The organism is Bacteroides galacturonicus (assembly GCF_003096855.1).
GTDB classification, from domain to species: Bacteria; Bacillota; Clostridia; order Lachnospirales; family Lachnospiraceae; genus Lachnospira; species Lachnospira rogosae.
In genome coordinates this window covers 1-57671 of record NZ_QEOA01000005.1, presented here as the reverse complement: position 1 = coordinate 57671, position 57671 = coordinate 1, and the positions used below count along the sequence as shown (strand labels likewise).

The 57671-nt window shown below is 35.1% G+C and carries 52 protein-coding genes, 1 rRNA gene, 1 pseudogene and 1 riboswitch (1 of these 55 running past the window's edge); of the genes and pseudogenes, 46 read left to right on the top strand and 8 right to left on the bottom strand.

Going from position 1 to position 57671, the window contains the following annotated elements; translation table 11 throughout:
- The 14 genes from xylB to C7390_RS07075 all read left to right on the top strand — a co-directional run.
- A protein-coding gene (xylB, locus tag C7390_RS07140) for a xylulokinase (protein WP_055176025.1) crosses the window boundary here: on the top strand, window positions 1–1454 show its 3' portion. The gene continues 19 nt to the left of window position 1, outside the view; only the last 1454 of its 1473 coding nucleotides appear in the window; its start codon lies off the left edge, out of view; its stop codon occupies window positions 1452–1454.
- A gap of 54 nt (window positions 1455–1508) precedes the next feature.
- The gene (fsa, locus tag C7390_RS07135) at window positions 1509–2162 is read left to right on the top strand and encodes a fructose-6-phosphate aldolase (RefSeq protein WP_022206287.1); all 654 of its coding nucleotides are present in this window, start codon (window positions 1509–1511) and stop codon (window positions 2160–2162) included.
- Entirely contained in the window at window positions 2163–3320 is a 1158-nt protein-coding gene (locus tag C7390_RS07130; protein WP_090140119.1) for an ROK family transcriptional regulator, read from the top strand.
- A 139-nt stretch (window positions 3321–3459) separates the two neighbouring features.
- The gene (locus C7390_RS07125; RefSeq protein ID WP_318295597.1) at window positions 3460–5199 is read left to right on the top strand and encodes a DUF2079 domain-containing protein; all 1740 of its coding nucleotides are present in this window, start codon (window positions 3460–3462) and stop codon (window positions 5197–5199) included.
- A 61-nt stretch (window positions 5200–5260) separates the two neighbouring features.
- Entirely contained in the window at window positions 5261–6448 is a 1188-nt protein-coding gene (locus C7390_RS07120) for a pyridoxal phosphate-dependent aminotransferase (protein WP_055306691.1), read from the top strand.
- A 41-nt stretch (window positions 6449–6489) separates the two neighbouring features.
- Window positions 6490–7545, top strand: a complete 1056-nt coding sequence (gene hisC / locus C7390_RS07115) for a histidinol-phosphate transaminase (RefSeq protein ID WP_055176016.1) — start codon at window positions 6490–6492, stop codon at window positions 7543–7545.
- Between the two features lie 10 nt (window positions 7546–7555).
- On the top strand, window positions 7556–8194 hold the full coding sequence (locus C7390_RS07110) for an epoxyqueuosine reductase QueH (RefSeq protein WP_022501144.1): 639 nt from the start codon (window positions 7556–7558) through the stop codon (window positions 8192–8194).
- A 133-nt stretch (window positions 8195–8327) separates the two neighbouring features.
- Window positions 8328–9023, top strand: a complete 696-nt coding sequence (locus tag C7390_RS07105; protein ID WP_055176015.1) for a hypothetical protein — start codon at window positions 8328–8330, stop codon at window positions 9021–9023.
- A gap of 14 nt (window positions 9024–9037) precedes the next feature.
- Window positions 9038–9718: a hypothetical protein gene (locus C7390_RS07100; RefSeq protein WP_055176011.1), complete on the top strand. Its 681-nt coding sequence runs from the start codon at window positions 9038–9040 to the stop codon at window positions 9716–9718.
- 79 nt (window positions 9719–9797) lie between these two features.
- Window positions 9798–9894: riboswitch (THF riboswitch) on the top strand.
- A 60-nt stretch (window positions 9895–9954) separates the two neighbouring features.
- Window positions 9955–10569 (top strand): folate family ECF transporter S component, encoded by a 615-nt coding sequence (locus C7390_RS07095; RefSeq protein WP_022501141.1) that lies wholly within the window; start codon window positions 9955–9957, stop codon window positions 10567–10569.
- Window positions 10570–10628: 59 nt separating this feature from the next.
- Window positions 10629–11057, top strand: coding sequence for a phosphodiesterase (gene yfcE, locus C7390_RS07090; protein ID WP_318295596.1), 429 nt, complete (start codon window positions 10629–10631; stop codon window positions 11055–11057).
- Between the two features lie 229 nt (window positions 11058–11286).
- On the top strand, window positions 11287–11691 hold the full coding sequence (locus C7390_RS07085; protein ID WP_055306687.1) for a hypothetical protein: 405 nt from the start codon (window positions 11287–11289) through the stop codon (window positions 11689–11691).
- Window positions 11692–11835: 144 nt separating this feature from the next.
- Complete coding sequence (locus tag C7390_RS07080) at window positions 11836–13566, top strand: S8 family peptidase (protein ID WP_318255817.1); 1731 nt, start codon at window positions 11836–11838, stop codon at window positions 13564–13566.
- A 109-nt stretch (window positions 13567–13675) separates the two neighbouring features.
- Window positions 13676–14107, top strand: coding sequence for an RrF2 family transcriptional regulator (locus C7390_RS07075; protein WP_022501137.1), 432 nt, complete (start codon window positions 13676–13678; stop codon window positions 14105–14107).
- Between the two features lie 118 nt (window positions 14108–14225).
- Here C7390_RS07075 and C7390_RS07070 read toward each other — a convergent pair whose 3' ends face one another.
- Entirely contained in the window at window positions 14226–14582 is a 357-nt protein-coding gene (locus C7390_RS07070) for a TIGR04086 family membrane protein (protein ID WP_022501136.1), read from the bottom strand.
- Window positions 14583–14753: 171 nt separating this feature from the next.
- On the opposite strand from C7390_RS07070, the gene C7390_RS07065 reads away from it, so the two are divergent.
- Window positions 14754–16031, top strand: coding sequence for an HlyC/CorC family transporter (locus tag C7390_RS07065; protein ID WP_055176002.1), 1278 nt, complete (start codon window positions 14754–14756; stop codon window positions 16029–16031).
- A gap of 377 nt (window positions 16032–16408) precedes the next feature.
- On the opposite strand, the gene C7390_RS07060 is transcribed toward C7390_RS07065, so the two are convergent.
- Window positions 16409–16987 carry a tyrosine-type recombinase/integrase gene (locus C7390_RS07060; RefSeq protein ID WP_055176000.1) on the bottom strand — a complete coding sequence of 193 codons (579 nt, stop codon included), beginning with the start codon at window positions 16985–16987 and terminating at the stop codon, window positions 16409–16411.
- 83 nt (window positions 16988–17070) lie between these two features.
- Here C7390_RS07060 and C7390_RS07055 point away from each other — a divergent pair, with 83 nt between their 5' ends.
- Window positions 17071–17397 (top strand): carbon storage regulator, encoded by a 327-nt coding sequence (locus tag C7390_RS07055; protein ID WP_055306685.1) that lies wholly within the window; start codon window positions 17071–17073, stop codon window positions 17395–17397.
- Window positions 17398–17528: 131 nt separating this feature from the next.
- The gene (locus C7390_RS07050) at window positions 17529–19025 is read left to right on the top strand and encodes a flagellin N-terminal helical domain-containing protein (protein ID WP_116443853.1); all 1497 of its coding nucleotides are present in this window, start codon (window positions 17529–17531) and stop codon (window positions 19023–19025) included.
- Window positions 19026–19158: 133 nt separating this feature from the next.
- On the opposite strand, the gene C7390_RS07045 is transcribed toward C7390_RS07050, so the two are convergent.
- Both C7390_RS07045 and C7390_RS07040 read right to left on the bottom strand, forming a co-directional pair.
- The gene (locus C7390_RS07045; RefSeq protein ID WP_116443852.1) at window positions 19159–20253 is read right to left on the bottom strand and encodes an RpnC/YadD family protein; all 1095 of its coding nucleotides are present in this window, start codon (window positions 20251–20253) and stop codon (window positions 19159–19161) included.
- A 344-nt stretch (window positions 20254–20597) separates the two neighbouring features.
- Complete coding sequence (locus C7390_RS07040; RefSeq protein ID WP_116443851.1) at window positions 20598–21464, bottom strand: FliH/SctL family protein; 867 nt, start codon at window positions 21462–21464, stop codon at window positions 20598–20600.
- A gap of 343 nt (window positions 21465–21807) precedes the next feature.
- On the opposite strand from C7390_RS07040, the gene C7390_RS07035 reads away from it, so the two are divergent.
- The 7 genes from C7390_RS07035 (at window position 21808) to C7390_RS07005 (ending at window position 28927) form a co-directional block, all read left to right on the top strand.
- On the top strand, window positions 21808–22815 hold the full coding sequence (locus C7390_RS07035; protein ID WP_090141416.1) for a deoxyguanosinetriphosphate triphosphohydrolase: 1008 nt from the start codon (window positions 21808–21810) through the stop codon (window positions 22813–22815).
- Window positions 22816–22830: 15 nt separating this feature from the next.
- On the top strand, window positions 22831–24585 hold the full coding sequence (gene dnaG / locus C7390_RS07030) for a DNA primase (protein WP_318255996.1): 1755 nt from the start codon (window positions 22831–22833) through the stop codon (window positions 24583–24585).
- Between the two features lie 25 nt (window positions 24586–24610).
- On the top strand, window positions 24611–25873 hold the full coding sequence (gene rpoD / locus C7390_RS07025; RefSeq protein ID WP_318295595.1) for an RNA polymerase sigma factor RpoD: 1263 nt from the start codon (window positions 24611–24613) through the stop codon (window positions 25871–25873).
- Between the two features lie 28 nt (window positions 25874–25901).
- Window positions 25902–26714, top strand: coding sequence for a tRNA (adenine(22)-N(1))-methyltransferase (locus tag C7390_RS07020; RefSeq protein ID WP_022503111.1), 813 nt, complete (start codon window positions 25902–25904; stop codon window positions 26712–26714).
- Window positions 26715–28322 carry a nucleoside kinase gene (locus C7390_RS07015; protein WP_022503110.1) on the top strand — a complete coding sequence of 536 codons (1608 nt, stop codon included), beginning with the start codon at window positions 26715–26717 and terminating at the stop codon, window positions 28320–28322.
- Window positions 28323–28406: 84 nt separating this feature from the next.
- Entirely contained in the window at window positions 28407–28667 is a 261-nt protein-coding gene (locus tag C7390_RS07010) for a type II toxin-antitoxin system RelB/DinJ family antitoxin (RefSeq protein ID WP_022503109.1), read from the top strand.
- A complete protein-coding gene (locus tag C7390_RS07005) occupies window positions 28664–28927 on the top strand; it encodes a Txe/YoeB family addiction module toxin (RefSeq protein WP_055306682.1) in 264 nt (87 codons plus the stop codon). The genes C7390_RS07010 and C7390_RS07005 overlap by 4 nt, the downstream gene beginning before the upstream one ends.
- A gap of 118 nt (window positions 28928–29045) precedes the next feature.
- On the opposite strand, the gene C7390_RS07000 is transcribed toward C7390_RS07005, so the two are convergent.
- Complete coding sequence (locus C7390_RS07000) at window positions 29046–29900, bottom strand: prephenate dehydrogenase (RefSeq protein ID WP_055306681.1); 855 nt, start codon at window positions 29898–29900, stop codon at window positions 29046–29048.
- Window positions 29901–30207: 307 nt separating this feature from the next.
- On the opposite strand from C7390_RS07000, the pseudogene C7390_RS06995 reads away from it, so the two are divergent.
- From C7390_RS06995 to C7390_RS06945, 11 genes and pseudogenes are all read left to right on the top strand, one after another.
- Window positions 30208–30765, top strand: a pseudogene (locus C7390_RS06995) (LCP family protein); the annotation flags it as partial.
- A 227-nt stretch (window positions 30766–30992) separates the two neighbouring features.
- Window positions 30993–33413 carry a leucine--tRNA ligase gene (gene leuS, locus C7390_RS06990; protein ID WP_055175979.1) on the top strand — a complete coding sequence of 807 codons (2421 nt, stop codon included), beginning with the start codon at window positions 30993–30995 and terminating at the stop codon, window positions 33411–33413.
- A gap of 264 nt (window positions 33414–33677) precedes the next feature.
- On the top strand, window positions 33678–33899 hold the full coding sequence (locus tag C7390_RS06985) for a transposase (protein WP_242858657.1): 222 nt from the start codon (window positions 33678–33680) through the stop codon (window positions 33897–33899).
- 17 nt (window positions 33900–33916) lie between these two features.
- The gene (tnpB, locus tag C7390_RS06980) at window positions 33917–35020 is read left to right on the top strand and encodes an IS200/IS605 family element RNA-guided endonuclease TnpB (protein ID WP_055307021.1); all 1104 of its coding nucleotides are present in this window, start codon (window positions 33917–33919) and stop codon (window positions 35018–35020) included.
- 312 nt (window positions 35021–35332) lie between these two features.
- Window positions 35333–36715 carry a TolB-like translocation protein gene (locus C7390_RS06975; RefSeq protein ID WP_147581260.1) on the top strand — a complete coding sequence of 461 codons (1383 nt, stop codon included), beginning with the start codon at window positions 35333–35335 and terminating at the stop codon, window positions 36713–36715.
- Between the two features lie 57 nt (window positions 36716–36772).
- Complete coding sequence (locus C7390_RS06970; protein ID WP_055307019.1) at window positions 36773–38926, top strand: hypothetical protein; 2154 nt, start codon at window positions 36773–36775, stop codon at window positions 38924–38926.
- Window positions 38907–39851 (top strand): ABC transporter ATP-binding protein, encoded by a 945-nt coding sequence (locus tag C7390_RS06965; RefSeq protein ID WP_055307018.1) that lies wholly within the window; start codon window positions 38907–38909, stop codon window positions 39849–39851. Before C7390_RS06970 ends, C7390_RS06965 begins: the two co-directional genes overlap by 20 nt.
- 10 nt (window positions 39852–39861) lie before the next feature.
- Window positions 39862–40425 (top strand): accessory gene regulator ArgB-like protein, encoded by a 564-nt coding sequence (locus tag C7390_RS06960; protein ID WP_055307017.1) that lies wholly within the window; start codon window positions 39862–39864, stop codon window positions 40423–40425.
- Between the two features lie 6 nt (window positions 40426–40431).
- The gene (locus C7390_RS06955; protein WP_055307016.1) at window positions 40432–41160 is read left to right on the top strand and encodes a LytR/AlgR family response regulator transcription factor; all 729 of its coding nucleotides are present in this window, start codon (window positions 40432–40434) and stop codon (window positions 41158–41160) included.
- On the top strand, window positions 41157–41831 hold the full coding sequence (locus C7390_RS06950; protein WP_055307015.1) for a hypothetical protein: 675 nt from the start codon (window positions 41157–41159) through the stop codon (window positions 41829–41831). Before C7390_RS06955 ends, C7390_RS06950 begins: the two co-directional genes overlap by 4 nt.
- On the top strand, window positions 41828–42325 hold the full coding sequence (locus tag C7390_RS06945) for an ATP-binding protein (protein WP_055307014.1): 498 nt from the start codon (window positions 41828–41830) through the stop codon (window positions 42323–42325). Before C7390_RS06950 ends, C7390_RS06945 begins: the two co-directional genes overlap by 4 nt.
- A gap of 212 nt (window positions 42326–42537) precedes the next feature.
- Here C7390_RS06945 and C7390_RS06940 read toward each other — a convergent pair whose 3' ends face one another.
- From C7390_RS06940 to C7390_RS06930, 3 genes are all read right to left on the bottom strand, one after another.
- A complete protein-coding gene (locus C7390_RS06940; RefSeq protein ID WP_022503102.1) occupies window positions 42538–42738 on the bottom strand; it encodes a hypothetical protein in 201 nt (66 codons plus the stop codon).
- A 72-nt stretch (window positions 42739–42810) separates the two neighbouring features.
- Window positions 42811–43185: a hypothetical protein gene (locus C7390_RS06935; RefSeq protein WP_116443850.1), complete on the bottom strand. Its 375-nt coding sequence runs from the start codon at window positions 43183–43185 to the stop codon at window positions 42811–42813.
- Window positions 43186–43701: 516 nt separating this feature from the next.
- The gene (locus C7390_RS06930; RefSeq protein WP_022503100.1) at window positions 43702–43965 is read right to left on the bottom strand and encodes a hypothetical protein; all 264 of its coding nucleotides are present in this window, start codon (window positions 43963–43965) and stop codon (window positions 43702–43704) included.
- A gap of 239 nt (window positions 43966–44204) precedes the next feature.
- On the opposite strand from C7390_RS06930, the gene C7390_RS06925 reads away from it, so the two are divergent.
- From C7390_RS06925 to C7390_RS06875, 11 genes are all read left to right on the top strand, one after another.
- On the top strand, window positions 44205–45278 hold the full coding sequence (locus C7390_RS06925) for a bifunctional glycosyltransferase family 2/GtrA family protein (RefSeq protein ID WP_082421620.1): 1074 nt from the start codon (window positions 44205–44207) through the stop codon (window positions 45276–45278).
- Between the two features lie 37 nt (window positions 45279–45315).
- Entirely contained in the window at window positions 45316–46302 is a 987-nt protein-coding gene (locus C7390_RS06920; RefSeq protein WP_055175969.1) for a phosphodiester glycosidase family protein, read from the top strand.
- A 19-nt stretch (window positions 46303–46321) separates the two neighbouring features.
- Window positions 46322–47422 carry a hypothetical protein gene (locus C7390_RS06915; protein WP_055307012.1) on the top strand — a complete coding sequence of 367 codons (1101 nt, stop codon included), beginning with the start codon at window positions 46322–46324 and terminating at the stop codon, window positions 47420–47422.
- An 81-nt stretch (window positions 47423–47503) separates the two neighbouring features.
- A complete protein-coding gene (locus C7390_RS06910) occupies window positions 47504–49081 on the top strand; it encodes a putative polysaccharide biosynthesis protein (RefSeq protein ID WP_082437165.1) in 1578 nt (525 codons plus the stop codon).
- A gap of 125 nt (window positions 49082–49206) precedes the next feature.
- Window positions 49207–51681 carry an ATP-dependent Clp protease ATP-binding subunit gene (locus C7390_RS06905; RefSeq protein ID WP_055307010.1) on the top strand — a complete coding sequence of 825 codons (2475 nt, stop codon included), beginning with the start codon at window positions 49207–49209 and terminating at the stop codon, window positions 51679–51681.
- An 85-nt stretch (window positions 51682–51766) separates the two neighbouring features.
- Complete coding sequence (locus C7390_RS06900; protein WP_022503094.1) at window positions 51767–52180, top strand: hypothetical protein; 414 nt, start codon at window positions 51767–51769, stop codon at window positions 52178–52180.
- A 138-nt stretch (window positions 52181–52318) separates the two neighbouring features.
- The gene (gene radA, locus C7390_RS06895; protein ID WP_055307009.1) at window positions 52319–53695 is read left to right on the top strand and encodes a DNA repair protein RadA; all 1377 of its coding nucleotides are present in this window, start codon (window positions 52319–52321) and stop codon (window positions 53693–53695) included.
- A 36-nt stretch (window positions 53696–53731) separates the two neighbouring features.
- Entirely contained in the window at window positions 53732–54367 is a 636-nt protein-coding gene (locus tag C7390_RS06890; protein WP_055307008.1) for a methyl-accepting chemotaxis protein, read from the top strand.
- A gap of 58 nt (window positions 54368–54425) precedes the next feature.
- Window positions 54426–56117, top strand: coding sequence for a TFIIB-type zinc ribbon-containing protein (locus tag C7390_RS06885; protein WP_055307007.1), 1692 nt, complete (start codon window positions 54426–54428; stop codon window positions 56115–56117).
- Window positions 56110–56967: a TPM domain-containing protein gene (locus tag C7390_RS06880; protein WP_055307006.1), complete on the top strand. Its 858-nt coding sequence runs from the start codon at window positions 56110–56112 to the stop codon at window positions 56965–56967. Before C7390_RS06885 ends, C7390_RS06880 begins: the two co-directional genes overlap by 8 nt.
- A 609-nt stretch (window positions 56968–57576) precedes the next feature.
- Window positions 57577–57671, top strand: a 16S ribosomal RNA gene (locus tag C7390_RS06875); the annotation flags it as partial.

The following is a 57671-nucleotide window of genomic DNA, read 5'->3' as shown; positions in this document are numbered from 1 at the left end:
ACCTTGGAACATCTTCGGTTAAGCTGATATTGATGGAACCAACAGGTGATATTGTAAATACAGTATCTAAGACTTATCCTATAAGCTTTCCAAAGCCAGGCTGGTCAGAGCAAAATCCGACAGACTGGTATGATAAGACCTGTGAGGGAATCAAAGAGCTTATAAAGGATATAGATAAGGACAAGGTTGCAGGAATAAGCTTCGGAGGTCAGATGCACGGTCTTGTTATTCTTGATGAGAATGATAATGTAATAAGACCGGCAATTCTTTGGAATGATGGAAGAACAACTAAGGAATGTGATTATCTTAATAATGAGATTGGAAAGGATAAGCTTACAGAATATACAGCGAATATAGCATTTGCTGGCTTTACGGCTCCTAAGCTTCTCTGGGTTAAGAATAATGAGCCTGACAATTTCAAAAAGATTGCTAAGATAATGCTTCCTAAAGATTATATAGCCTACAGGCTTACAGGAGTACATTGCACAGATGTATCGGATGCGTCAGGTATGCTTTTATTAGATGTTAAAAAGCGTGACTGGTCAGAAGAGATGATTAACATATGCAAAATTTCAAGAAAACAGCTTCCGGCTTTGTATGAAAGCTACGAAAAGGTTGGCTGTATTACTAAAGAAGCTGCTATGGAGCTTGGACTTCCAGACAATGTATGTGTAGCTGCTGGAGCAGGTGATAATGCTGCTGCGGCAGTAGGTACTGGAACTGTTGGGGACGGAATGTGCAATATTTCTCTTGGAACAAGCGGAACAATATTTATATCAAGCAGTAACTTTAGCGTTGATAATAATAATGCACTTCATTCCTTTGACCACGCGGACGGCTATTATCATCTTATGGGCTGTATGTTAAGTGCAGCTTCCTGCAATGGCTGGTGGATGGATAATATTTTAAAGGATACAGATTACAAAGAAGCACAGTCACATATAACTAAAGATATGCTTGGCAATAATCATGTATATTTTCTTCCATATCTTATGGGAGAGCGTTCACCACATAATGACCCGCTTGCAAGAGCAACATTTACAGGAATGACTATGGACAGCACAAGGACAGATATGACACAGGCGGTGCTTGAGGGTGTTGCATTTGCTATAAGGGACTCTTTTGAGATTGCCAGGTCGCTTGGAATTAACATCACAGAAACCAAGATGTGCGGTGGTGGTGCTAAGAGTGAGCTTTGGTGTACAATTATGGCTAATGTGCTGGGAATTAAAGTACATCTGTTAAAGTCAGAAGAGGGTCCGTCTATGGGAGCAGCTATGCTTGCTATGGTGGCGGCTGGTGAATATGAAAATGTTAAGCAGGCGGCAGACAGCATTGTTGGAATATGTAGGACAATCGAGCCGGAAAAAGACATTGCAGACAGGTATAATTCACGTTATAATACATTTAAAGACATATATCCTGCATTAAAAGGGGTATTTGAGAAAATGTAATTGATGTATCTGGCATAATAATAACAGATAGTGTATATGCAGAATGGAGGTTTTATGAAATTTTTTATTGATACGGCAAATGTTGATGATATCAGAAAAGCTAATGATATGGGTGTAATCTGCGGAGTTACAACTAATCCATCATTAATTGCCAAAGAAGGCAGAGATTTTAATGAAGTAATTAAAGAGATTACAAGTATTGTTGATGGACCTATAAGTGGTGAAGTTAAGGCAACTACAGTAGATGCGGAAGGAATGATTAAAGAGGGCCGTGAGATTGCTGCGATTCATCCTAATATGGTAGTTAAGATTCCTATGACAGTAGAAGGCCTTAAAGCAGTTAAGGTGCTTTCAGCAGAAGGAATAAAGTGTAATGTAACACTTATCTTTTCAGCTAATCAGGCACTTTTAGCAGCAAGAGCAGGTGCAGCATATGTATCCCCATTCCTTGGAAGACTTGATGATATATCACAGCCGGGTATCCAGCTTATTGAAGATATTGTTGGTATATTTTCTAATTATGATATCCAGACAGAGATTATATGTGCAAGTGTAAGAAATCCTATACATATAACAGACTGTGCACTTGCAGGAGCTGACATAGCAACTGTTCCTTATAAGGTTATTGAGCAGATGGTTCATCACCCATTAACAGATGCAGGTATTGAGAAGTTCCAGAAAGATTATAAGGCAGTATTTGGAGAATAAATGATTTCATCACAGAAAATAACAACGTCAGAGGTTAGAAAGTATAATAAGAACAGAATATTTAAGCTTATATATAACAGCAGTGCAATATCAAGGCAGGAGATTGCGGATACACTTGGATTGTCACTTCCGACAATCAACCAGAATATCAAGCTTTTAAAAGATTCAGGGCTTATAGTTATGGAGGGTAGTTTTGACTCAACAGGAGGAAGAAAAGCCCAGATGATTATGGTAAATGCTGATGCAAGATTTGCAATAAGCGTTAACGTCCGTGCTAATGAATTAAAGGTGGCACTTATAGATCTTAATGGAGAGATAAGAAGCCAGAAAAGTGTTGATATTGAATTCAGTCCGGAAAGTGATTATGGAGTTAAGGTATCAGAGCTTGTCGATGATATAATAGAGGAGAATAATATTAATACTGATAATATACTTGGCATAGGAATAACTATGCCGGGTATATTCAATAGTGATAATACAATGATAATTTCATCTCCACCACTTAACACAAGAGACTATAAGACTGATAACATTACGAGTCGTCTTAAGTATGATTATACTGTACAGAACGATGCAAGAGCCAGTGCATTTGCTGATTACTGGTATTCCCATAAGAATGAAAATGCTCACATGGACGAGTCCTATCACGACAAATTCTATCTTATGATTAATGATGGAGTTGGTGGTGCGTGTGTAAGCAATGATAAGATTGTGCAGGGAGAGCATAACAGATATGGTGAATTTGGACATATGACTTTATATCCTGATGGAAGAAAATGTATGTGCGGAAAGAAGGGCTGTGTTGAAAGTTATCTTTCAGCAAGAAATCTTTCATCAGACCTTGGCATACAGATAGATGAATTCTTTAAGAAAGCATCTGAGGGTGATGCACAATGCGTCAAAGTTCTTGATGAATATCTTGATAATCTTACAACAGGAATTAATAATCTGTATGTTATATTTGACAGGGATATAGTAATTGGTGGATTTGTTTCAAGATATCTGTTAGAATATGAAGAGAATATAAGACAAAGACTTACTGATAAATATTCTTTTGATACAGATGGAAGATATTTTTCAATTTCAAGTTGTACATCAGAGAGAACGGATACAGGAGCGGCAATAATGTTTTTGTCTGAATTCATTAATAGTATTTAACAAGAGGGACAGAGGCGAGATGGATAAGAGCAGATTGTATAGGGTCATTAACAATTTAAGAAATACAATTACATTAGAACACTGCGTCATAAGATTTATTATGGCGTGGTGTTTTGTTAGTTTAGTTGAGAGTTTTATAATGAATAGCAGAAGGTATATGATAAACAGCCTGTCATACGTTAAAAATGTTGATATGGTTTCAGTTATTATATGCTCGCTGGTATTAACAATAGTATTATATGCCATATTTGAAAAGCTTCAGGATAATAACAGGCTTAAAGCCTGTATTCTTGAGGGAACTTTATTAACAGGAGTTGTATTGGTATATGCCTGCGTGTGTGTATATGAATATAATGATGTGTATTTTGTGGCTGGAATGACACTTGTTGTACTGGCGGCAGCTGTATATTCATATAGTTATGTGCACAAGATTTACAAGGGATATATTAGTGACAGCACCACTTATAATGCGGATATAAAAGATATAAGTAAAAGAATGTATATCACAGGTGTTGCGATAGTTACAGGTGTTATGACAGCATTTATAAGTATATGTATGGTGTTCCGTTATCTGTCATTTGGCTCACCTAATTTTGATATGGGACTTTTTTCGCAGATGTTTCACTATATGAAGACGACGGGCAGAATGTTAAATACAAGTGAGAGAGATCATCTTATGTCACATATGTGTGTGCATATATCACCAATGTTTTATACGATACTGCCATTTTATATGCTTGTATCATCACCGGTGACGCTTGAGGTTATGCAGGCAGTAGTCATTGCAATAGCAGTAATTCCACTTTGCAGGCTTGCTGAGTACAAAGGAATGTCAAGACGGGCTGCGTTAATAATATGTATAATATACTTTTTTTATCCGGTTATAAGTGGCGGATGCTTTTATGATATACACGAGAATATGTTTCTTCCAGTGCTTATATTTACATTTCTGCTATATATGGAAAAAGATAATATGACAGGAATATTAATATCTGCAATACTTATATGCCTTGTAAAGGAAGATGCACCGGTATTTCTTATGTTCATTGCACTTTATATGATAATAGGAAAGAGAATGTATAAAAAAGGATTTATTATACTGATATTATCCATAGTGTATTTTGTCATTGCCTGCAAGATAATTGAGATAATAGGAACGGGCATAATCTCTGACAGATTTAATAATATGATTGCGGAAGGTAATGGTAATATAACAGGAATAATAAAGACGGTTATTAATAATCCAGCGTATATAATTACGCAGATTATGGATAAAAGTAAGATTGCTTATATATTAAAGACACTTGGTGTTCTTTTGTTCATACCATTATGTACAAGAAAGTGGAGCAGATTTATTCTCCTTGGACCTTATATAATGTTTAACCTTATGTCCGATTATGAATATTTCCATAGCATATATTTTCACTATTCATTTGGTTCAGGTGCACTTCTTATATATCTTTTAATTATTAATATATGCGATATGGATGTGAGGAAGAAAATGTTAATGCTTCGTATGACAGCTATGGCAGTTGTTATATTTTTTATGGCATTCAATGTATCAAGGCTTGATAATGCGTTTAATTATGTGGACGAGAATAATAAAAGGGTGATTGATACTATGAATGAAGGGCTTGGTACAATTCCTGACGATGCAAGTGTTACAGCGACAACATTTTTATGTGCCAGTTTATCAAAGCATAAGATATTGTATGAATTATATTATACCGACAAACAGACAGAGTATATAGCTTTGGACTTAAGATACAGCGATACTTATTACAATGTCAGCAGTTACCTGAATTCATCACAGTATGAAACTGTATATTATGCAAAAAATGTAATCGCAGTATTCAAAAATAGAGCAACAGGCAATTGATTAAATTGTCAGATTTGTTATAATACATCTATATAATTATGTGAATTGGAGGACAAGTAAGATGATAGCAGAATCAATGAAAGCACTTGTTAAAGGAAGCTCAGTTATCAGAGCGATGTTCGAGGAAGGTAACAGGCTTGCTAAGATATATGGAGCAGAAAATGTATATGACTTTTCATTAGGTAATCCTAATGTGCCGGCTCCGGATGAAGTTAATGAGGCAATCAAGAATATAGTTGATGAGGAAGAGTCAGTTGTCCTTCACGGATATATGAGCAATTCAGGCTTTGAAGATGTAAGAGAGGCGATTGCACAGTCACTTAATAAGAGATTTGATACACATTTTAATTACACTAATATTGTTATGACAGTTGGTGCGGCAGGTGGTCTTAATACAATACTTAAGACAATTATCAATCCTGGTGAAGAGGTGCTTACATTTGCACCATTCTTTGGAGAATATAGGAATTATGTAAGTAATTTTGGTGGAAAGCTTGTTGCAGTATCTCCAGATACAGCTACTTTCCAGCCAAAGTTTGATGAATTTGAGAAGCTTATTAACAAGAATACCAAGGCTGTAATTGTCAACAATCCTAACAACCCAACAGGAGTTGTGTATTCAGAAGATACAATAAAGAAGTTAGCTAAGATTATGGAAGACAAGCAGAAAGAATTAGGCATAGAGATATTCCTTATAGCTGATGAGCCATACAGAGAACTTGCTTATGATGGAGTAGAAGTTCCATATCTTACTAAATATTACAATAATACTATAGTTGGATATTCATACAGCAAGTCATTATCACTTCCAGGTGAGCGTATCGGATATCTTGTGATTCCAGATGAAGCAGCAGATTCAGATGATATGAAGTCAGCCGCTTCTGTAGCAACAAGAATATTAGGATTTGTTAATGCACCATCATTACAGCAGAAGGTCATTGCCAGATGTCTTGATGCCAAGGTTAATATCGAAGCTTATGATAAGAACAGAAAAGCACTTTACGAAGGACTTACAAAGCTTGGTTTTGAATGTATTAAGCCAGAAGGAGCGTTTTATCTCTTTGTCAAATCACCAACAGAAGATGAGAATATTTTCTGTGATACAGCTAAGAAGCACAATATACTTATTGTTCCTGGTTCATCATTTGGCTGTGCTGGTTTTGTAAGGATGGCTTACTGCGTATCATACGATACAATAATTAATTCACTCCCACATTTTGCAGAAGTTGCTAAAGAGATGGGTTTATAAAATCAATATGCGAAAAATGTACGCGGAAATGAGGATTATTAATGAAAGCTTGGGAGAGTAATATAAGAAAGGTTGAACCTTATGTTCCGGGCGAACAGCCTAAGGTTCAGGATGTTATTAAACTTAATACTAATGAGAATCCATATGGACCATCAGAAAATGTCAGAAAAGCAATGGAAGCAATAGATATAGACCGTTGCAGATTATATCCGGATCCTGATGTGACTAAGCTTGTTAAGAGCATTGCAGATTATTATGGAATGGATAATAATCAGGTATTTGTCGGTGTGGGCTCAGATGATGTGTTATCAATGTGTTTCCTTACATTTTTTAATGGAAAGAAGCCGGTATTATTCCCGGATATTACATATTCTTTTTATAGTGTATGGGCTGATCTGTACCGTATACCATATGAGAAGCAGAAGCTTGATGATAATATGAAGATTGTTCCAGAAGACTATTATAAAGAAAATGGCGGTGTAATCTTCCCTAATCCTAATGCTCCAACAGGTCTTTTAATGGATCTTGACAGTGTAAGGGATATTATTGAACATAATAAAGATGTTGTAGTTATAGTTGATGAAGCATATATTGATTTTGGAGGAGTATCAGCTAAGGATTTAGTGAATGAATATGATAATGTACTTGTTGTACAGACATTTTCTAAGTCACGTTCTATGGCGGGTATGAGAATTGGATATGCGTTTGGTTCAAAAGAACTTATAAAGGCACTTAATGATGTGAAATTCTCATTTAATTCATACACAATGAATATGACATCAATTGATATGGGTGTTGCTTCAATCAATGATAAGAAGTATTTTGAGGAATGTGTTGAAAGAATAACAGCTACAAGAGAAAGAACTAAGGAAGAACTTACAAAGCTTGGATTTACGTTCCCAGACTCTAAGGCTAACTTTATATTTGCTACACATAAGAGTGTTCCAGCTAAAGAAATATTTGAAAAGCTTAAGGATTTGAATATATTTGTAAGATATTTTGCACAGCCAGGAATTGATAATTATTTAAGAATTACAATAGGTACAGATGAGCAGATGGATAAGCTTATAAGTGCTTTATCTGAGATTGTTGGTTAGAGGAGACTTTATGGCAGTACCATTTGAGAATAGAAACTTCCATAAGGAAATGCTAAAGCTTGCAGGACAGCTTCAAAAAGAAGGAAAAGTACCAAGATTATTATTACATAGCTGTTGTGCACCTTGCAGTAGTAACTGTATTGAAGTTCTATCGAAGTATTTTATGGTTACAGTATTTTATTATAATCCGAATATATCAAGTGATGAGGAATATAAGAAAAGAGTTGCAGAGCAGATAAGATTTATAAAAGAATTTGATACCCCTAACAAAGTTGAATTCATCGAGGGTGATTACGAACCGGATGTATTCTTTAAGGAAGTTAAGGGTCTTGAGAAAGAGCCAGAAGGCGGTAAGCGTTGTTTTAAATGTTATGAATTAAGATTAAGAAAGACAGCAGAACTTGCCAAGGCAGAGGCGTATGATTATTTTACAACAACTCTTACAATCAGCCCATTAAAGAACAGTGTAAAGCTTAATGAGACAGGCTTAAAGCTTCAGGAAGAATATGGTGTTAATTACCTGCTTTCGGATTTTAAGAAGCAGGAAGGTTATAAGAGGTCTATTGAGCTGTCAAAGGAATATGGATTATACAGACAGAATTACTGCGGCTGTGTATATTCAAGACAGCAGATATTAATGAGCAAATAAATATATGCACAGTCAGGTGGTGCCACAGTGGCAACACCTATAATTAGTGACGAAGGGTTATATATTTTGACACCGGTGTCATATTATAGTATGTTATCATTAACCAGACAGAGTATAATAAGGAGGAATAATTATGGCTAAGAAGAAATCAGGCATTGTTAAGGCAGCAGTAGGTATTGGTGCGGTAGTAGTTGCTGGTAAAGTTGCATACGAGAAGTATAAGACAACTAAGAGCCGTTATACAAAGGAAGAACAGGATAGTGCAGATCTTGAGGTCCGCAAATATAATGCAATATGTGAGAAGAAGGTTGTTGAAGTAGAAGACGAGGAATTTGTTGGCTGTGAGATAAAGTCAGTAGCTTCTAATACAACTCTTGACCTTGGTCTTGCTGTATTTGAAAAAGATGTATACATTAATTTTGAAAGTGTATGCAGTAATGTCACAATCATTCTTCCAGAGGGTGTTAATGTGGCGTGTGACATAGAAAAGAGAATAGCAGGTGTTCATAATCTTGTAGAAAATGTTGATGAAGAAGGAATTCATACAGTATATGTAATTGGAAAAGCAACATTAAGCAAGGTTGATATTATTCCTGTTAATTTTTATGTGGACGACGATGATGTAGAAGATATATTAGCAGAAGATGATTTTGATGAAGAAGAAGCATTTCCAGAGTCAGGAGATGTAGACGTAAAAGTTATTAACAAGAGCGAGAAAGAGGCTGTGTCAGAAGAAACAGTTAAGTCAGAAGACGGCTTTAAGCCTGCAGATAACGCTGATACTACTGAGGACAACACAGAAACTATTAATCTTGAAGAAGTTAAGTAGTCAGGATAAAGCGTATGAAGTTCAGGGATAAAATGATTGAATATTTTGATAATATTCCAGAAGGTACGGTTGTAGTTGCTAATGCAATGTATGAACAGGGATTTACCAGGATGAGCCACGATGCTTTTTTCAGGTCTATAGAAAGACTGTGCGAGGATGGTTACATTTTAAGAGCTGGAAAAGGAATGTATATTAAGACATCTGATGGTGATAAGAACATAGAAGAATTACTGCTTAATTATTTCTTTGGAGATAATAACGACAGTGGAATGTTTATAGGCTACAGGCTGTATAACAAGTATATGATATCATCTTACAAGGGCGATAAGATAGAGCTGTATTCAACTGTGATAAGAACAAGAACCTGTGAGCTTGGCAATATAATAGTTAAAAGACCAGAGGTTGATCTGGATTTTGAGAATTCCAAAGTGCTTGAGGCTTTGGAGATTTTGCAGAATTATCATAATATCGAGAATTTAGATAAGCTGAAGTTTGCAAGGTATGCCAAGCAGTTTGCAGGCAGCTATAATGATGAGGCGGCTGTAAATGTGCTTTTACATATGAAATATAAGAAAAGCACGATAGCTTTTATGAAGAAGATACTTGATATGTATAAGACACAGAATAGTTTACAGCAGTTTTTAAGCTACGCTTCAGATTATAAAATTCCGGCTGTCCAGAGGATAGCAAGATAAATGTATGAATAAAAATACAAAAAAACGCTTTACAACAGTAAAGCGTATGTATATAATAACGCTTGAACAATAATAAAAAAGCAGAGTAGGAATATGTGCGTTAAGTGCCATTTGGACAGGGAGTTGCCATTTGGACGAAAAGTTTTCTTGCGATACATAATCCGCATCCCGCTGCTACATACTACGGCGAATAACCTCCTATGTAGAGCGAAGATTACTGCAAAGGAGGTTTTTTTATGTCAATTTTATTAAGAAATTTTGCATTTTCTGCAAAAGAATTCAAGAGCATTAAGTCAATAGTTGCCGCGGCATTATTGATAGCTCTGCACACAGTATTAGCTGTGTTTGTATCAATTCAGGTAACACCAACACTTAGAATTTCAGTATCCTTTCTTGCCAACTGTGCAATAGGATATATGTTTGGTCCAGTTATGGGCTTTGTGTGTGGTGGACTTGGAGATTTGATTCAGTTTGTTATTAAGCCTACAGGTGCATATTTTCCTGGCTGGACAATAAGTGCGGCATTAGCTGGATTTATATATGGTCTGTTCTTTTATGGCTGTAATATGAAGGTAGCTGAAAAGTATGATGAACAGGGTCAGAAGAAAGGTATATTAAGGATTATAGACTTTAAGTTCCTTTTAAGATGTGCAGCGGCACTTACAATTGATACATTACTTGTAAATGTATTACTTGGAACTTACTGGTGCAGTATAATGTATGGAAAGGGCTTCGCATTTTACTTATCAATACGTTTTGCTAAGAATATGATACAGCTTCCAATTAACATTATACTGACATATTATGTATTAGGATTTATTAAATACATTAATAATAAAATTTATGAATAAAAATATGTTGATAAAAGAATATTAATGGACAGTACATCAGCACGGAAAGGAAGAAAGTTATGTCAAAGATAATGATAGCATCAGATATTCACGGTTCTGCATATTATTGCAGATTAATGTTAGACAGATTCAAGGAGGAGAACGCAGAAAGATTAGTTCTTCTTGGAGATATACTCTATCACGGACCAAGAAATGATCTTCCTAAAGAATATGCTCCCAAAGAAGTTATCGCAATGCTTAATCCCCTGCGCAATAAGATAATATGTGTAAGAGGTAATTGTGATACAGAGGTAGATCAGATGGTGCTTGATTTTAATGTGTTATGTGAACAGGCATATGTTAATTTTAATGGCCGTTCAATAGTATTAGCACACGGACACAAGCTTGATGAAAAGAATATTCCGGCGTTAAATGATGGCGATATCCTTTTATGCGGACATACACACGTTCCAAAGTGTGAAAAGAGAGATGGATATATATATATATGAACCCAGGTTCAGTATCTATCCCTAAGGAGAACTCAGCTCACAGCTATATGATACTTGATGATAAGTTCTACTGGAAAGACCTTGATGGTAATGTATATATGGAACAGAAATATTAAACTATAACAGCCTTTTAATAATTCTTTATATATTTTTAATTGCTTTTGCAAAAGTATATGATAGAGTATTATTTGATGATAATTATTGAGAAATGTGAAAGGCTGGATTGTTTATGAATGGTTTCAAGGATAAATTTGCAAGATTTATGTATGGAAGATATGGCATGGATCAATTGTCAAGAAATTTATCTTTAATATGTCTTGTGTTACTGGTTATAACAATGTTTAGCAGAAGCAATGTATTATATGCCATAGCACTTGCAGGAATAATATATACATATTTTAGGGTATTTTCGCGTAATATATCTAAAAGAAGCGAAGAGAATGAGAAATACCTGTCTTTCCATTATAAAGTAGTGGGAAAGATTAACAGAATTAAATATATAATTAAAGACAATAAGACACATAAGATATTTAAGTGTCCAAGTTGTTCACAGAAGATAAGGGTGCCTAGAGGAAAAGGCAGGATAAGTATTAAATGTCCAAAGTGCAGAATAGAATTTATTAAGAAGACCTGATTTAAAGTGTAAAGACTTGAATCAGGTCTTTACTTATATTCTGGTGAATATAATTAATGGAATATAGTGAAAGAATTGCCAGCGGCATTATTGTAGAAGAAAAATGGCAATTATTTATCTATTGTAATGCCGGACGATTTGAATATGAACCAGAAGCTTGAAAATATATTGAATGTATCTTTAGATGCCACAGAAGACGAATTAAGAAAAGCTGACAGCCTTAGTACAGGTTATAACTGGCGTGATAATACATGGGAGATAATAGTTAAATATTCAGGAAGTCTTGAGAGTATACGAAACAGATATAACGTATATATCAAAGAGCTTCTTAATTATTATGCAATTATAGTGGCTGATAAAGCTACAATAGAACTTATATCGCAGGAAGATGTCATAGATTATGTGGAAAAGCCTAAGAGTCTTTATTATCAGATAGAACGCACTAAGACAGCCGCATGTGTAGGAAGCGTGAGGGCGGATGGGAACATTTTATCAGGAAAAGGTGTTATTGTCGGAGTGATTGATACAGGGATAGATATATTTGATAATGCTTTCAGGAATTCTGATGGGACTACAAGAATACTTAACATATATGACCAGACGACAGGTGAGAAATACGATAAACAGTCGATTGATGAGTATATAAGGCTTAATGAGGATTTATCAGGCGGTACATTTTCTTATGATAATGCTCCAGGGGTTGATAACATAATGCATGGAACGGATGTTTCGTATATAGCGGCAGGCAGTTTGGGCGTTGCTTACGAGGCTGATATTATAGCAGTTAAAATGGGATATTCTATTAATAACCAGTTTCCAAGGACAACAAGCCTTATGGATGCAATTGATTATATTATAAGAAAAGCAATTGAATACAGAAAGCCTGTGGCAGTTAATATAAGTTATGGCTGTAATTATGGTGCACATAATGGTAATACGTTATTAGAGAGCTTTATTGATGATATATCCAAAAGCTACAGGTGTGTTATATGTGTAGGGAGTGGCAATGAAGCAGATAAAGCGATACATTTTGGGGGGATTATTAATACCGGACAGGTACAGACAGCGTATCTTAGTGTTGGTGAATATCAGAGTGCCATAGATATCCAGATATGGAAGAATTACTGGGATACAATTGATGTAATGTTAATCAATCCGCGTGGCGAACAGATTGGAATAATAACTGAGGGGAGAATTAACAGGTATGAAACATACAATACTGAGATTATAACATTGCTTGGTGAACCATCTCCATATAATATATATCAGGAAATATATATTAATCTTATTCCAAAGACTGATTATATATTATCAGGTATATGGCAGATAGTGTTGATGGCAGGAAGTATAAGGGCAGGTGAATATAATATATGGCTTCCGTCAAGTCAGGCACTTGGTTATGCAACAGCATTTAATAATCCTACAGCTGATGGGACGATTACAATACCTGCAACGGCAAGAAACTGTATAGCAGTTGGGGCGTATAATGCATACACGAATTCTTATGCAGCATTTTCGGGACGGGGATTTGATAATAGCATAAGAAATGTTAATGCAGGGGTTAAGCCGGATATCACAGCACCAGGTGTCGATATAAGTATTGCAAGGCAGAGGGGGAATGATATTACATATAGAAATGTTACAGGCACATCTTATGCAGTTCCGGTTGTTACAGGTGCGGCGGCACTTCTTATGCAGTGGGGAATAGTTATGGGCAATGACAGGTTTATGTATGGCGAGAAATTAAAGGCAGCTCTTATTGATGGTTCTAAGCCAGTAGGACTTGTTGGGATTACACGAAACGATAATCAGCCAGACCCGCGTACAGGCTGGGGAGCGGTGTGTCTTAAGAATACGCTTAATAAAATTTTATAAATCATCTTGAAATTCATACAAACATTGTGGTATAGTATGTTTATATGAATGAGAAATATAATAAGTCCATTGTACTTAAGACTGTTATATTTAAGAATGGAGGATTTAGATGAAGATATCAACAAAAGGCAGATATGCATTAAGGGTTATGATAGATTTAGCAGAACACGATAATGGCGAATATATAACACTTATGGATATAGCTGAAAGACAAGGAATTTCAGAGAAATATTTAGAATCAATTGTTTCTTTATTAAGCAAGAATGATTTTCTTATATCATTAAGAGGAAAGGGTGGTGGATATAAGCTTTCAAGGCGTCCAGAGGAATACACAGTATTAAGCGTATTACAGTGTACAGAAGGTTCTTTAGCACCTGTTGCCTGTCTTGAGAGCAAGCCTAATAAGTGTCCTAAGCTTGAAGAGTGCAAGACAATTACTATGTGGGAGAATTTTGAGAAGACAATCAATGATTACTTTAACAAGATAACAATAGCAGACCTTATTAATTCTGGTAATGGAATTGATAACTATGTTATTTAATATATATGCCAGAATGTCACTTGAGTGCCAGTCTGGCATATTTTATGTAATAGCAGGCTTTATCTGTTATAGATAATAAATGTCTTGACGTATTTATTATCTTTCGGACAGGGCTTATCTATGGGGAAAAAAAGCCACCAGCACCGCCGCAGGCACAGCATATGCCAATACATTTTGCAGCAGAAGCAATATCAAAGCCAGAACCCTGATTAATGGCAACAGAGATAACACATAAAATGCAGAAGTATATAATACCATAGAGTATTCCCCATATAAGACGGTTGCATTTTCTTATGTGTCCTAATATAAGTCCACCGGCAAATGTGCTGATACCATAGGCGGCAGTAATACATATGCTTATTATGTTATTGCTAAGTGACATTTTATACATACATATAGATATAATTATCAGTAAAGCAATTGTTATAATGTAACCCGCTATTAAGGTCTTTAGTATTCCAATTAATTTGTTCATACAGCATTTCCAATCTATATATATTCTTTACAAGCTTATGTCCATATATTTGATAATATTCATTCAACTTGACATCTGTATTATTAATACTGTAATATATTAAAATATAACACACAAATTAAAGTGTTGTATATAAATATTATTTTATAAAAAGAATGGAGGAATAATTCCTTGGATACGGACAGTTATATTCAACTTATAACTATTATTATTTTATTATTTCTTTCGGCATTTTTCTCGTCAGCTGAGACATCATTTATGACTGTAAGCAAGATGAAAATTCGTTCGCTTATGGATGAGGGCAACAAACGTGCAGCTTTAGTTGCTAAGATTATAGATGATTCTGGAAAGCTGCTAAGTGCCGTACTTATAGGTAATAACATTGTTAATATTTCCTGCTCAGCACTTGTTACTACATTTACAATAAAGGTATGGGGAAGCTATGCTACAGGAATAGCAACTGGTGTTCTTACACTTTTCGTTCTTTTATTCGGAGAAATAACCCCAAAGAATCTTGCTACATATTATTCTGTTAAGCTTACATTATTATATGCACCAATTATATATGGTCTTATGGTTATATTGACACCAGTGATATTTATAGTTGATCATCTTGCTGGCGGAGTATTAAGAATATTTGGCATTAAATCTAATGATAAGAATTCAACTATTACTGAGGAAGAGCTTCGTACAATAGTAAAGGTAAGCCATGAAGAAGGAATTATCGAGAAAGATGAAAGACAGATTATTGATAACCTGTTTGACTTTGGAGATACAAGCGTTAAAGACGTTATGATTCCAAGAATTGATATGACAGTTGCAGATGTTAATTCATCTTATGAAGATATAATTACATTATTTAAAAGTACAATGTATACAAGAATACCGATATACGAGAATGATTCAGATAATGTAATCGGTATACTTAATATTAAAGATTTGATAGTCGGTGATAAAAAAGACGAAACCTTTAATATAAGAGATATAATGAGAAAACCATTTTTTACATACGAACATAAGAATACATCTGAGCTGTTTAAAGAAATGCAGCTTAACAGATACAGTATTGCAATTGTTCTTGATGAATACGGACAGATAGCTGGTATGATAACAACTGAGGATTTGCTTGAGGAAATTGTTGGTGAAATCAGAGATGAGTATGATACAGATGAGAAAGACGATATGACTAAGATAAGGGATAATACATATCGAATTAATGCATCGTGCAAGCTTGATGACATTAATAGTGAGCTTGGAACTAAGTTGTACTCACAGGATAATGACTCGCTTGGTGGATTTATATCAGAAAAGCTTGACAGAATACCTAAAGCCGGGGATAAGCTGACAATTGATAATGTATGGCTGTTTGTTGAACGTTCTTCGGTAAACAGGGCAGAGTCAGTTATATTAAAGATACAGCCGGATAATAAAGACACTAATGACAGATAATATAATGAACACCAAAGTGTTAATCTTAAAAGCTCTTTGTGGAACTTTATATGCACTGAAAGGCTGCACAAGAATTGCTGGATATTATAACAAAGTCAGAAAATATCATATCAGAGGCTTAGTGCATTGATATGAATATAATTAATATACTTATAGAAGAATGTGATTAAGTAAATGCTTAGTCACATTTTTTGTTGTATATTTTTATTTCATATTTTGTTGCGTATTTGAGCATTATATAAAAAACGATGCAACAAATTATTTCAAAATGTTGCATCCATTATTAATATCTTATTCCTATTTACATATTCTATATCGTCTATTTTTCATATTACTTTACCCCTTTTTATAAAAAAATTGACTTTTTTAGAAACTTTTTAAAGATTAACCTTTAAAAATACAGAATCTTTATCGTCCTGCTTAATTCCTAAGTATCTTTTAGTTATTTCATAAGATGAATGGTTATAGATATCCATAAGAATTGCAGGTGGTGTTCCACATTTCCAAGCATAATACCCGAAGGTTTTACGCATTGAATGGCAGCTTATTCCGTTTTCAAGATTAAGAATATCAGCCGCGTGTTTGATAATACGGAATGCCTGCGAACGGCTTAATGCAGTATTATCGTATCTCCCTGGGAATATATACCCCTCCCCTGTTACGTCATCAAGGCTCTCCATATACCTAGATAACCCTTTTCTTGTGCTTTTGTTAATTGCTATCCGTGTCTCCTTACCAGTCTTTTTCTCGGTTGTTACGAGATGCTTCCTAAAATGTTTTTCCTTGATGTCATAGACATCTTTCCATCGTAATTCGAGCAAATCACTAATTCTTAATGCTGAATTTACCCCTAAACATATAAGGGCATAGTTTCTTAAGTTGGGCTCATTATCCAGATAAAATCTGCGAAATGCTTCCAGCTCATCAATATTTCTTATCGGTTGTGCTGTGCTCATATTTATACCTCCATTCACCATATAGCATACAACATTTGATGCAACATTTTGAAATAATTTGTTGCATAGACAAGGAGGTTAATGTGCTTAAGCTCACAATCAAACCCGGCGAGTACATCAACATCGGCGATGATGTAAGGGTTATCTATTCAGGAGGCTCAGAAGGGAATATTCATCTTTTAATAGATGCCCCAAGGGAACTCAACATTGTAAGAAGCAAGGTTCTTGCAAGAAATACCGCCAATTCGGATAAGAAAGAGTCCCGCTATATATCTCCATATTATGCGGAACGTGGACTTTCCCCTGAAACACTTTCCAAAATCCGCAGGCTTATAAGGGAAGATAAGAAGATGAATAAGCAGGTTGTAGATAGGAAAGAGGACATCAGTCAGGATAATATACAGAGTTAGCATGGTAACACTGTTTATTATATATGCGTATTAACTGTAAAGGCTGATGCCAGCAGTTCTAATACATTCCCGGTAAGGGAGATGGGAACGGATTCCCGAACAAATATTATATTTACACGGAGGTACATACTATGGTAGTACAACACAATATGTCAGCTATGAATGCTAACAGAATGTTAAGCGGAGTTTCATCTGCACAGTCAAAGTCAACAGAGAAGTTATCATCAGGTTATAGAATTAACCGTGCAGCGGATGATGCAGCAGGACTTTCTATCTCAGAGAAGATGAGAGGACAGATCAGAGGTCTTAATCAGGCTTCAACTAATGCTCAGGATGGTATCTCACTTATCCAGACAGCTGAAGGTGCTTTAAATGAATCACATTCAATTCTTCAGAGAATGAGAGAGCTTTCAGTACAGGCAGCTAACGGAACAGAGACAGATGACGATAGAGAAGCAGTTCAGAACGAAATTGAACAGCTTCAGAGCGAGTTAACAAGAATTTCTGATACAACAGAATTCAACACTATGAAGTTACTTGATGGTTCTCAGTCAGGAAGCAAGGTTCAGGTATCTGTAAGTAAGAGTGCAGCAGGTAACCTTACTGAAGAGCCAGCTACAAAATCAACATTTACGACAGCAGCAGTAACTGCAGTTGCTGCTGCTAAGGAATCAACATATTCAGTAACAACATTAGATAAGAATGGTAATGCAATTACAACATCAGTTACAGTCACAGGACAGAATGACAAAGCAAAAGATGCTGCATCAATTGTAACTGAATTAAAGAAAACAAGTCTTGCAGATACGTTTGATATTACGAGTGATACAACAACTGGAGCTATTACTTTCACAGCTAAGGAAGCTGGAGTAACACCAAGCATTGCTTTAGTATCTCAGGATGGAACATCAGCAGCACCAGCAAAATCAACTCCAGGTACAGAAGCATATAATAAAATATCAGAAAATATTCAGGTATATGATGGAGCTAAAGACAAAAATATTGAAGACTCAATATTTACAGTTAATGGTGAAAAGTTCGCATATGTTACAGATGCATCTAAGTTAGGTGATAATAATAAAGATGTTAATTATGTTGTAGCAAAGGCAACCGTAGATGAAGATGCTGGTAAGGCTATGGCTGCATTGATCAATTCTAAGACAGGTATTGCGGCTGAGAGTGATGGAAATGGTGCATTAAGCTTAAAGCCATCAGCTACAGCTACAGGCAAGGGTATTGAGCTTCAGATTGGTGCTAACGAAGGCCAGACAATGAACTTCACTCTTGATGATATGAGCGCTGACGCACTTGGTGTAGGTGCTGGTAAGGTTGATTTAAGTACACAGGATAAGGCTAAGACAGCTACTACAACTATCGATGCAGCTATCAAGAAGGTATCTAAGGCAAGAGGTCAGATGGGTGCTGTTCAGAACAGACTTGAGCATACAATCAACAACCTTGATACAGCTTCTGAGAACCTTCAGACAGCTGAGTCACGTATCCGTGATACAGATATGGCAGAAGAAATGGTTAACTACAGCAAGAACAACATTCTTGCACAGGCTGGACAGTCTATGCTTGCACAGGCTAATCAGTCTAACCAGGGTGTTCTTACACTTCTTCAGTAATCAATTAGCGTATTACTACTAGGTTAATCAAGCAAAATAAAAAAGCCTGAATAATCAAAATTAGATTATTAAAAATTACATAAAAACAACCCCGCAATATGTTCCATGCACATATGTTGGGGTTGTTTTTGTATTAATAATTCTTTACAGCGTTGACAGCTTCATCTTTGGATAGTTGGTAATCTTCAATGAGTTTATTAACAGTGTCATCATCTGATAGGTTCATATCTTTGCATAATTTGATAAAAGCGTTGATACCTTTGGTAAGTTCGAGTTGCTTGCCCTCATTAAATCCAATTTGTCTACCTTGAGCCAATCCGAGCTGTTTACCCTCAGCGATACCCAATTGCCGTCCTTCTTCCTTAACGATTTCAAGATGACCTTCTTCGTCATATTCATAAATGCTCACAGTAATCACTTCCTCCCTGTGATTTCTAAAAAATTCAGACAATACATTTTCAGCTATACATTCATCAACTGCCTCAGTAACAGCAGTGCGGATATCAATCTTCTCAACATCGGTCTTAACACGCACTTTATTAACAAATATCATATAGTCCTTAAGCGTTTCGCATTTAGAAAGAAATTCAGAACTATATGTATGTATATTAGAATTGCTAACAGAATTATCATTAATATTAGAATTAAAAGTACGGGATTTATTACCCGCATTATTATCAGTGTTAATATTAATAACCCTTACCATAAGCTCCAACTCCGGACAATCTATGTTCTTCTCATACATATCCGATAATCGAAGAATACTTTCTGCTTCAAGCGGCTGCTTTCCATTATAAAATGTAACGAAATGCGGTACTGGAATTTTAAGCGTTGTACTCCTGTGCAAATCACTATTGTTATACATCTGTCTGTATACATCAGATAAATAGTGCAGAAATCGCAACGGCATATTAGGATTACGGCTTGACTGCTGTTCAAACATATACAAATCCTGCCCGAACACAAATGAAGCATCGTTTTTATACTTCATATATACGCCACCTTTAAGGGTGGTAACAGTTAAATCGTTTACATTAGTGTAATTTGTGTCATTTAATCCATTATAAAGGTCAAGCAGATTATTCTTATCCCTATATAAAAGACAGAATACATTGTCTTTATATTGCCTTATTTCAGTTGATTGTCTGATTGCACCAGCATTTATACTGTTATTTTGTGGGTGTAAAGCTTGCTTAGTATTGTTAGTATAATTATTTAATTTTCTCATAAGTTCTCCAATCTTGGTAAATAATGTTAGATATCATATTTAGTTCAATAAAACACAATTACTTTAAATTGAAGAATTCATATCTTTATATTATCATTAGTAAATATGTATGACAAGCATATTAAAAATGTTGCATTATAAGTGGTTGTTTTATTGATTGTTAAATATGATAGCTGGATATTTGATATAGATATTTATAAATAGTCTATGTAGCATTAATATTTAATATATAAAATGTTATAAGATTATCTGTAAATAAAGATTATTTACATACAACACCCAATATTTATAACTGAATTATATTGAGTGTTGTACCTAGGTTAAAGTGTTATATACACAAGTAGTTAATGGTTCTTTAAGGCTTTGACAGCTTCATCTTTGGATAGCTGGTAATCTTCAATCAGTTTATTAACGATGTCATCATCTGATAGGTTCATATCTTTACATAGTTTTATAAAAGCATTGATACCTTTATTTAAGCCTTCTGCAAGTCCAAGTTGTCTACCCTCAGCGATACCCAATTGCCTGCCTTCTTCCTTAACGATTTCAAGATGACCTTCCTCATCGTATTCATAAATGCTTACAGCAATCACTTCCTCCCTGTGATTTCTAAAAAATTCCGACAATACATTCTCAGCAATACACTCATCAACCGCTTCGGTAACAGCAGTACGGATATCAAGCCTTTCAACATCTGTCTTAACACGCACTTTATTAACGAATGACATATAGTCCTTAAGAGTTTCGCATTTAGAAAGAAATTCAGAGCTGTATGTAAATGAATTAGTGTTATCTGAACTGACTTTATTATTAGAATTATGAAACTCATCTGATTGATTAGTACCATTAATAATATGGTTCTTTTCAGTGTCCAATAATTTTTTATTAATAATAGCTCCCGTGTTAATATTAATAACCCTTACCATAAGCTCTAACTCTGGACAGTCAATTTCCTTCTCATACATATCAGATAATCGAAGAATACTCTCTGCTTCAAGCGGCTGTTTACCGTTATAAAATGTAACGAAATGTGGTACTGGGATTTTAAGCATTGTACTCCTGTGTAAATCACTATTGGTATACATCTGTCTGTACACATCAGATAAATAGTGCAGAAATCGCAACGGCATATTAGGATTGCGGCTTGACTGCTGTTCAAACATATACAAATCCTGTCCGAACACAAATGAAGCATCGTTTTTATACTTCATATACACGCCACCTTTAAGGGTGGTAACAGTTAAATCGTCTACATTAGTGTAATTCGTGTCATTATGTCTATATTCTATCATTGGGAAAAAGTTATGACAAGAAGAACAATATTGTTATTTGTGCTGGCTATGCACTAGATAATTAAGACTAATGATATATCATTATAATAAAATATTACGCGTAATATATATTATATATAACATACATACAATACAAATGCAATACTAAAAAGATGAAAAATAAAAAAAGGAAATTATCTGTTTTTGTTGAATATTTAAAAAGTAGGCAGTTTTTTGGCGTTTGTATGCGTGATTATGTATTGCGCAGAAATGAGGGTGAAGTATGAATATCAGAGAACAGCAGGAGAGCAGAGAACACGAGTATATGAGTCCATATGCCAGTTTCAGTGATGAATCAAGGGGCAGGGATAAGCCAGAGCCACAGTGCGATATGCGCACGATTTATCAAAGGGACAGGGATAGAATATTACATAGTAAGTCATTTAGAAGACTGAAGCATAAGACACAGGTATTTCTTGCACCAGAGGGAGATCATTACAGGACAAGACTTACCCATACGCTGGAGGTTGCCCAGATAGCAAGAAGCATTTCAAGAGCGTTAAGACTTAACGAAGATTTGACAGAAGCTATTGCACTGGGACATGATCTGGGGCATACGCCATTTGGACACGCAGGTGAGAGAACGCTTAATGAGATATGTCCGTTAGGGTTCAGTCATTACAGGCAGAGCATAAGAGTTGTTGAATTCTTGGAAAAAGATGGAGCAGGACTTAATCTTACGTGGGAAGTAAGAGATGGCATTGTTAATCATAGAACAGCAGGCCGCCCATCAACGCTGGAAGGCAAGGTAGTAAGGCTTTCCGATAAGATTGCATACATCAACCACGATATAGATGATGCCATAAGGGCAAGGATATTTTCCGAGGACTATATACCTAAGGAATATACAGACGTGTTGGGAACAACTACCAAGAGCAGGCTTAATACGCTTATAAGCGATATAATAAAGTGCAGTATTGACAAGGATGATATTATAATGTCTGATACGGTACATAAGGCGATGACAGATTTAAGGCAGTTTATGTTTGACAAATTGTATACCAATCCAGCCGCAAAGAGCGAGGAAGTTAAGGTGTGCAAGCTCATAACAGAACTTTATAATTATTATATTGATAATATTGAGGAGCTTCCTGACAATTACAAACGCTTCATATATGAAAGAGGCGAGAAGCCAGAGCGGGTTGTATGCGATTATATAGCAGGAATGAGCGACCAGTATTCTATAAGCAGGTTTGAGAATATATTTGTTCCTAAAGCCTGGAAAGGCTAGAAAGAAGAGTTAATAATGTATTCAAGTGAAGTAATAGAAGAGGTAATATCAAGAAATGATATAGTTGATGTTATTTCAGGATATATAAAACTTAAGAAAAATGGCAGTTCATATGTAGGGCTTTGTCCATTCCATAATGAGAAGTCACCGTCATTTTCTGTGTCTGGCACGAAGCAGATGTATCACTGCTTTGGCTGTGGAGTTGGAGGAAATGTAATAACATTTGTAATGGAATATGAGAATTATACATTTCCAGAAGCAGTAAAAATGCTTGGAGAACGTGCAGGAATGGAACTTCCTGAGACTGATTACTCCGCAGAGGACAGAAAAGACAGGGATATAAAGACAAGGCTTTTAGAGATTAATAAAATAGCGGCGACTTATTATTATCATCAGTTAAAGTCAGAAGCTGGAAAGTCGGGGCTTGATTACCTTGTAAAGAGAGGTCTGTCGGATAAGACTATTAACAGCTTTGGACTTGGATTTGCACCGCAGTCAACGGGTGAGCTGTATCGTATGTTAAAGGATAAAGGCTATGATGATGAGATTTTAAAAGAATCGGGCCTTTTTACATATGAAAAAGGTGTGAGGGATAAGTTCTGGAACAGGGTAATATTTCCTATAATGGACATTAACAATAAGGTTATAGGCTTTGGCGGAAGAGTAATGGGAGATGCGAAGCCTAAGTATCTTAATTCGCCAGAGACCAAGCTGTTTGATAAAAGCAGGAATTTGTATGGGCTGAATGCGGCAAGAACAGCAAGAAAGAATAACCTTATAATATGTGAGGGCTATATGGATGTAATATCCCTTCATCAGGCTGGATTTACGCAGGCAGTGGCATCGCTTGGAACGGCACTGACACCGGGACACGCACGACTTATGAAAAGGTATACTGACAATGTTCTTATAACCTATGATAGTGATGAGGCAGGTGTGAAAGCTGCGTTAAGGGCAATTCCGATACTTAAAGAGGCAGGTTTGTCCACAAGAGTTATTAATATGCGGCCATATAAAGACCCTGATGAATTCATCAAGGCATTAGGTACAGAAAGCTTTCAGGACAGAATAGATAAGGCACAGAACAGCTTTATGTATGAAATTGGAATAATAGAGAAGAATTATAACAGAAGTGATCCTGAGGGCGAAACGTCATTTGAGAAAGAAGTAGCTTCCAGGCTTGTTGTATTTAAGGAAAAGCTTGAGAGGGAGAATTATCTTAAGGCGGTGTGCAGGCAGTATATGATTCCGGAAGACGGAATGAGGGATATGGTCATAAGGCTTGGAAGCAATGAAGGCATTATGGCAAAGCACGACACATATACGGCTAAGGAGAATACTCCTATAAGGAAGAAACGCGAAAATGGCGTAAGACAGGCAGAGAAGATTTTGCTGACGTGGATGATTGAAGATGGTGACATTTATGAGAAGGTCAGTAAGTTTATAAGTCCTGATGATTTTGTAGATCCGGTATTTAAAGATGTAGCAGCTAAGATATATGAACAATACGAGAGTGGGCAGATTAATCCTGCGGCGATTATCAGTTCATATATGGATACAAGTATGCACAATGAAATAGCGGCTATGTTTAGTGCAGAATTAAGTGACTCCCTTAATAAGCTTGAGAGGGAGAAGACGCTTAATGATACAGTTATAAAGGTCAAGAAGAATAGTCTTGATACTAAGCTTGATAATGCTACAGATGCAAGAGCTATGCAGGACATTATCAATCAGCAGATGAAGCTTAATAATATTCATATTAATTTGTAATATATGCGAAAGGTGGACCATTGTAATGGCAGATAAGAAAGAAAACTTAATCGAAGAAGAAGTAAAAGAAACTAAAAAAGCAACAAGAAAGAAGAAATCAGACGAAGAAGGTGCTAAAAGCACAGCCAAGAAGCCAAGAAAAGGCAAGGAAGGTGCAGAAGCTGAACTTACAGAAGAAGAAAAAGCACAGGCTATTCAGGAAAAGTTTATGGAAAAATGCAGGGGAATACTTGCAATAGCCAAGAAGAAAAAGAATGTCCTTGATTATAAGGAGATTATGAACTATTTTCAGGATACTGATTTTGAAGCAGATAAAATGGAAAAGGTATTTGAATTCCTTGAAGCTTGTAATGTAGATGTTAAGATGAATGATGATGAAGTTGAGGAGGACGATATCCTTCTTGATGATGAAGATGATATAGATATTGAAAAGATTGATTTATCTGTACCAGATGGTATTGGCCTTGAAGATCCTGTAAGAATGTACTTAAAAGAGATTGGTAAAGTCCCACTTTTAAGTGCAGAGGAAGAGATTGAGTACGCTAAGAGAATGGAACAGGGTGATGAGGAAGCTAAGAAAAGACTTGCCGAGGCTAACTTACGTCTTGTTGTAAGTATTGCAAAACGTTATGTTGGAAGAGGAATGCAGTTCCTTGACCTTATTCAGGAAGGTAACCTCGGTCTTATTAAGGCTGTTGAAAAGTTCGATTACCGTAAGGGATATAAGTTCTCAACATATGCTACATGGTGGATAAGACAGGCTATTACAAGAGCTATTGCTGACCAGGCAAGAACAATCCGTATTCCAGTTCATATGGTAGAAACTATCAACAAGCTTGTAAGAGTACAAAGACAGCTTTTACAGGAATTAGGAAGAGAACCATCTCCTGAAGAAATAGCAGAGACTATGGATATCCCGGTTGAGAGAGTGAGGGAAATCCAGAAGATTTCACAAGAGCCGGTTTCACTTGAAACACCTATCGGTGAAGAGGAAGACAGCCACCTTGGTGACTTTATTCAGGATGATAATGTTCCAGTACCAGCAGAGGCAGCAGCTTCAACACTTCTTAAGGAACAGCTTGTAGAAGTTCTTGGAACACTTACAGACAGAGAGCAGAAGGTATTAAGACTTCGTTTTGGAATGGACGATGGAAGAGCAAGAACTCTTGAAGAAGTTGGTAAAGAATTCAATGTTACAAGAGAGCGTATAAGACAGATTGAAGCTAAGGCATTAAGAAAGTTAAGACACCCAAGCAGAAGCCGCAAGCTTAAGGATTATCTTGACTAATTAACCAATAAGATAACAAGGAAAATGTATGAACAATATTATTAATATATCTGAGAGATTAAAATGTGCTGCAAGCCTTGTTAATAAAGGTGCAAGAGTAGCAGATATCGGCACAGATCATGCATATCTTCCAATATATCTTGTCCAGAATGGAATAAGTAATAAAGTATATGCATGTGATGTAAGAAAAGAACCATTAAGACGTGCACAGCTGCACATTGATGAATATGGACTTTCAGATAAGATAACTACACAGCTTTGTGACGGGCTTAAAGGTATTAATAAAGGTGACGTTGATACAGTAACTATATGCGGTATGGGCGGAAAGCTTATGAAGAGTATATTACAGGCAGGTATAGACAAGCTTGGGTATAATACCCAGCTTGTCTTATCTGCACAGTCAGAATTAAGGGATTTCCGTGCATATCTTTTAGAAGCTGGCATAGATATTAAGTCAGAACATATTCTATTAGAAGACGGAAAATATTACTTTATATTTGACTGTGTATACAACACGCCATATGAACAGCATTTTAATAAAAATGTTGTTAATGCAGATGACATTTATAAAAATGATAATCAGAATAATAATGAAAAGAATAATAATGAAAAAAAGATTACAGCTTACACTGAGGAAGAATTAAGATATGGAAAATACCTTCTTGATAATAAGTCAGAAGTGCTTTATGAGTATCTTAATAAAGAACTTATGAGTTGTAATAATATTAGAGATAATCTTCTTAATAAAGAACAGTCAGTGTCTGTGAAGAATAGAATCAAGGCTATTGATGAAGATATTGCTGTTATTAATAAGGCGTTAGGAAGATGGAAGGAGCAATAAATGCTTTTATCACAGATGGCAGCAGAAGCCGCAAAAGATTACAAATATGATATTATTCTTGCTAATGTCAACGGCAAGCTTACAGAGATATCAGATATGGATATAACGGATGAAAAGGTGGAATTTATTACTGTAGGAGAAACTATGGGTAATGAGGCGTATAAAAGAAGCGTACTTCTTTTAATGCTCAATGCAATACATAAGCTTGATACAGATAATAAAATCAAGAGAGTTACAGTTGAATTCTCTCTTAGCAAAGGTCTTTATTGCGATATAAAGGGTGATTTTGAGATTACAGAAGAATTTCTTAATAAAGTAAAAGAAGTTATGAGAGCTGATGTTAAGAAAAACCTGCCTATTAAGAAGCAGGGAATGAAGACATCAGAGGCTATTAAGCTGTTCAAGAAGTTCGGAATGGAAGATAAGACACAGTTATTCAAATATAGAATTAGTTCTTATGTTAATGTATACAGCATAGAGGGTTATTACGATTACTTCTATGGTTATATGGCAGCTAATACAGGAATATTAAAGACATTTGACATATTCCAGTATGATAAGGGCTTTGTTCTTCAGTTGCCAACTAAAGAAAATCCGGAAACAGTGCCGGAATTTGCACCACAGGCTAAGCTTTTTAATGTACTTATGGAAAGAAGCGAGTGGGCAGATATGCTTGGTGTTGATACAGTTGCATCATTGAATAAGCATATAATAAGCGGGGATATTAATTCACTTATTCTTGTTCAGGAAGCGTTACAGGAGCAGAAGATTGTTGAGATTGTTAATCAGATAAAAGAAAGGGAAGGCGTTAAATTCATTATGATAGCCGGACCATCTTCATCTGGAAAGACAACATTTTCACACAGATTATCTATACAGTTAAGAGCAAGTGGATTTAAGCCACACGCAATTGGGGTTGATAATTATTTCGTGGAGAGAGAGCAGACACCTGTTGATGAAAATGGAGAGTACAATTTTGAGGATTTACATGCAATAGACATAAAGCTTTTTAATGACCATATGAATGCATTGCTAAGAGGTGAAAAGGTTGAGATACCTCAGTTTAATTTCCTTACAGGAAGGAAAGAATACAATGGTGATTATATACAGCTTGGGGAAGAAGATATTCTTGTTATTGAGGGTATACACTGCCTTAATGATGAATTATCCTACGCACTTCCAGTTGAAAGCAAGTTTAAAATCTATATAAGTGCACTTACACAGCTTAATGTTGACGAGCATAACAGAGTTGCTACAACAGATGGACGTCTTATAAGACGTATGGCAAGGGATTACAGAACAAGAGGAGCTTCTGCCAAGAGAACACTTTCAATGTGGGAGTCGGTTAGAAAAGGTGAAGAAAAGAATATCTTTCCATTTCAGGAAGAAGCAGATGCTATGTTTAATTCGGCTATGGCATATGAGCTATGTATATTAAAGCCAATAGTAGAGCCTTTACTTTTCTCAATAACAGAAGATGACCCAGAATATCAGGAAGCCAAGAGGTTGCTTAAGTTCTTAGCGTACTTCCTTCCTTGTCAGGCAGACAATGTTCCGATTAATTCTATAATGAGAGAATTTATTGGGGGAGGATGTTTTAGGGTTTAGAAAAATAATAGCAAATGTATATACAAATGCTTGCATAGTGTGGCGGAAAATATTATAATTATTATACAGAAGGGAGTGAATATTATGGCACAGATTAGTTTACGTGTAGATGATGAGATAAAGCATAAAGCAGAGAAAACATTAGACGAAATAGGACTAAGTATGTCAACAGCAATTAATATATTCTTAAAAACAGTTGTCAGGGAAAACCGTATTCCTTTTGAACTTACAGCTGACCCATTCTATAGTAAGTATAATATAGAAGAATTGGAAAGACGTGTGGCAAATATACGTTCAGGTAAAAGTACTTTAAAGGAGCACGAATTAATAGAGGAGGATGAGTGAGAAAATTATGGGGAGATGAGGCTTGGGAAGAATATCTTAATTGGCAGACACAGGATAAGAAGATGCTAAAAAAGATAAATAGATTATTGATGGATATTGACAGAAATGGATATCAATGTATAGGAAAGCCAGAGCCTCTTAGTGGCAATTTACAAGGATATTGGAGTGTTAGAATTGATGAGAAGAATAGGATTGTTTTCAGAATAGAAAATAATAATATTGAAATCATACAATGTGGAACGCACTATAGGGATAAGTAGAAAATATGGAGTAAAAGAATACTCGGTCACAACCGACTCGGTTGTGACCGAGTATTCTTTTGAAATTAACTTGTAATGAAAACAATAGAAATTGTTATATAGCTATATATAACATATACTATTTCCTAAACGAATTCTTATACTCCCTGGACATTTCAAAAAGTTCATTAACATACCTTGGAGTTTTGTTATCAATATTCTTCTTAATTTCACTTAATATGTCGATATAATCGCCAAGCAGTACGCTTATATCTTCTGAGTTAGAAGCACATATCTGATCCCACATTTCAGGAGATGAAGCGGCTACCCTTGTCATATCGCGAAAGCTTCCAGCCGCTAACATCTGCATATGCTTGTCGTTGTCATCCTGCTCAGATACGAGCTTTACAAGTGCTGTAGATATGAGGTGTGGAAGGTGGCTTATTGCGGCTACGCTTTTGTCGTGAATTGTGTAGCCCATAACAATAGGATTGGCTTTCATATCATACACAAGTGCTTTGAAGCGTTCAAGCTGTTCATTAGTAGTCTTTGATGTTGGAGTGATTACATAGCGTGCATTTTTCATAATTGCTGATGAAGAATTAGCATAGCCTGTAAGTTCAGAGCCTGCCATAGGGTGGCCGCCTATAAATACATCTTCCATATCAAGCTCTTTAACAGTGTTATGTATAGAAGTCTTAACACTTCCGACATCAGTTATAATACAGCCGCTTTTAACGATAGCTTTTAACTGCTTAAGGTAGTCATTCATCGTTATTACCGGTGTGCACAGAATTATAAAATCACAATTAGCAAATCTATCATCAACGCAGTCAAGTACTTCATCAACAACTCCGTCTTCCTTTGCTTTATACACAGGCTCAAGTCTTCTGCTTGTTGCAATTATATTATAATTATTGCCCGATTCCCTGAGTGCGTGTGCTATAGAGCCAGCGATAAGTCCGAAGCCTATAAAACCAACTTTACAATCCATAATATACTTAACCTCGTTTCTTATAATTTAATAATAAATATGATGTTTGTGTGTAATTAAAATCATTAAAATATAATGGTTGTTATAGATTTTAGCACTTTAAAGCGACAGTGTAAAGGCTGAAACTAAATATATTTAAAGTAATTAAACGGCTTTTGATAAAATTTGTCAAAAATGTTCATAAAATAATACGTATAAATTAAGTTATTTCTGATAGCGTTGAATATAATGGTGGACAGTGTATATATAATGCTGATATTGTAAATATACTTGTGCTTGGCATAGACAGCAATCTTCTTGTAACGCGGAGGCAGTATCAAGGCTGATGTATAATATCCCTATAGACCGCGTGTGTGTATTTAACTGTGAAGCTATAGGTGTGATTAATGATGCTGTGGGAGGCGTTGAGGTTACCATAGAGAACGATTTTACAGATGAGAGTGGAGAAGTTCTCGAACCGGAGTTCTACAAGGGTAACACATTAAAGCTTAATGGAGAGCAGGCAGTTACATTTATAAGAGAAAGAGATTGCAGTATATTTAAGAGTGCAATGGACAGGGTGGAAAGGCAGGAGCAATATATAAGCAGTCTTGTAAGCACAGCCAAATCAAAGCTTAAGCGTAACCCGATGATAGCATTATCTATTCTTAATAAGCTTAAAGAAAATGACTGCATATATACTGATATATCAGCTTCAGAGCTTATGTATATTGCACAGCTTGCAGGAAGAACCCATTTTTCTATGGAAGATGTGACAACAATCCCCGGTGAGGTTAAGATGGGAGAAGAGTTTGAGGAATACCATACGGATAGTACGGCACTTAAAAAAATAGTACTGGAAAATTTCTATACTAAGGTAAAATAACCAAAGTAAAAAGATTAAAGCAAAAAGATTAAAGCAAAATGATTAATGTAAAATAGCAATGAGAAAAATGACAGAAATACAAAGATATAATGTCAATGTCAAAGGATTTCCGTAAAAAAGTGGCCGGTTATTGACAAATACTTTCATTGTGATAATATTTGAAAGTGAGTAAATATGTGATTGAAAGCACCGGATTGGTATAACCGGTGCAGGAATGAGGTTTTAAGATGGCTAATACAACAACTTATAATCCCAAGTCTATCGAGCCAAAGTGGCAGAAGTATTGGGAAGAACACGGAACATTTAAAACAGATGTATGGGACTTTTCAAAGCCAAAGTACTATGCACTTGATATGTTTCCTTATCCATCAGGAGTAGGTCTTCACGCAGGTCATCCAGAGGGATATACAGCTACAGATATCACTTCACGTATGAAGAGAATGCAGGGATATAATGTACTTCATCCAATGGGATATGATTCATTTGGACTTCCAGCAGAACAGTATGCTGTAAAGACAGGTAACAATCCTAATGGATTTACAGAAAAGAATATAGAAACATTTACTAAGCAGTTAAAGGAATTGGGTTTTGATTATGACTGGAGCAAGACTTTAGCAACAAGTGATCCTAAGTTCTACAAATGGACACAGTGGATATTTAAGCAGTTATATTTGGATGGCTATGCTAAATATATAGATATGCCAGTTAACTGGTGTGAGGAGCTTGGTACAGTTCTTTCTAATGATGAAGTTATTGATGGTAAGTCAGAACGTGGCGGATATCCTGTTGTAAGAAAGAATATGAAGCAGTGGGTTATCGATCAGGTAGCATTTGCAGATAAATTACTTGAGGGACTTGAACATATCGACTGGCCAGAGTCTACTAAGGAAATGCAGAGACACTGGATAGGCAAGTCAGAAGGTGTAGAGGTTGACTTTAAGATTGACGGTGGTGGAGATTTCTCTATCTTTACTACTTGTATTGAAACTATATATGGTATTACATTTATGGTACTTGCACCAGATGGAGATATCGTTAAGGAGCTTATGCCAAGAATTCAGAACAAGGAAGAGGTAGAAGCTTATATAGCAGAGACTATTAAGAAGAATGATATGGATAGAACAGAGCTTAACAAGACTAAGTCAGGCTGCGTTCTTGAAGGAATATATGCAATTAACCCGGTAAATGGCAAGAAAGTTCCTATATACATAGGTGATTTCGTTCTTGCCAACTATGGTACTGGTGCTGTTATGGCAGTTCCAAGCCACGACCAGAGAGATTTTGAGTACTCAGAGGCACACAATATTCCTAGAATACAGGTTATTGATGGCGCTGATGTATCAGAAAAGGCATTTGAAAAGTATGATTACCTTGGCAAGGGCTGCAAGCTTATCAACTCAGAGGAATTCACAGGCCTTACAGTAGAAGAAGCTAAGGAAGCTATTACTCAGAAACTTGAAAAAATGGGCGTAGCAAGAAGAAAGGCTAACTACCATTTCAGAGAGTGGATATTTGCAAGACAGAGATACTGGGGTGAACCAGTGCCTATCGTATATCTTGAAGACGGACAGATTCACGTTCTTGATGATGATGAGCTTCCACTTATCTTACCAGAACTTGAAGATTACAAGGGCAAAAATGGACAGGCTCCACTTGAAAATGCAGCAGAATGGAAGCAGTATGAACATAATGGACTTAAGGGTAAGAGAGAAACTTCAACAATGCCTGGTTCAGCAGGTTCAAGCTGGTATTATATGAGATATATCGACCCAGATAATGATAAGGAACTCTGTGATCCGGAACTTCTTAAGCACTGGCTTCCAGTTGACCTTTATATAGGTGGACCAGAGCACGCAGTTGGACATCTTATGTACTCAAGAATATGGAACAGATACCTTTACGACAAGGGTATATCACCAGTTGCAGAGCCATTCCAGAAGTTAGTTCATCAGGGTATGATTCTTGGTTCTAACGGTATCAAGATGGGTAAGAGATTTCCAGAGTTCGTTATCAACCCAAGTGATATCGTAAGAGAATATGGTGCTGATACTTTAAGACTTTACGAAATGTTCATGGGTCCTCTTGAAGCTTCTAAGCCTTGGAGCCAGCAGGGTGTTGAAGGTGCAAGAAGATTTATCGGTAAGGTATGGAACTTCTTTACAACTGAAGGCAATGTTGTCGATGAGGAAGTTAAGGAACTTGAAAAGGTATATAACCAGACAGTTAAGAAGGTTACAGATGACTTTGAAAAGCTTGGCTTTAACACAGCTATCAGCCAGATGATGATATTTATGAATGCTGCAACTAAGCTTGGCAAGTGTTCAAGAGAATACGCAGAAGGCTTTATAAAGATGTTCTCTTGTATCTGCCCACACGCAGGTGAGGAAATGTGGAGCCGCTTTGGCCATAACGATACAATAGCTTATGAAAGCTGGCCAACATACGATGAGGAAGCCTGCAAGGAAGACACTGTAGAGATTGGTGTTCAGGTAAATGGTAAGGTTAAGGGAACTATTTCTATAGCTGTAGATGAGGCTAAGGAGTCAGTTCTTGAAAAGGCTAAGAAAGCAGTAGAAGGCAAGATTACAGGTAATATAATTAAGGAAATCTATGTACCTGGCAAGATTGTAAATATTGTTGCAAAATAAATTATATTAAATATAGTTGATTTATTACTGAATTATATTTGAAGCATATGGGAAATTTTGATATGTACTCTTTTTACTGGACAGACCAGTAAGGAGGATACTTATCATTTTCCATATGCTTTTTTAATGTTGAAATAGGGCTACCGCAATCCCACTGGCTTTAGACGGTGGGTTAAGGTAGCCGGAAGCGGAGGGTTGTGCTATACTTGCGTTATGGGAACGTGGAAATCAAAAAACAGACACAAATATTTGTTATAGTATCATATTATTTTCGTATGCAAGTATAGAAAGAAATTGCTGATGTCAAAACAAATATCAGATGATATAAAGCAGTTTTCTTATGAGATATGTCAAAAGCATAAAGTCATTATCAGATATATGGAGACAGATAAAGAACATACTTTTTGGACGGACGGATATTTTGTCTGCAGTGTAGGAAATGTTTCAGAAGAGATGCCACGAAAATATATAGAGAATCAAGGGTAGAAAGGTGGCGACAGTAGGTGTTAAAAGCATATAAATACAGGATATATCCTAATAGCGAACAAAGAATTCAGATTGCAAAAACATTTGGCTGTTGCCGTTTTGTTTACAATCAGACATTGGCATATCGGAAAGAAATATACGAGAAAGAGAAAAAGTCAGTTAGTAAAACGGATTGTAATAATTACTGTAACAGAGAATTAAAGAAAGACTATGAATGGTTAAAAGAAATAGATAAATTTGCTCTGACCAACGCAATCTATAACATGGACGCTGCATATCAAAAATTCTTTAAGGAACATGCAGGATATCCGAAATTCAAGAGCAAACACGATAACCATAAATCATACACAACAAACTTCACAAATGGAAATATTGCGGTAGATTTTGAGACAGGGAAGATAAAATTGCCAAAATTAAAAGCGGTAAAAGCAAGGTTACACAGGGAATATAGTGGGCAGATTAAGTCAGCGACCGTTTCGCAGGTTTCCAGTGGAAAATACTATGTGTCCATACTTGTAGAAACGGAGCATAAGGAACTGACACATACAAATCATAACATAGGAATCGATTTAGGAATTAAAGATTTATGTATTACTTCCGATGGGAAGGTATATGAGAATCTAAAAATTATAAAAAAATACGAGAAACAGCTTGTAAAGCTGCAAAGGCAACTGTCACATAAAGGGAAGAGAAGTAAGAACTATTATAAAACAAAGAAAAAGATAGCATTATGCCATGAGAAAATAAGGAACATAAGAAAAGATTATCTACATAAAGTTTCACATGAGATTATCAGCGAAAACCAAGTGATAGTTTCAGAGAATTTACAGATAAAAAACATGGTAAAAAATCATCATCTGGCAAAAGCTATAAGTGATGTATCATGGTATGAGCTGACAAGACAGTTAGAGTATAAGGCAAAATGGAATGGCAGGAAATACATCAAAATAGATACATTTTATGCTAGTAGTCAATTATGTTCTGTTTGCGGGTATCAGAATCCAGATACAAAAGATTTGTCAGTGAGGACATGGATATGTCCGAAATGCGGAGCAGAACATGACAGGGATATCAATGCCGCAAAAAATATACTGACAGAAGGATTGAGACAAATAGCATAAAGAAATATATAGGGCAGGGACTGCCCAAATTAACGCCTGTGGAGATAGTAGGTTACGAGGTCGATGAAGCAGGAAGCCTATTGGCTTAAGACAATGGGTAGTTCACTTATGTCGTATTAAAATGTTAATTGTACCTTTTTGTATGTAAGTTATACCCCATATGAACCAAATGCTGATAATAGTGTTAAATTAATCAAAGAAGAAAATGTAGATATATATTTCTGATATATTTTTTTATAATTATATTGACGCCAAAGGTCTAGCATAGTAAACTAAAGCTATGAATGTTAGTTAAAGGAGGAATAGATGAATATGGAGAAATTTATACATATGCAGAGATATTATAAGACAATTGCTATTATGCTTATATGTTCATTATTATTAACAGGGTGTACTACTAGAAATAGCGGACAAGAAGATGATGCCGAAGTTAAGACAAGCTATGAATTTAATGCTGATAAGTCGCAGGTATCTGAAAAGTCAAGGAGTGCATATAGTGAAAACGGATATTATTATTTAATGAATGGAATTTTATGGTTTTATGATATTAATAATAATATTGCAACAGTGGTTTGCAGTAACGCTAATTGTGAACATAAAGATGAAAACTGTAATGCATATTTGATGGATGAACATAATTATGATCCATTAGATCTTGCAGGAGTAACTGTTAAGGGGCTAGGCAATCAATTATGGTATATTGATGGATATATATACATTATTGAACGTGATGAAAGTGGAGATTATCTTGTTCAGTATGATCAGGCTTTTTTTAATCGTAAAAAAATATGCAAGATTACTGAGGATGGGGAAGTACTTGGTATGCCAAGTGTGAATGTGGAAGGAACAATGGCAATATATGATGGGTATTTATACTATTTCTCGGTAAAGCCTGTAAATGCGAATGAATTAGCAGATAATGATTATCATACGACAGTTTATTGTAAAAGAATTTCAATTGATGGGAAGTCTGCTTCAGAAACTTTAGGTTCATTTCAATTTGCGATGGATTATGATCTTTTTGGTGCAGGTTCGGGCGGAAAAGTATGTGTTAGTGAAAATGGAATATTTTATGTTGCTGGATATATAAGCAGATGGGTGTCAAAACAGAAAATTCTTAAATATAAAGTGTATGAATATAATCTGGAAACTCACGAATTTTTAACATTGGTAGATAATACATCTAATGAAAATGTTGATTTGCTTGGTGAAGCGACAGGAGAAGCAAGGTCTGTACAAAGTGGTATATGCTGTGCATATGGAGATTCCTTGTATATTGTTGGAAATGGTGGAACTGAAATTTATCGTATAAATGAGAGTGGAATTACAAGCATATATAGTGAATCATCGTGTAAATCAATTTACTCACTTGTTGCATATGATGGCTATATTTATTGTATGGAATCATTTGAAGGATCTATCAGATTAGTCAGAATGAATATGGAAGGGAAAATAAGTGGTCAGTATGTATTTGATTGTGGTAATAAGCAAAATCCTACAAGCTTAGTTATATATGGAGTAGACCAATATAATATTCTTCTTAGAATTAGAGAACAGGATGTCGAAGGATTTGTTGATAAAAACGTAAAACCTATACACGGAAATGGAGACATTGCTACATATGCAGTTTTATGTATGGCACTTAATGATGATTTGAATGGAAATATTCAAGTGATTAGCAGTTATGGTAATTAGTTTCAAGGCGGGTGCTATTTATGTATCCGCCTTAAGTTTAAATAAGAGGGGGTATATATGGAGTTATTAAGAGTATTTAATAAGAAACGATTATGTATTTTTGGATTAATGATTATATTAAATGCGGTATTATTCATTATGGGGAACAAAATTAGTGAACAGGAGATTATTTATAGGGATCTGGTTAATAGCTATAATGACAATATAAGCATTACAGAGATGTCTAAAAATTATTTACAAGAAAATCCACAAGTCAGTGATGAAGATTTTAAAGAGGCAAGAAAAATATTTTTAGAACGTCTTGATTATGTGAAGAATTATAAGGAGAGAACACAAAACAGTATAGATAAAATAAAAGATGTTCAAAAAAGTTCATTATTTTCTCAAAAAAACAGCAGGTCATATCTGGAATTAATAAAGTCAAAAAATGATTTGACAAAAGCATTGGGATATGAAGTGAAATTAGATAATGATTTATGGCTTATGAAGATTAAAGACTATAAATATATTTATTGGTTTACAGGTATCGGTTGTTTAGTTGTTATATTCAGCTTTTTTAATGAAAAAGAAAATGGTGGGATGATAATTTATGCTTCCAGAAATGGAAGATTGAAGTTATTGATAAAGAGAATATTTATATTGCTGCTGTTTATATTTACATTTGTAATTGTTAATTATGGTGTTATATCAAGTATAGCATTGTTTAGATATGGTGGTATAGAAAATGTATTTAATAGCGCGGCATCATCTTTGGAGTTACAGTTATGTTCATATGGCGCAAATAGAATGTTGTATTTGTTGATTGTGTGTATTCAGAATACATTTGCTTTTTTTGCTTGGGCTGTTATGATGTGGGGAATATTAAACCTGTTTAAAAATAAGAATGTTGGAATAGTTGCTGTTATTATAATTAACCTCATTGAAATGTTATTATATAGATTAATTGATGTTAAAAGTATTTATAGATTTCTTAGATATTTTAATTTATATAATATATTTGAGGGGAATAATATATGGTTTAAGAATGATAACTGGGGATATAATTCATTTATTATGGATTCAAAGGAATCACAATATATAATAAGCGGTATTATTATATTTGCAGGCTGCATTTTATTAATATATACATATATTAAAAAACATCCTTGTGATTCTACAGGTATTATAGAGAAGGTAGTGGAGAAGCTGATGTGTCGTATAAGGTATATAGAATCAAAGCTGCCGGTTTTTTATTTTGAATTGAAGAAAGTTATATTATATCAGAAAACTATAATTGTTATGGTTTTCATAGCAATAATACTTTTAAATATTAATTATGGAACAAGACTTAAATATGACATAAAGAATAGTGCGATGTATTCATTTTGTGAAGAACATAAAATGGATTCAACAGACGAGCTTAAGAATTGTAAAGAACAGTTAAAAATAGAAAATACTGATACAGATAGTTCGGATTTTAATAAAAAGTTTAACGAGGAATTAACACAAGAAAAAATAAATTATTTGCAGTACATAATTGATAAAAAGGAAAATGGTTTTAATGTATCAACGGTAAGCCAGTATAAGTATGAAAGTCCATTTTTTAAAAGACAGTTCTTTAATCAGGAAATAATAGCATTATTATTGACTGTTTTAGGATTATATCTTAATGCGGGTCTGATTTCATTTGAAAAAAAGAATAATATGATTATGAATATAAGAGCCTGTAAGGAAAGAAAAAGGTGGCTTATAAAAAAGGCTGTAATTAATTGTGTAATACTTTCTGGTATCGCGTGTCTGGTATATATCTGCTATTATAATAAATTATTTAATATATATGAGATAAATGACTTAAGTGTAGGAATACATAGTATACAGGCATTTTCAGATTATCCATTTAATGTTTCGATATTGGGAGTGGTTGTGCTGGATATTTTATATAAAATTGTATTAATTAATTCAGTAGCGGTTTTTAGTTATGTAACAACAGGATTGTTTAGTTATCAGGTGAGTTTTTTAGTCAGCCTGATTGTTCTTATTCCATCAATATTGGATTTAATAGGTGTAAAATTATTTTCGTATTTATCAGTTATTAAGCTTATTTCATTTTTTTATTATTGGAAAGCTTCATACGCTGTTGTAATGTTTGGTGGAGTATTAACATTGATGATAATTGCTATAATGGTTATTGTTTATGTATTAGGAGGGGAATATGGAATTAATTCTAAATAATTTAAGAAAAACATATGGAACAGTACAGGCACTTAAAGGGATTAGTTATACCTTTAAGCCAGGCATATATGGAATATTAGGGGCTAACGGAGCAGGTAAGTCTACGATGATAAATCTGATTACGGATAATGTGTCAAGAGATAAGAAAAATGGTGGAAGTATTTTATATAATGAGTGCGACGGCTTTGAAAAACAAGGAGAAAGTGTACAAGGAACAGATATTCTTAAATTAGGTAAAAGTTTTAGAGCAATTGTAGGATATATGCCACAGCAACAGGGGTTTTATGAAGATTTTTCCCCAAGAGCATTTCTTAAGTATATGGCAGAGATTAAAGGAATAAAGAAAATAAACACGATTGATGAAAATGGAAATGCTGTAATTAAAACAGTTAAGCAGCAGATAGATGAACTTATTGAAATAGTTAATTTAACCAATGTGGCAGATAAGAAAATAGGCGGCTTTTCTGGTGGTATGAAACAAAGGGTACTTCTTGCACAGGCACTTCTGGGTGATCCAAAGATACTTATACTTGATGAACCAACAGCAGGACTTGACCCGAAGGAAAGGATAAATATTAGAAATTACATAGCAGAGTTAAGTAAGGATAAAATTATACTATTTGCAACACATGTCGTAAGTGATATAGAATGTATTGCAGATTGTGTATTGTTGCTAAAAAAGGGGGAGATAATTGCGCAGGGCACACCAATTGAACTTATAGAAGCAATGTCAGGAAAGGTTGGAGAGATAAAATGCTGTATTGATGAAGTTGAAATGCTTCAAAATAAATATAAGATAGGCAATATAAGGCAAAGAAAAGAGGGGCTTGCTCTCAGAATAGTGGGTGATGAATTACCAGAGGAAGCAGTTATTACAGACAGTGATATTGATTTAGAAGATGTATATTTATACTATTTTGAGTAGGGTGAGGTGAGTGAATATAAATATCAATAAATTTATTGAAAATAATACTCACATTGATAAAGATGAAAAAGCAATAGTAAAATTTGGAATAGATATGATGATATCAACAATTATGGCATTTATAACAGCTATTATAATATCAGCCGTTCTAGGAATGTTAAAAGAAGGTATCGTATTTCTAATTTCAATTATTGTGTTGAGACAATATGCTGGAGGTTATCATACGAATAGCCAGAGGTCGTGTGCAGTTTTATCGTGTGTAATATACTCAGCAGGATTAATGGTCATTAAAAGCTATAAAATATATAATGGTGTTCAAATAGCAATTTGTATTGTTTCAGTACTTATAATATATTTTTTAGCACATGTTGATAATGCTAATAATGAATTAACAAAATCAGAGAGAAAATATCTTCGTAATAAAGTGAGAATTTTTTTGAGTAGTGAAGTAGTAATATTTGTGCTATTATTAATTAAAGCTAATGAATATTGGAGTGGAATAATTGCAATTTCAATGATGATTGTTGCAATTTTAGTATTGGCTGGGTTTATTGAAAATAGGATTAGGGGATAAAAAAGAATGATTTATCAGATAGGCATATGTGATGATGAGAATTCAACGTGTTCAGAATTAGAAAATATTTTAATTGATTATTTTAAGGTATCAGGTCTGAATGTTCAGGTAAATGTATGGAATTGTGCAGAAGATTTTATGAGAGATGTTCCTTTAAAAGTAAAAGTGGATTTATTATTTCTTGATATAGAGTTGCCGAATTATAATGGAATTTATGTAGGAGAATATATACGCAATGATATAAATAATTATGCTATGCACATAATATATGTTTCATCAAAAACTAATTATGCAATGGAATTGTTTAAAATTCATCCATATGATTTTATAATTAAACCTATTGATAAAGAAAAGGTTATTAAGAATGTTTCAAAGTTATTGGAATTGGATGAACAAGACAATAATTATTTTGTGTATGAATACAATAGAATAAAAAATAAAATTCATTATGGAGATATTGTGTATTTTGAAAGCGACAGAAAGCATATAAAAATAATATGTAGTGATGGAACAGAGAGAATATTTGTTGGAAAGTTAGTAGAACTTATAGACAAGCTTCCGTTTAATTATGTTATGGTTGCACAGTCGTTCATAATTAATGTAAGGCATATAAGAATGTTTAAAAAGGATTCTTGTATAATGGATAATGGGGATTGTATCAATATTGGAAGAAAATACAAAGATGCTTTTAATATAAAAATGATAGAATATAACAAACGTGGAGGTAATGGATGATGCAATTAGAGGATGTTGTTGTATCTGGAGTTACTGAATTTGTGAGAATATATATTATTTTGGAATATTTTAAAATATTTTTAAATGTACATTCTTTAAGACGAAATATTATAAGTTGTGTTATTACATATATTATTACATTATTAAGTTATCTGGTGTTTCATAATGTTTTGGTTAATTTAATAGTTACAGTTGCAGGAATAATATTTTTATCTGGTAGTTTTAGAGGAAAGTTCCAGAAAAAATTATTATTAAGTATAATGCTTTATGCAATTATGTTTGTAATAGATTTGTTAGCTTCTTTTTTATTATATGAAGCACCGGATTCTAATAATTATGATATTGTCAGTTCATTTATTTCTGTATTGTTTTTTTATATAGTTGTAATAGGAATTAAAAATGCTTTTAAGGGAAAAGGCAGGATTGATTTGTCAGGACAATGGTATTTATTGTTATATTCGGCATTATTAAGTATTGCAGTATTGTATGTTGTATATAAGGATATGGTGGTTTCAAGAATTGCGGTGCTTACAATCAGTATTATTATATTGAGCTTTAATTTGATGTTATATATTTTTTATATGTCTATGCTTGACCGTTTTCTATATGAAAGAGAAAATCTTGAATTAAAACAGCAGATGAATATATACGAACGTCAGATTTGCTTATGAAGGATAAAATTCAGCAGGCAAAAGATTATTTGCATCAGATAAGTGATGATATTATAAATGCACAAAATATATATAATACAGGTAATGAAGCCTTCGATGGAATTCTAAATTTTTATGCTGAAAAATATATGAATAAGTCCCTTGAACTGGCTGTGTCAGTTGCAATACCAGAAAATCTTGAAATAAACATATATGATGTAAATATTATACTTGGTAATCTGCTTGATAATGCATTGGAAAATGCATTGGATAATTCAAAAGTAAGTATGGATATTAAATATACTGCGGGAATGATACATATTTCTATGTCCAATTTATATGATGGCAGTATAAACAAGATTGATGGACATATCATAAGTAAAAAGGATGATAAGGATAATCATGGCTATGGTCTGGATAGTATAAAAAGAATCGTTGATAAATATGATGGCTCAATGATTAAATCATATGAAAATGGGCAATTTGAAGTTGATATTATTATATATTTAGAATAATAAAAATATTATTGACGGTATTATTTTGAGATTGTATATATCTGGATAAATCTTACATAATTTAGTAATTAAACAGACTAAACATTGAATACCGAACATACCAGACAATAAACCAAGGCACTGCCCCTGTGCCGCCACCCTTGGCTTATTGTCGTTCGTATGACATTTTTATAAGAAAGTAATAGAAAATCTACATTTCAAAGTATCCCACTTCACCCTTCCGGCGGATTACCACCAGGCACAATCTGCTTATATATAAGCTCGCAATCCTGTCTTGTAAACTGTATTCCTGCCTGCTTAGCCTTCTGGCTTAATGCAAATATAAGCGGAACGATTTCTTCTTTATTCTTACCTTTGGAAAGAGTTTTGAATTCATTTAAAAGCAGTTGTTTGCGAAAATCATTTTCTGACATATAAATCTCCATTTCTGATTGAGAATAATAATTACAAATATAAATATGTAAGACAAAAGTCATTTATAACAGTTAATTATTATTGGAACTTCCATAATTATTGCTATCATTAAAGTCCAGCTTATCAAGCTGTTTAATATATTCATTGTACATATCCTTCTGCGAAGAATTAAGTATATTATTAATGTTTATATTGTTAAATCCACCAGAGCCAGTGTTATTATTAAAATTACTAAATTCAGAATTATCATTAGAATTATTATTGTTAAATTCATTAGAACTGGCATTGTTAAAACCGCTTGAATTAACATTATTAAAGCTGTTATCCCCTGAGGCATTATTAAACATATCCATCATGCCTAACATATCAGACATTTTGGAAAAGTTCCGGTAAGTGTTTATTAACTGTTCAATGTTGTCTGGGCAGTAAGCCATAATGGTTTTCATAATAGCTTCATTATTTAATATATCATTCAAGGAAGTGTTAGCATTTATTCCTGAGCTATTACTACATGTTTTAAATGTGTTACAGCTATAGGGAGAGTTGTAGAAGCTTAATGTGTGTTTTAATTCATTTGCCCTTATAAGCATAGAGAGCTTTTTTTGCATACCGTATTCCATAAAAGGAATGAGGGCTTTAAATAATTGAAGGTAGTCGGGTAGGGTAAGAATATCAAATTCAGTAACAGGTAATTGTTTCGCCATTCAATCCTCGATTCCTGCGACAAACGCAATATATAATGTGTGTCTAATAGACTTGTTTTAGTATATTCATTAAAATACCAGGATATGAGGCTGTATCCGTAGAATTTAAAATGACGGAATACAGCCTCATTAAATAGACATAAAAGATAATATCAGCAACTGATGTTGATAATTGCTTTTATTCTGCAACTGTATATAAAATGTTATATTTTATAGCAGTTATTAGCAGATATAATCATTGCTGGGAGTCAGCCGCTATTAGCAGCCACAGCCGTTGTTGCAGCCACAGCCATTGTTACAGCCGCCGAAACCTAATGCATTACCGCCATCGCAGCCACATAAGCATAAAAGGCAGATGAGCCAGATGCAGTTATTGTTGCCGCAGCCACAGCCATTGTTGCAGCCGCAGCCATTTCCGTCAAATAGAAGTAAAAGAATTATGAGCCAGATGATGTTGTTGCCACATCCGCAATCTCCACATCCATTACATCCGCCACAGTTAGTTGCTGCTAAATCACTCATAAATAATCCTCCGATAAAACATTTACAATACAATAATATGTGGCAGGGCTTGTTTGTGTTACTTATTTTTTTGTGAATATTGCAATATTTTTAAAATTATTATATCATTAGCTTTGTGTTGTTATTTAACACATAAGTGACTACAAAGTAGTCTGTTATATAAGAAAATAGTATGTGCCAGTGTACATACTAATCGTGCAGATAATGTCCTTGGTTTGGACATAAGAATGGAGATTATTATGAAAATATCAGTAATTATCCCATCACTTAACCCTGATGATAAGCTTGTAAGTGTTGTTGATTCACTTGTTAAGAAGGGGTTCGAAGATATTATAATTGTCAATGATGGAAGTGATTCGGCACATTTATGGCCATTTGAGAAGGTTGGCAGTTATAGCCAGTGTACAATACTTACCCACGAGGTTAATAAGGGTAAGGGCAGAGGTTTAAAGACGGCATTTGAATACTGCCTTAAGAACAGACAGGGATATGATGGCGTTGTAACAGTAGATGGAGATAACCAGCATAGGGCAGATGATATATATAACTGTTGTGAGGCTATGGTAAAGAATGACAAGGTTGTTCTCGGAGTAAGACGTTTTGATGGAGAAGATGTTCCATTTAAGAGCCGGTTTGGTAACAATATGACAAGTATGGTATTCAAAGTTATGTGTGGACTTAATATTTCAGATACACAGACTGGTTTGAGGGCTATTCCATACCGTTATCTTGATACATTTTGTAATATTGAGGGCGAGAGATTCGAGTATGAAACAACTATGCTGCTTGAATTTAAGAAGTCGGATATTCAATTTATGGAAGTGCCAATTGAAACAGTGTATATAGAAGATAATGCTTCAACACATTTTAATCCGGTTAAAGACTCGATAAAGATATATAAGGTTATATTCAAGTATTCATTTTCACCAACAGTTGTTAAATATATATTAAGCTCATTGGCATCGTGGGTTATAGATAATTTAATATTTAATTTACTTGAATTTTTTCTTTTTGCGTTTACAATATCAATAAGACTGTTATTTAGTACGGTAGCCGCAAGAATTATATCGTCAATATTTAATTTTACGATGAACAGACGTCTTGTGTTTAAGTCAGACAAAGATGTCAAGTCATCTGTGGTCAGATATTACATATTATGGGCGTGTCAGCTTATGGCATCATATCTTCTTGTATACATCTTTACAAGATTATTAGTGCTTGGCAGTGTGGCTGTCGCATTTACAAAGATAATTGTTGATTTATGCTTATTTGTAATAAGCTACAACATACAGAAAAAATGGGTGTTTAAATAATCAGACACGGATTACACCAATAGAAATGAGGATAATAATGAAGAATAACGTACTTAAGTGGCTTGGAAGAGTTGGAGCTACGCTTTTAACTACTATCGTAATTCTTGTAGTTGGTCTTTATCTTGTTATGGCTATGCTTGCGTGGGGACCTTCTACATTTGCTAAGAAGCAGTTTATTTTATCGCTTCAGGAGACAGGAGAGCTTGGTTTTATGGCTAACTGGTTCTGTTCACAGGAAGAGATTGATATGATTAAAGAGGAGAATTCAGTTAAGGATACTACTGATATAACTGATTCAAGCCTTGTTGTAATCGGACAGGATTCATCTAGTGATGAAGAAGACCTTTATGTTGTTGATGTAAAGGCTGGAACATATAGCGGTAAGCTTATGATTGTCAAAGATCCTTCAAGATTATTTGTAGGAACAGTACCAGAATTCAAGCTTGAAAAGGGCTGGACAGTTGCTGAGATAGCACAGAGATATGATGCACTAGCAGGTATCAATGGTGGAGAATTCGTTGACTCAACACCACAGACAGCTATGCCAATCGGACTTGTTATGGTAAATGGTAATATATTAAAGGGTGATTCATCTACAATGTACCACGTTACTGGAATAACATTTGATAATAAGCTTGTAATGGGTAATATGACATCAGCTAAGGCTGTAGAGCTTGGAATAAGAGATTGTGTCAATGTAAGCAGTGATATAGGTCCATTTCTTATAATTAACGGTGAACCACAGGACGTTGATGGTGTTGGTGGAGGACTTAATCCACGAACAGCAATAGGACAGAGAGCTGACGGAGCTATTCTTCTTCTTGTCGTAGACGGAAGACAGGCTACAAGCCTTGGTGCATCGTTCTCAGATTTACAGGATATTATGCTTCAGTACGGTGCTGTAAATGCATCAGCTATGGATGGTGGTACATCAACACAGATGTATTATAATGGTGAGGTTATTAATAAGCCATATTCACCAACAGGACCAAGAACACTTCCAACAGCATTTTTGATTAAATAATTACACGGAGATGAGAAGAATGTCAGAGAATAATAATAATGGAAAGAAGAATTTTTTTAAGAGATTATCAGGATTTAAGAAGTTTCTTGTGATATATGCCTCTGTGCTGGTAGTAATTATTGCTGTTGCGTTAGTACTTTTATACGGGTTATTAAAGGATTACGAGGCGGGCAGGCCAGCCAATACTATGGATAAGCTTGTATCACATATTGAAGCAGGGAATGTAGGCAAATGGATTAAGGATGCAGGTATCCTTGGAGAGTTCGAGACAGAAGATATTGTATCAGATTATTTTAAGGATACATTTGCTGATAAGGAAGTAAGCTATAAGAAGAAGGCAGGAGAATATACAGAGAACAATCCGGTATATATTCTTTATGCTGATGATAAGAAGATAGCCAATGTTACTCTTACAGAGAAGAAAAAGAACGCTCATAAGTTCACAGAATGGAAGTTAGCTTCTATAGACTTTAATGTAGACTCTAAGACTAAGAATACAGAACATTCAGTTAAAATTACAGCACCTAAGAATAGTGAAGTGACAGTTAACGGAGTTAAGGTTTCATCTGATTATATTACAGGTGAGGCAGATGTAAGCCTTTGCAAGCACGTTGGAGATTATGTTACTACACCAGTTGATGATGTATACAATATTAATGGAATGTTTGCCAAGCCAGAGGTTAAGGTTACCTATAATGGCAAAGAGCTTGATACTGAATATGTTAAAGATGGATATGAGGCATATTATCCATCAGATGATGAGCTTCTTTCAAGCGAGAAGAGTCATATATTAACAGTTGCTGAGAATTACGGCAAATATATGATTAACAGAGGAAGCTTAAGTACTCTTTCAAGCTATATGATTGGTAATGCCAAGGAATATATGAGTGATATTCCGGCTATCGATGTATATCTGATAGGAAGAACTTTTACATATGATATTACTGACGAGAATGTAAGTAACTTTAGAAAATATTCAGATGACTGTTATTCGTGTGATGTAGATTACAATCTTAATGTAAAATGGTCATCAGGAAGCACAACATACAATATTTCTTTAACATATGTGTTTGTTAAGCAGAATGATAAGTGGATGTTAGCTGATTTTTCTATAAGATAATTATAAATAAGATAATTATAAACAACAGACATATATAGCAGGAAATAACAATGCGCTGTCAGCGCAGGAATGGAGAAAGTTATGTCACAGGATAATAAGCGCAATTTTATATTACATGGTTCCATACTTGCTATGGCTGGAATTTTTGTAAGAATAATTGGAATGGTTTATAGAATTCCGGTGCTTAATATAATTGGAAGTGAAGGTAATGGTATATATGTAACGGCATATAATGTATATAACATAATACTTGTGCTGTCATCATATGGACTTCCGATGGCTGTTTCAAAGCTGATTTCTGCAAGGTTTACTAAAAGAAGATATAAGAATGCGGCGAAGGTATTAAGATGTTCGCTGACAGTCGGTGCGTTTACTGGTGGTGTTGCGGCACTGCTTGTATACTTTGGTGCTGATTTTATAGAAAATGTTATATATGGCGGGGGTGTACCTGGCCTTGCAATACCATTAAGAGTATTAGCCCCAACCATATTTATAGTTGCATTATTAGGTGTATTAAGAGGTTTCTTTCAGGGACAGGGAACTATGATTCCAACGGCTGTTTCACAGATTATAGAACAGCTTGTCAATGCAGGTGTTAGTATAGCTGCAGGTTATATGCTTATGAAAGCATACAGTAGTGCTTCTAATGCTTCTGCTTATGGAGCGGCAGGAAGTACACTTGGTACAGCTATGGGTGCTCTTACTGCACTTGTATTCTTTATATTTCTGTATCTTATATACAGACCTACATTTATGCGTATGGTTGCTAAAGATAAGAGTGTTACAAGGCAGGATACTAACAGGTACATTTATAAGACAATTATAATTACAATGGTTCCTATTATATTAAGCCAGACATTTTATCAGATTAGTGCCTTAATAGATGATGTAATGTTTAGTAATATAATGATGACAAGAAATATATCGAAAAATATATCAATGGATCTTGGTAACTTTGGTTCAAGTTATACACTGCTTATAAGTATACCACAGGGTATAGCGACAGCGTTATCAGCCTCGATGCTTCCAAGTATTGTAGCATCTTATACAGAAGACGATTATGACAGTATATATTCTAAGATAACAAAGACTCTTAAGACTAATATGTTTATAGCGGTACCATCATTTGTTGGATTTTTTGTGATAGGTGAGCCTATTATTAAACTGCTATTTTCAAGATATGACAGCGTGCAGGGTGGGCTTATGTTAAAAATAGGCGCTATAGCCATTGTATTTTATACATTATCAACAGTTACAAGCTCAGCACTTCAGGCGGTTGACAGAGTTAAGACTCCTATGATTAATTCATTTATATCATTAGTTGTCCATATAATACTGGTGCTTGTATTGCTGGAATTTACTAATCTTGGTATATTCTCACTTGTAATAGGTAATGCTTCATTCCCTGTTATTATATTTGTGCTTAATCTTATAGCACTTTATAAAGATGAGGGATACAGGCTTCCTGTTATATCAATATTTGCAAAGCCGGTTATATGTTCAGCATTAATGGGTATATGTACACTTTTGACATATAATATAATTAATAATATTACAATGTCTAATACAATATCAGTGCTTGCGGCATTGTGTGTTGCAGCAATCACATATTTTGGGCCATATGTTCTTCTTATGAAGAAGTTTAAAGATGTATTCTGATAAATGGTATTATTACAAAACAGTCTGGATATATCAGAGAGTGCAAAGCACGGAACAATTCGTAGGTATCATAGTTGGGGGCTTTTGACCACAACATCATATAATCAGGAAAGAGAGGAAATAAAGTGCAGGATAAGTTTACAGATAAAGCCAAAAAAGTATTGGAACAGGCTGCATTTGCTGCTGCGGTTAATGGACACAGCTATATTGGGTCTGAACATTTGCTTTTAGGACTTATACAGGTTGAAGACAGCCTTGCATACAAGGTTTTACAGAACAATGATGTAACAGAAACTAAAGTGCTTAATCTTATATATCAGCTTATTGCACCGGATAATGCGGTAAGTGTTAAAGAACCGGCAGGCTATACTCCAAGAGTCCGTAAGATTCTTACTAACTCAATAGAGGAAGCTGCAAGATTTAAAGCTGATAAAGTAGGTACAGAACATATTCTTATTGCCATTATGAAGGAAACTGAAAGTGTTGCCTCAAGACTTCTTAATACAATGGGTGTATCAATTAAGAAGATATATACAGAGTTATTAGAGGGAATGGGCGAAGATGTATCACGTCTTAAAGAAGATTTTCAGAATGGCAGAATTAAAGCTAAGGATAAAAAGGCAACAACCATGTTAGACCAGTACAGCAGGGATTTAACAGAGCTTGCCCGTAATAAAAAGCTTGACCCTGTTATAGGCAGGGAAGAGGAAATCCAGAGAGTTATCCAGATATTATCAAGAAGAACAAAGAATAATCCGTGCCTTATCGGCGAGCCCGGTGTAGGTAAGACTGCGGTTGTTGAGGGCCTTGCATTAAGAATAGTTGAAGGCGAAGTTCCATCAACTATTAAGGATAAGAGATTAGTTACACTTGATTTGTCAGGTATGGTGGCTGGTTCTAAATACAGAGGTGAATTTGAAGAAAGAATTAAAAGGGTAATTGCAGAAGTAAGAAATGCAGGCAACATTTTATTATTCTTAGATGAAATTCACACAATTATTGGTGCTGGTGGTGCAGAAGGAGCCATAGATGCTTCTAACATTCTTAAGCCATCGCTTGCAAGAGGAGAAATCCAGCTTATAGGTGCTACAACTTTAGAAGAATACAGAAAGCATATAGAAAAAGATGCGGCATTAGAAAGAAGATTTCAGCCAGTTAAGGTGGAAGAACCAACAGAAGATGAGGCAATTGATATACTTATGGGGCTTAGACCTAAGTATGAGGAACATCATAATGTAGTTATTACAGATGATGCTGTAAGAGCGGCGGTTAAGCTTTCTAAGAGATATATTAATGACAGATTTCTTCCAGATAAGGCAATTGACCTTATAGATGAGGCTTCTTCAAGAACAAGGCTTGAAGCATTTGTTGTGCCAAAGGATATCAAGAAGCTTGAAACACAGATAGATGAACTTTCAGTTAAGAAAGAGCAGGCTATTAAGTCAGAGAAGTATGATGAAGCGGCAGAGCTTAAGAAACAGCAGACAAGAAAGAAGAACAGGCTTGAGAAGCTTCGCACAAGCTGGCAGGAGAGCATAGATGGCAGTGACCTTATTGTTGATGAAGAACAGATAGCAAAGACAGTGTCTATGTGGACTAAGATTCCGGTTGCCAAGATAGCAGAAGCTGAATCAGAGAAGCTTATGAATTTGGAGAAAATGCTTCATAACAGGGTTATAGGACAGGATGAGGCAGTTACAGCAGTAGCTAAGGCTATAAGACGAGGCAGGGTAGGTTTAAAAGACCCTAACAGGCCAATAGGCTCATTCTTATTCTTAGGGCCTACAGGTGTAGGTAAGACAGAACTTTCAAAGGCACTTGCTGACTGTATGTTTGGAACGGATAATTCCCTTATAAGAGTTGATATGTCTGAGTATATGGAAAAGCATACGGTGTCTAAGCTTATTGGCTCACCTCCGGGATATGTAGGATATGATGAGGGTGGACAGTTAAGTGAGAAAGTAAGAAGAAATCCTTATTCGGTTGTACTTTTTGATGAGGTTGAAAAAGCCCATCCTGATGTATTCAATGTACTTTTACAGGTGCTTGATGATGGGCATATAACAGATTCAACAGGCAGGGTTGTAGACTTTAAGAATACAGTTATTATTATGACTTCCAATGCAGGTGCGGAGAATATTGTAGCACCTAAATCTTTAGGATTTACTTCGGAAACATCAGAGGAAAAAGAGCACGAAGATATGAAGAGCAAAGTAATGGAAGAAGTTAAGAGAATATTCCGTCCGGAATTCATTAACAGAATTGATGACATAATTGTATTCCATATGCTTAAGAAAGAACAGATTGGACAGATTGTTGATATTATGATGAGAACCGTTAATAACAGAATTATGGAGCAGATGAGTCTTTCGGTTGAACTTGATGATGAGGCTAAGGCTTATATTGTTGATAAGGGCTACGATTCTAAATATGGAGCACGTCCATTAAGAAGAACAATACAGAATGAAATAGAAGATGTTATGGCAGAGAAGATACTTGAAGGCAGTATAAAGGCTGGCAACAAAGTATTGGTAACAGTTAAGGATGGTAAACTGAACTTTAGCTGCAAACGAGGTCATAATAGAAATATTCACAAATAATACTACTAAAATACTAGCGTCATTGTACATTATGTTGTATAATGTGTGTATAGATATTCGTAATAAAACATAGGAGGACAATAATATGCCAGTAATTAATGAGTTAATTCGTTCAGAGAAGGATGGAACTCTTAGCTTTGGTAATTATAAGCTGGATACTAAGTCAAAGTTATCAGATTTTGAACATTGTGGAGATTCTTACAAGGTAAAGACATTTAAGGAGATTACAAAGCTCGAACGCAATGGTTCATTTGTATATGAATCTGTTCCTGGAACAGCTGTTATGAATTTTAAGGCTGCAGATACAGGCTTATCATTTACGGTGGAAGGAAGCGATGATGCACAGATAACAGTTGAGCTTGAAGAAGGCGCTTCTTATAATGTAACAATCAATGGAGTATCTGAGGGAACTATGGCTACTAATATGGGCGGCAAGATTGTACTTTCAGTAAGCCTTGAAGAAGGTAAGAGTGTTAGTGTAGAAGTTGTTAAAGCATAATAATACTACAATCTTTAACATTAACAGGTGTCATAATTGTAAATTTTAATAAATGCTGTGCCTGGCATAAAGTCATATATAGACCAATGCGGGGTGCAGCTTTTTTATATTTGGTATCAGAAAGAGAGGAGAAGAGAAGTGGCAAAAGCAAAGAATACGGCATTTTTTTGCAGTGAGTGTGGATATGAGTCAGCAAAATGGTTCGGGCAGTGTCCGGCGTGCAAGGTGTGGAATACATTTGTTGAAGAACCAATAGCATCTAAGTCATCGGTTAAGGGTATATCAGCAGTCAGGAAAGAAAGCACCTATAAGGATAACCATCCGGTGAGCTTAAAAGAGATTAATTCTGAAGAGAAGGAGAGAACATCAACAGGAATAGGCGAACTTGACAGAGTTCTTGGTGGTGGAATTGTGCAGGGTTCACTGGTGCTTGTAGGTGGAGATCCCGGTATTGGAAAGTCAACACTTTTGTTACAGATGTGCTATTACCTATCAGATGCAGGCAATAAGGTGCTGTATATATCCGGAGAGGAGTCGTTAAGACAGATTAAGCTAAGAGCTGAAAGGATAGGTGGATGTAACGATAACCTTAAGACGTTCTGCGAGACTAATCTTGATATTATAGAAGAGGTTCTAAAAAAAGAAATGCCACAGGTGGTTATAATTGACTCTATACAGACTATGTACAGGGAAGAAATATCTGCGGCACCTGGAAGTGTGTCACAGGTAAGGGAAAGTACATCTATTCTTATGCAGTTAGCCAAGGGACTTAATATAACGATATTTATTGTAGGACACGTTACCAAGGAAGGTGTTGTTGCAGGGCCAAGAGTGCTTGAGCATATGGTTGATACAGTGCTTTATTTTGAAGGGGACAGATATGCTTCATACAGAATATTAAGAAGTGTAAAGAACAGATTTGGGTCTACCAATGAAATTGGGGTGTTCGAGATGAGGCAGGACGGTTTAAGTGAGGTCGCCAATCCATCGGAGTATATGTTGTCTGGAAGACCAGAAGGGGCGTCAGGCTCAGTTGTAGTATGTCTTATTGAAGGTACGCGACCTCTTATGGTTGAGGTTCAGGCACTTGTGTGTGACTCTAACTTTGGTATGCCAAGGCGTACTGCTGCGGGAACGGATTATAACAGGGTTAATCTGTTGATGGCAGTCCTTGAAAAAAGGGCGGGAATGAGAATGTCCTCAAGCGATGCCTATCTTAATGTGGCAGGTGGAATAAAGGTATCTGAACCAGCACTTGATTTAGGGATAGTTATAGCACTTGTCAGTAGTTTTAAGAATAAAGAAGTTGACAGCAGAACAGTTATATTTGGTGAAGTCGGATTGTCAGGCGAGGTAAGAGCCGTAACACAGGCACAGCAGAGGGTGAATGAAGCTGTTAAGCTAGGGTTCACAACCTGCATATTACCATATGTATGCTTGAAAAATATTAAAAATAATGATAAAATTAATCTTATTGGTATACATAATGTTAACGAAGCAATTGACTTAATATAAATATACAAGAATAATATACATATTTGGAGGAAGAATATGGATAACAGTAAATTAGTAAGCGACCTGTCAGGAATTCTTGAAGGATTGGATTCATCACAGGAGCAGTTAGAAAAAGATGCTTTTGATGTAATTAATTCATCAGATACATCACTTAATCTCGTGAAAGAGAGTATTTCAAGTGTTGAGGAAATTCTTAAGATGATAACTGAACTTAATGAGATAGCAGAAGAATCAGCGGCAAGAATTAAAGAACTTGAAAAGCTTTCTAAAGACATTGAACAGTTTGCAGGCGTTATAGCATCAATATCAAGCAGAACCAATATACTTTCGCTTAATGCTTCTATTGAGGCTGCAAGAGCAGGTGAGCACGGAAGAGGCTTTGCAGTTGTTGCAAGTGAGGTGAGGAATCTTGCTGCACAGTCGGCCAAGTCATCAAAGGAGATTACAGATACAATCAATATGGTACAGCAGTCAGTTGATAAGACAGTTGGCTCTATGAAGAACATATATGAGAATTCTAACCAGCAGAAAGAAAAGGCAGATGAGATTGGTAATGTGCTTAATAAAGTTGTAGATGCGGCATACACTGCTAATGAGGTTGCAAGAAATATCGAGAACGAAATTGCATATCAGAGAGAGATTACAGATAAGGCTAAGAATGCCTTGATGTAGCTGTATTCAGGTAATCGGATTTTTAATTACATATTATTATATGAGGGAGGATTAATATATGTATCAGTGTCCGGGCTGTGGTGGAAGATTAGTCTTTGACATACCATCACAGCAGTTGATGTGTGACCATTGCGGTACGAAGTATGACCCATATGCAATCAGTAAGGAACAGGATGCGGAGGAAAGTCAGGAATATGACGTTACTGTATTCAAATGTCCGAACTGTGGTGGAGAGATATTAAGTACTGATAATACTGCAGCTAATTTTTGCAGCTTTTGTGGAGCATCAACAATTCTGACAAGCAGAGTATCAAAACAGCAAAGACCAGGATATATAATACCATTTTCCAAGACTAAGGAAGACTGTAAGCAGGCTTATAAGAAAATGGTACGTCACGCGTGGTTTGCCCCTAAGGAATTAAAAGATGAGAAGTTTATAGATGGTTTCAGAGGTATATATATGCCTTATTGGACGTATTATATAACCCAGAAAGGACCAATGTGCCTAAGCGGTTCTAAAAGCCATAGACGGGGAGATTACATTTATACAGACTATTATGATATAACTGGCGATTTGGATTGCCAGTATAAGGGTCTGTCATATGATGCTTCATCGTCATTTGATGACAGTATAAGTGAGGCGATAGCACCATATGACGTTAAGAATATGAATCCATTTACTCCATCAATGCTTAGTGGATTCTATGCAGATACAGCAGATGTTGCACCGGATGTATACAGGGCTGATGCGAAAAATGTAGCTGTTGACGAGACATATTCCTATGTCAAAAGGTCAGCACATCTTGGGTCAGTGCAACTTGATAATTATCAGGGGGATATTGAGAGAAGACTTTCGACAAAGGTAGTAGCACAGGATAGAACAATGTTTCCGGTGTGGTTCTTATCATACCGTAATAAAGACAGAGTTGCATATGCGACAGTTAATGGACAGACAGGGAAGGTGGCAGCAGATCTGCCAGTATCACTTATGAGGTATTTTATAGGTTCGGTTATTCTTGCAATACCTATATTTTTAATGCTTAACAGTTCATTTACATTAAGACCTAAGACTACATTGGGGATTGCATCGATTATAGCGTTATTTACAATAATTCTTTATGTATTAGAATTAAAGAAAATATACAAGAAAGACCAGCAGTTAGATGACAAAGGCAGAATGTATGCAGGTTCAGCTATTAATGCCAATGAATCACCAGGGGCAAGGCGTAAGCGTGAAGACCAGCTTGCAGGCGATATAGCTGATGTTATAGACAAAGGCAGGCGTGAAGCAAGGGCATATGGACGTAAGAATAAAAGAAGAACAACAAGAACTAATATGGCAGTGGTAACTATGATGATTTCATTGATGTGTTGTGTATTTCCTATGTTGTATGTCTATCTTCAGATGATGTCTATATTCTATGGCTCTGGAGATATTGGGGCGGGATTTTCTATAAGTGTTATATGTCTTATAACAGGTATAGTGCTTACTCTTGTTAATCATAAGACGTTTAAAATGATAACTAATAAGAAGATATCAGGTAATATAGGTTCACTTGCAGCGATGGCAATAGCCTCGGTAGTGCTGTGGATTAATCCTGTATCGGATCTATATTACTATGGTGCTGTTATAGCTGAATTAATTGCAATAATGTATACTATTATGGATTTAATCAGATATTACAATGTTCTTGCAACTAGAAAGCTTCCACAGTTTGATAATTATAGTGGAGGTGATGATAATGCATAATAGAAGTATTATATGTGCTGTAGATAGAAAATATACTGTTAAAGACATACATAGATGTATTCACGCAGTTATGGCGTTAACAGCAGTTGTTCTATTGCTATTAGTATTTGCGGCTTCTTCTTTACTACAGGTAAAAGCTGATGAAGAGAAGTATCAATATAATAATGTTGATACAGGATATGAGGCTGTTATAGAAGATGACGCAGACATTATAGATGAGAGTAATTATTCTTCATTGTTAGACATTATGAAACAGATAACAGTGTATGGTAATGTAATGTTAAAGACTATAGATACCAACAGCACCACTACTGAAAGTTATGTAAGAAGCCTGTACAGGGAAAAATATGGCACTGATAGTGGGACGATATTTATAATTGATATGTATAACCGTAATATCTGGATACATAGCAATGGTAAGATATACAGTACAGTTACAAGCTCATACGCAGATACAATAACTGATAATGTATACAGATATGCTTCATCAAAAGACTATTATATGTGTGCATATAAGGTGTATGAGCAGGAACTTGCACTTCTTAAAGGCAGAAGAATATCACAACCAATGAAGTATATAAGCAATGCACTTCTTGCTGTTGTAGCGGCATTAATTATTAATTATGGAATTGTAAGACTATATTTAAGGAAGAAGGCACCATCAAGAAAAGATATAATGAAAGGTATATTTGCTGGAAAGGCTATTAATAATTGTCAGGTTACATACCGTTATCAGACCAGGACATATTCACCAGTACAGACAGACTCAGGCAGCAGCTCTTCAGGAGGCTCGTCTTCCGGTGGTTCGTCAGGTGGTGGAGGCGGAGGTGGCGGAGGCCACAGCTTCTAATATCACATTGGTGTTGTTTTATTAACAGATATTATTGATATACCGGTTTTCGGAGTTAGAGGTTAAAACTAACAACTGGAAACCGGTATTTTTATACCTATAACTAAATGGATTTTGTACTATGGTTGGTATTGTGGCAAGGAATATTAAGAAAAAAATGACTTAATTAAAAGCATTTTATAAACAAATATCGTCCAATAGCTGTCAAAATCAGTATTTATATTGCTTGGAAATGCCGTATTTTAGGGGGTTTTTAAAAAAATTGGAAAAAATTCAAAAAAATTGAAAAAAGTTGTTGACATAATACCTGGTAGGTGCTATTATAATCAAGTCGCCACGAGAGATGAGCGACACGAAAGCTTCTCAAACACAGATAAATACTGGATTTGGGAACAATGAACTTTGATAACTGAACAGAAAGACAACCTTGAAAATTCTTTTTAGAATTTCGAGATGAGTACAGAATTCAATAGAATTAAGTATACATCTTTTGTGAACATCATTCAAGCAATTGAATGAATCCTTAAACACAGTATAAGGAAACTATTATTAAGCTAGTTAGTTTAAGACTGACAAGGCAAACTTGATGTTTTTGCGAAGCAAAACATATTTTATGAGAGTTTGATCCTGGCTCAGGATGAACGCTGGCGGCGTGCTTAACACATGCAAGTCGAACGAAGCATTTAAGACAGATTACTTCGGTT

Coding starts and splice junctions, on each gene's coding strand:
- fsa (WP_022206287.1), top strand. CDS start 1,509: ATGAAATTTTTTATTGATACGGCAAATGTTGATGATATCAGAAAAGCT.
- C7390_RS07130 (WP_090140119.1), top strand. CDS start 2,163: ATGATTTCATCACAGAAAATAACAACGTCAGAGGTTAGAAAGTATAAT.
- C7390_RS07125 (WP_318295597.1), top strand. CDS start 3,460: ATGAATAGCAGAAGGTATATGATAAACAGCCTGTCATACGTTAAAAAT.
- C7390_RS07120 (WP_055306691.1), top strand. CDS start 5,261: ATGATAGCAGAATCAATGAAAGCACTTGTTAAAGGAAGCTCAGTTATC.
- hisC (WP_055176016.1), top strand. CDS start 6,490: ATGAAAGCTTGGGAGAGTAATATAAGAAAGGTTGAACCTTATGTTCCG.
- C7390_RS07110 (WP_022501144.1), top strand. CDS start 7,556: ATGGCAGTACCATTTGAGAATAGAAACTTCCATAAGGAAATGCTAAAG.
- C7390_RS07105 (WP_055176015.1), top strand. CDS start 8,328: ATGGCTAAGAAGAAATCAGGCATTGTTAAGGCAGCAGTAGGTATTGGT.
- C7390_RS07100 (WP_055176011.1), top strand. CDS start 9,038: ATGAAGTTCAGGGATAAAATGATTGAATATTTTGATAATATTCCAGAA.
- C7390_RS07095 (WP_022501141.1), top strand. CDS start 9,955: ATGTCAATTTTATTAAGAAATTTTGCATTTTCTGCAAAAGAATTCAAG.
- yfcE (WP_318295596.1), top strand. CDS start 10,629: ATGTCAAAGATAATGATAGCATCAGATATTCACGGTTCTGCATATTAT.
- C7390_RS07085 (WP_055306687.1), top strand. CDS start 11,287: ATGAATGGTTTCAAGGATAAATTTGCAAGATTTATGTATGGAAGATAT.
- C7390_RS07080 (WP_318255817.1), top strand. CDS start 11,836: ATGAACCAGAAGCTTGAAAATATATTGAATGTATCTTTAGATGCCACA.
- C7390_RS07075 (WP_022501137.1), top strand. CDS start 13,676: ATGAAGATATCAACAAAAGGCAGATATGCATTAAGGGTTATGATAGAT.
- C7390_RS07070 (WP_022501136.1), bottom strand. CDS start 14,582: ATGAACAAATTAATTGGAATACTAAAGACCTTAATAGCGGGTTACATT.
- C7390_RS07060 (WP_055176000.1), bottom strand. CDS start 16,987: ATGAGCACAGCACAACCGATAAGAAATATTGATGAGCTGGAAGCATTT.
- C7390_RS07050 (WP_116443853.1), top strand. CDS start 17,529: ATGGTAGTACAACACAATATGTCAGCTATGAATGCTAACAGAATGTTA.
- C7390_RS07045 (WP_116443852.1), bottom strand. CDS start 20,253: ATGAGAAAATTAAATAATTATACTAACAATACTAAGCAAGCTTTACAC.
- C7390_RS07040 (WP_116443851.1), bottom strand. CDS start 21,464: ATGAAGTATAAAAACGATGCTTCATTTGTGTTCGGACAGGATTTGTAT.
- C7390_RS07035 (WP_090141416.1), top strand. CDS start 21,808: ATGAATATCAGAGAACAGCAGGAGAGCAGAGAACACGAGTATATGAGT.
- dnaG (WP_318255996.1), top strand. CDS start 22,831: ATGTATTCAAGTGAAGTAATAGAAGAGGTAATATCAAGAAATGATATA.
- rpoD (WP_318295595.1), top strand. CDS start 24,611: ATGGCAGATAAGAAAGAAAACTTAATCGAAGAAGAAGTAAAAGAAACT.
- C7390_RS07020 (WP_022503111.1), top strand. CDS start 25,902: ATGAACAATATTATTAATATATCTGAGAGATTAAAATGTGCTGCAAGC.
- C7390_RS07015 (WP_022503110.1), top strand. CDS start 26,715: ATGCTTTTATCACAGATGGCAGCAGAAGCCGCAAAAGATTACAAATAT.
- C7390_RS07010 (WP_022503109.1), top strand. CDS start 28,407: ATGGCACAGATTAGTTTACGTGTAGATGATGAGATAAAGCATAAAGCA.
- C7390_RS07000 (WP_055306681.1), bottom strand. CDS start 29,900: ATGGATTGTAAAGTTGGTTTTATAGGCTTCGGACTTATCGCTGGCTCT.
- leuS (WP_055175979.1), top strand. CDS start 30,993: ATGGCTAATACAACAACTTATAATCCCAAGTCTATCGAGCCAAAGTGG.
- C7390_RS06975 (WP_147581260.1), top strand. CDS start 35,333: ATGGAGAAATTTATACATATGCAGAGATATTATAAGACAATTGCTATT.
- C7390_RS06970 (WP_055307019.1), top strand. CDS start 36,773: ATGGAGTTATTAAGAGTATTTAATAAGAAACGATTATGTATTTTTGGA.
- C7390_RS06965 (WP_055307018.1), top strand. CDS start 38,907: ATGGAATTAATTCTAAATAATTTAAGAAAAACATATGGAACAGTACAG.
- C7390_RS06955 (WP_055307016.1), top strand. CDS start 40,432: ATGATTTATCAGATAGGCATATGTGATGATGAGAATTCAACGTGTTCA.
- C7390_RS06950 (WP_055307015.1), top strand. CDS start 41,157: ATGATGCAATTAGAGGATGTTGTTGTATCTGGAGTTACTGAATTTGTG.
- C7390_RS06945 (WP_055307014.1), top strand. CDS start 41,828: ATGAAGGATAAAATTCAGCAGGCAAAAGATTATTTGCATCAGATAAGT.
- C7390_RS06940 (WP_022503102.1), bottom strand. CDS start 42,738: ATGTCAGAAAATGATTTTCGCAAACAACTGCTTTTAAATGAATTCAAA.
- C7390_RS06935 (WP_116443850.1), bottom strand. CDS start 43,185: ATGAAAACCATTATGGCTTACTGCCCAGACAACATTGAACAGTTAATA.
- C7390_RS06930 (WP_022503100.1), bottom strand. CDS start 43,965: ATGAGTGATTTAGCAGCAACTAACTGTGGCGGATGTAATGGATGTGGA.
- C7390_RS06925 (WP_082421620.1), top strand. CDS start 44,205: ATGAAAATATCAGTAATTATCCCATCACTTAACCCTGATGATAAGCTT.
- C7390_RS06920 (WP_055175969.1), top strand. CDS start 45,316: ATGAAGAATAACGTACTTAAGTGGCTTGGAAGAGTTGGAGCTACGCTT.
- C7390_RS06915 (WP_055307012.1), top strand. CDS start 46,322: ATGTCAGAGAATAATAATAATGGAAAGAAGAATTTTTTTAAGAGATTA.
- C7390_RS06910 (WP_082437165.1), top strand. CDS start 47,504: ATGTCACAGGATAATAAGCGCAATTTTATATTACATGGTTCCATACTT.
- C7390_RS06900 (WP_022503094.1), top strand. CDS start 51,767: ATGCCAGTAATTAATGAGTTAATTCGTTCAGAGAAGGATGGAACTCTT.
- C7390_RS06890 (WP_055307008.1), top strand. CDS start 53,732: ATGGATAACAGTAAATTAGTAAGCGACCTGTCAGGAATTCTTGAAGGA.
- C7390_RS06885 (WP_055307007.1), top strand. CDS start 54,426: ATGTATCAGTGTCCGGGCTGTGGTGGAAGATTAGTCTTTGACATACCA.
- C7390_RS06880 (WP_055307006.1), top strand. CDS start 56,110: ATGCATAATAGAAGTATTATATGTGCTGTAGATAGAAAATATACTGTT.